Origin of the sequence: Streptomyces sp. NPDC006208 (assembly GCF_040613775.1) — a bacterium.
Classification (GTDB): domain Bacteria; phylum Actinomycetota; class Actinomycetes; order Streptomycetales; family Streptomycetaceae; genus Streptomyces.
Genome location: NZ_JBEXSW010000029.1, coordinates 1 through 56,872, shown reverse-complemented (window position 1 = coordinate 56,872; position 56,872 = coordinate 1). Strand labels below are relative to the sequence as shown.

At 68.4% G+C, this 56,872-nt stretch carries 51 protein-coding genes and 7 pseudogenes (1 of these 58 cut by a window edge); 44 read left to right on the top strand and 14 right to left on the bottom strand.

Annotated features, from left to right (window positions below; translation table 11 throughout):
* Together ABZ208_RS23645 and ABZ208_RS23640 are read left to right on the top strand one after the other, a co-directional pair.
* Positions 1-608 carry the 3' portion of an alpha/beta hydrolase gene (locus tag ABZ208_RS23645; protein ID WP_356911440.1) on the top strand. 190 nt of this gene lie to the left of the window's left edge, so only the last 608 of its 798 coding nucleotides appear in the window; its start codon lies off the left edge, out of view; the stop codon is at positions 606-608.
* A gap of 61 nt (positions 609-669) precedes the next feature.
* Positions 670-1,287, top strand: coding sequence for a DUF1707 domain-containing protein (locus ABZ208_RS23640; protein ID WP_356911439.1), 618 nt, complete (start codon positions 670-672; stop codon positions 1,285-1,287).
* Here ABZ208_RS23640 and ABZ208_RS23635 read toward each other — a convergent pair.
* Both ABZ208_RS23635 and ABZ208_RS23630 read right to left on the bottom strand, forming a co-directional pair.
* Complete coding sequence (locus ABZ208_RS23635) at positions 1,284-1,418, bottom strand: helix-turn-helix domain-containing protein (protein ID WP_356911482.1); 135 nt, start codon at positions 1,416-1,418, stop codon at positions 1,284-1,286. The genes ABZ208_RS23640 and ABZ208_RS23635 overlap by 4 nt on opposite strands.
* A 251-nt stretch (positions 1,419-1,669) precedes the next feature.
* Positions 1,670-2,395, bottom strand: coding sequence for a MerR family transcriptional regulator (locus ABZ208_RS23630; RefSeq protein ID WP_356911438.1), 726 nt, complete (start codon positions 2,393-2,395; stop codon positions 1,670-1,672).
* 376 nt (positions 2,396-2,771) lie between these two features.
* Between ABZ208_RS23630 and ABZ208_RS23625 the strand changes: the two genes are divergently transcribed.
* Positions 2,772-2,915, top strand: coding sequence for a hypothetical protein (locus ABZ208_RS23625; protein WP_356911437.1), 144 nt, complete (start codon positions 2,772-2,774; stop codon positions 2,913-2,915).
* 293 nt (positions 2,916-3,208) lie between these two features.
* Positions 3,209-3,715, top strand: a complete 507-nt coding sequence (locus tag ABZ208_RS23620; protein ID WP_356911436.1) for a hypothetical protein — start codon at positions 3,209-3,211, stop codon at positions 3,713-3,715.
* 8 nt (positions 3,716-3,723) lie between these two features.
* Here the strand turns inward: ABZ208_RS23620 and ABZ208_RS23615 are convergent.
* From ABZ208_RS23615 to ABZ208_RS23595, 5 genes and pseudogenes are all read right to left on the bottom strand, one after another.
* Positions 3,724-4,068 (bottom strand): annotated as a pseudogene (locus ABZ208_RS23615) (transposase); the annotation flags it as partial.
* A 96-nt stretch (positions 4,069-4,164) separates the two neighbouring features.
* Positions 4,165-4,527, bottom strand: a complete 363-nt coding sequence (locus tag ABZ208_RS23610; RefSeq protein ID WP_356911435.1) for an antibiotic biosynthesis monooxygenase — start codon at positions 4,525-4,527, stop codon at positions 4,165-4,167.
* A 207-nt stretch (positions 4,528-4,734) separates the two neighbouring features.
* Positions 4,735-5,790, bottom strand: coding sequence for a hypothetical protein (locus ABZ208_RS23605; RefSeq protein ID WP_356911434.1), 1,056 nt, complete (start codon positions 5,788-5,790; stop codon positions 4,735-4,737).
* Between the two features lie 4 nt (positions 5,791-5,794).
* Positions 5,795-8,113 carry a hypothetical protein gene (locus ABZ208_RS23600; RefSeq protein WP_356911433.1) on the bottom strand — a complete coding sequence of 773 codons (2,319 nt, stop codon included), beginning with the start codon at positions 8,111-8,113 and terminating at the stop codon, positions 5,795-5,797.
* Between the two features lie 66 nt (positions 8,114-8,179).
* Positions 8,180-8,605 carry a hypothetical protein gene (locus ABZ208_RS23595; RefSeq protein WP_356911432.1) on the bottom strand — a complete coding sequence of 142 codons (426 nt, stop codon included), beginning with the start codon at positions 8,603-8,605 and terminating at the stop codon, positions 8,180-8,182.
* A gap of 555 nt (positions 8,606-9,160) precedes the next feature.
* Between ABZ208_RS23595 and ABZ208_RS23590 the strand changes: the two genes are divergently transcribed.
* Positions 9,161-9,412 (top strand): hypothetical protein, encoded by a 252-nt coding sequence (locus ABZ208_RS23590; RefSeq protein WP_356911487.1) that lies wholly within the window; start codon positions 9,161-9,163, stop codon positions 9,410-9,412.
* Here the strand turns inward: ABZ208_RS23590 and ABZ208_RS23585 are convergent.
* Positions 9,370-9,504 (bottom strand): annotated as a pseudogene (locus ABZ208_RS23585) (IS630 family transposase); the annotation flags it as partial. The gene ABZ208_RS23590 and the pseudogene ABZ208_RS23585 sit on opposite strands and share 43 nt — an antisense overlap.
* Before the next feature lie 301 nt (positions 9,505-9,805).
* On the opposite strand from ABZ208_RS23585, the gene ABZ208_RS23580 reads away from it, so the two are divergent.
* Positions 9,806-10,873: a hypothetical protein gene (locus ABZ208_RS23580; protein WP_356911431.1), complete on the top strand. Its 1,068-nt coding sequence runs from the start codon at positions 9,806-9,808 to the stop codon at positions 10,871-10,873.
* Positions 10,874-11,475: 602 nt separating this feature from the next.
* Here ABZ208_RS23580 and ABZ208_RS23575 read toward each other — a convergent pair.
* Positions 11,476-11,784, bottom strand: a complete 309-nt coding sequence (locus ABZ208_RS23575; RefSeq protein ID WP_356911430.1) for a hypothetical protein — start codon at positions 11,782-11,784, stop codon at positions 11,476-11,478.
* 1,024 nt (positions 11,785-12,808) lie between these two features.
* On the opposite strand from ABZ208_RS23575, the gene ABZ208_RS23570 reads away from it, so the two are divergent.
* The 10 genes and pseudogenes from ABZ208_RS23570 to ABZ208_RS23525 all read left to right on the top strand — a co-directional run bounded on the left by ABZ208_RS23570 (position 12,809) and on the right by ABZ208_RS23525 (position 24,121).
* Positions 12,809-14,221 (top strand): FAD-binding oxidoreductase, encoded by a 1,413-nt coding sequence (locus ABZ208_RS23570; protein ID WP_356911429.1) that lies wholly within the window; start codon positions 12,809-12,811, stop codon positions 14,219-14,221.
* Positions 14,222-14,504: 283 nt separating this feature from the next.
* The gene (locus ABZ208_RS23565; RefSeq protein WP_356911428.1) at positions 14,505-16,151 is read left to right on the top strand and encodes an alpha/beta fold hydrolase; all 1,647 of its coding nucleotides are present in this window, start codon (positions 14,505-14,507) and stop codon (positions 16,149-16,151) included.
* An 18-nt stretch (positions 16,152-16,169) separates the two neighbouring features.
* Complete coding sequence (locus ABZ208_RS23560) at positions 16,170-17,759, top strand: alpha/beta hydrolase (RefSeq protein ID WP_356911427.1); 1,590 nt, start codon at positions 16,170-16,172, stop codon at positions 17,757-17,759.
* Between the two features lie 1,178 nt (positions 17,760-18,937).
* Complete coding sequence (locus ABZ208_RS23555; RefSeq protein ID WP_356911426.1) at positions 18,938-19,363, top strand: hypothetical protein; 426 nt, start codon at positions 18,938-18,940, stop codon at positions 19,361-19,363.
* Positions 19,364-19,459: 96 nt separating this feature from the next.
* Positions 19,460-19,814 (top strand): annotated as a pseudogene (locus ABZ208_RS23550) (potassium-transporting ATPase subunit B); the annotation flags it as partial.
* A 283-nt stretch (positions 19,815-20,097) separates the two neighbouring features.
* Complete coding sequence (locus ABZ208_RS23545) at positions 20,098-20,904, top strand: SDR family NAD(P)-dependent oxidoreductase (protein ID WP_356911425.1); 807 nt, start codon at positions 20,098-20,100, stop codon at positions 20,902-20,904.
* Between the two features lie 171 nt (positions 20,905-21,075).
* Complete coding sequence (locus ABZ208_RS23540; protein ID WP_356911486.1) at positions 21,076-21,669, top strand: hypothetical protein; 594 nt, start codon at positions 21,076-21,078, stop codon at positions 21,667-21,669.
* The gene (locus ABZ208_RS23535; protein WP_356911424.1) at positions 21,573-21,854 is read left to right on the top strand and encodes a GNAT family N-acetyltransferase; all 282 of its coding nucleotides are present in this window, start codon (positions 21,573-21,575) and stop codon (positions 21,852-21,854) included. Before ABZ208_RS23540 ends, ABZ208_RS23535 begins: the two co-directional genes overlap by 97 nt.
* Before the next feature lie 76 nt (positions 21,855-21,930).
* Positions 21,931-23,862, top strand: a complete 1,932-nt coding sequence (locus ABZ208_RS23530) for an amino acid transporter (protein WP_356911423.1) — start codon at positions 21,931-21,933, stop codon at positions 23,860-23,862.
* A gap of 85 nt (positions 23,863-23,947) precedes the next feature.
* Positions 23,948-24,121 carry a hypothetical protein gene (locus tag ABZ208_RS23525; protein ID WP_356911422.1) on the top strand — a complete coding sequence of 58 codons (174 nt, stop codon included), beginning with the start codon at positions 23,948-23,950 and terminating at the stop codon, positions 24,119-24,121.
* Between the two features lie 13 nt (positions 24,122-24,134).
* Here the strand turns inward: ABZ208_RS23525 and lysA are convergent, their stop codons facing one another.
* Positions 24,135-25,469, bottom strand: coding sequence for a diaminopimelate decarboxylase (gene lysA, locus ABZ208_RS23520; protein WP_356911421.1), 1,335 nt, complete (start codon positions 25,467-25,469; stop codon positions 24,135-24,137).
* Between the two features lie 14 nt (positions 25,470-25,483).
* Positions 25,484-25,828 carry an SAV_915 family protein gene (locus ABZ208_RS23515; protein ID WP_356911420.1) on the bottom strand — a complete coding sequence of 115 codons (345 nt, stop codon included), beginning with the start codon at positions 25,826-25,828 and terminating at the stop codon, positions 25,484-25,486.
* A 423-nt stretch (positions 25,829-26,251) separates the two neighbouring features.
* On the opposite strand from ABZ208_RS23515, the gene ABZ208_RS23510 reads away from it, so the two are divergent.
* The 5 genes from ABZ208_RS23510 (at position 26,252) to ABZ208_RS23490 (ending at position 30,907) form a co-directional block, all read left to right on the top strand.
* Positions 26,252-26,788 carry a universal stress protein gene (locus tag ABZ208_RS23510; RefSeq protein ID WP_356911419.1) on the top strand — a complete coding sequence of 179 codons (537 nt, stop codon included), beginning with the start codon at positions 26,252-26,254 and terminating at the stop codon, positions 26,786-26,788.
* An 87-nt stretch (positions 26,789-26,875) separates the two neighbouring features.
* A complete protein-coding gene (locus ABZ208_RS23505; protein ID WP_356911418.1) occupies positions 26,876-27,295 on the top strand; it encodes a hypothetical protein in 420 nt (139 codons plus the stop codon).
* A 536-nt stretch (positions 27,296-27,831) separates the two neighbouring features.
* Positions 27,832-28,281 (top strand): hypothetical protein, encoded by a 450-nt coding sequence (locus ABZ208_RS23500; RefSeq protein WP_356911417.1) that lies wholly within the window; start codon positions 27,832-27,834, stop codon positions 28,279-28,281.
* Complete coding sequence (locus ABZ208_RS23495; RefSeq protein ID WP_356911416.1) at positions 28,278-30,359, top strand: hypothetical protein; 2,082 nt, start codon at positions 28,278-28,280, stop codon at positions 30,357-30,359. Before ABZ208_RS23500 ends, ABZ208_RS23495 begins: the two co-directional genes overlap by 4 nt.
* 11 nt (positions 30,360-30,370) lie before the next feature.
* Positions 30,371-30,907 (top strand): hypothetical protein, encoded by a 537-nt coding sequence (locus tag ABZ208_RS23490; RefSeq protein WP_356911415.1) that lies wholly within the window; start codon positions 30,371-30,373, stop codon positions 30,905-30,907.
* A gap of 826 nt (positions 30,908-31,733) precedes the next feature.
* On the opposite strand, the gene ABZ208_RS23485 is transcribed toward ABZ208_RS23490, so the two are convergent.
* The gene (locus ABZ208_RS23485; protein ID WP_356911414.1) at positions 31,734-32,006 is read right to left on the bottom strand and encodes a hypothetical protein; all 273 of its coding nucleotides are present in this window, start codon (positions 32,004-32,006) and stop codon (positions 31,734-31,736) included.
* A 59-nt stretch (positions 32,007-32,065) separates the two neighbouring features.
* Here ABZ208_RS23485 and ABZ208_RS23480 point away from each other — a divergent pair.
* The 3 genes and pseudogenes from ABZ208_RS23480 to ABZ208_RS23470 form a co-directional block, all read left to right on the top strand.
* Positions 32,066-32,371, top strand: a pseudogene (locus ABZ208_RS23480) (transposase family protein); the annotation flags it as partial.
* A gap of 637 nt (positions 32,372-33,008) precedes the next feature.
* The gene (locus tag ABZ208_RS23475; RefSeq protein WP_356911413.1) at positions 33,009-33,248 is read left to right on the top strand and encodes a hypothetical protein; all 240 of its coding nucleotides are present in this window, start codon (positions 33,009-33,011) and stop codon (positions 33,246-33,248) included.
* Between the two features lie 17 nt (positions 33,249-33,265).
* A pseudogene (locus ABZ208_RS23470) lies at positions 33,266-33,595 on the top strand (YnfA family protein); the annotation flags it as partial.
* Between the two features lie 923 nt (positions 33,596-34,518).
* On the opposite strand, the gene ABZ208_RS23465 reads toward ABZ208_RS23470, so the two are convergent.
* A complete protein-coding gene (locus tag ABZ208_RS23465; RefSeq protein WP_356911412.1) occupies positions 34,519-35,505 on the bottom strand; it encodes a winged helix-turn-helix domain-containing protein in 987 nt (328 codons plus the stop codon).
* Positions 35,506-35,860: 355 nt separating this feature from the next.
* Between ABZ208_RS23465 and ABZ208_RS23460 the strand changes: the two genes are divergently transcribed.
* From ABZ208_RS23460 to ABZ208_RS23430, 7 genes and pseudogenes are all read left to right on the top strand, one after another.
* Positions 35,861-36,343: a peptidoglycan-binding domain-containing protein gene (locus ABZ208_RS23460; RefSeq protein WP_356911481.1), complete on the top strand. Its 483-nt coding sequence runs from the start codon at positions 35,861-35,863 to the stop codon at positions 36,341-36,343.
* A gap of 43 nt (positions 36,344-36,386) precedes the next feature.
* Positions 36,387-36,818, top strand: a complete 432-nt coding sequence (locus tag ABZ208_RS23455; protein WP_356911411.1) for a hypothetical protein — start codon at positions 36,387-36,389, stop codon at positions 36,816-36,818.
* A 151-nt stretch (positions 36,819-36,969) separates the two neighbouring features.
* Positions 36,970-37,857: a hypothetical protein gene (locus tag ABZ208_RS23450; RefSeq protein WP_356911410.1), complete on the top strand. Its 888-nt coding sequence runs from the start codon at positions 36,970-36,972 to the stop codon at positions 37,855-37,857.
* Between the two features lie 15 nt (positions 37,858-37,872).
* Positions 37,873-38,016 (top strand): annotated as a pseudogene (locus ABZ208_RS23445) (transposase); the annotation flags it as partial.
* Between the two features lie 362 nt (positions 38,017-38,378).
* Positions 38,379-39,890 carry a serine/threonine-protein kinase gene (locus ABZ208_RS23440; protein WP_356911409.1) on the top strand — a complete coding sequence of 504 codons (1,512 nt, stop codon included), beginning with the start codon at positions 38,379-38,381 and terminating at the stop codon, positions 39,888-39,890.
* Between the two features lie 237 nt (positions 39,891-40,127).
* On the top strand, positions 40,128-41,414 hold the full coding sequence (locus ABZ208_RS23435) for an IS701 family transposase (RefSeq protein WP_356911408.1): 1,287 nt from the start codon (positions 40,128-40,130) through the stop codon (positions 41,412-41,414).
* Positions 41,407-41,685: a hypothetical protein gene (locus ABZ208_RS23430; RefSeq protein ID WP_356911407.1), complete on the top strand. Its 279-nt coding sequence runs from the start codon at positions 41,407-41,409 to the stop codon at positions 41,683-41,685. Before ABZ208_RS23435 ends, ABZ208_RS23430 begins: the two co-directional genes overlap by 8 nt.
* 36 nt (positions 41,686-41,721) lie before the next feature.
* Here ABZ208_RS23430 and ABZ208_RS23425 read toward each other — a convergent pair whose 3' ends face one another.
* Positions 41,722-43,503, bottom strand: coding sequence for a helix-turn-helix domain-containing protein (locus tag ABZ208_RS23425; protein ID WP_356911406.1), 1,782 nt, complete (start codon positions 43,501-43,503; stop codon positions 41,722-41,724).
* A 216-nt stretch (positions 43,504-43,719) separates the two neighbouring features.
* On the opposite strand from ABZ208_RS23425, the gene ABZ208_RS23420 reads away from it, so the two are divergent.
* The 13 genes and pseudogenes from ABZ208_RS23420 to ABZ208_RS23360 form a co-directional block, all read left to right on the top strand.
* Positions 43,720-44,208 (top strand): general stress protein, encoded by a 489-nt coding sequence (locus ABZ208_RS23420; RefSeq protein WP_356911405.1) that lies wholly within the window; start codon positions 43,720-43,722, stop codon positions 44,206-44,208.
* A gap of 52 nt (positions 44,209-44,260) precedes the next feature.
* Complete coding sequence (gene dnaK, locus ABZ208_RS23415; protein WP_356911404.1) at positions 44,261-46,159, top strand: molecular chaperone DnaK; 1,899 nt, start codon at positions 44,261-44,263, stop codon at positions 46,157-46,159.
* An 8-nt stretch (positions 46,160-46,167) separates the two neighbouring features.
* Positions 46,168-46,785, top strand: coding sequence for a nucleotide exchange factor GrpE (grpE, locus tag ABZ208_RS23410; protein WP_356911403.1), 618 nt, complete (start codon positions 46,168-46,170; stop codon positions 46,783-46,785).
* A 6-nt stretch (positions 46,786-46,791) separates the two neighbouring features.
* A complete protein-coding gene (locus ABZ208_RS23405) occupies positions 46,792-47,745 on the top strand; it encodes a J domain-containing protein (RefSeq protein WP_356911402.1) in 954 nt (317 codons plus the stop codon).
* Complete coding sequence (locus ABZ208_RS23400; RefSeq protein ID WP_356911401.1) at positions 47,742-48,149, top strand: chaperone modulator CbpM; 408 nt, start codon at positions 47,742-47,744, stop codon at positions 48,147-48,149. The genes ABZ208_RS23405 and ABZ208_RS23400 overlap by 4 nt, the downstream gene beginning before the upstream one ends.
* On the top strand, positions 48,140-50,779 hold the full coding sequence (gene clpB, locus ABZ208_RS23395; RefSeq protein ID WP_356911400.1) for an ATP-dependent chaperone ClpB: 2,640 nt from the start codon (positions 48,140-48,142) through the stop codon (positions 50,777-50,779). Before ABZ208_RS23400 ends, clpB begins: the two co-directional genes overlap by 10 nt.
* The gene (trxA, locus tag ABZ208_RS23390; RefSeq protein ID WP_356911399.1) at positions 50,776-51,234 is read left to right on the top strand and encodes a thioredoxin; all 459 of its coding nucleotides are present in this window, start codon (positions 50,776-50,778) and stop codon (positions 51,232-51,234) included. Before clpB ends, trxA begins: the two co-directional genes overlap by 4 nt.
* A gap of 6 nt (positions 51,235-51,240) precedes the next feature.
* A complete protein-coding gene (locus ABZ208_RS23385; RefSeq protein WP_356911398.1) occupies positions 51,241-51,501 on the top strand; it encodes a UBP-type zinc finger domain-containing protein in 261 nt (86 codons plus the stop codon).
* A complete protein-coding gene (locus tag ABZ208_RS23380; RefSeq protein WP_356911397.1) occupies positions 51,501-53,282 on the top strand; it encodes an FAD-dependent oxidoreductase in 1,782 nt (593 codons plus the stop codon). The genes ABZ208_RS23385 and ABZ208_RS23380 overlap by 1 nt, the downstream gene beginning before the upstream one ends.
* Positions 53,283-53,329: 47 nt before the next feature.
* Entirely contained in the window at positions 53,330-53,827 is a 498-nt protein-coding gene (locus ABZ208_RS23375) for an Hsp20/alpha crystallin family protein (RefSeq protein ID WP_356911396.1), read from the top strand.
* Positions 53,828-54,305: 478 nt separating this feature from the next.
* Positions 54,306-56,237, top strand: coding sequence for an MFS transporter (locus ABZ208_RS23370; protein WP_356911395.1), 1,932 nt, complete (start codon positions 54,306-54,308; stop codon positions 56,235-56,237).
* Entirely contained in the window at positions 56,224-56,655 is a 432-nt protein-coding gene (locus ABZ208_RS23365) for a DUF2267 domain-containing protein (RefSeq protein WP_356911394.1), read from the top strand. The genes ABZ208_RS23370 and ABZ208_RS23365 overlap by 14 nt, the downstream gene beginning before the upstream one ends.
* 35 nt (positions 56,656-56,690) lie before the next feature.
* Positions 56,691-56,872, top strand: a pseudogene (locus ABZ208_RS23360) (hypothetical protein); the annotation flags it as partial.

Here is a 56,872-nt window from a genome sequence, read left to right as displayed (position 1 = left end):
GGGGTGAGTCCACCCAGGTTCCTGGCCCCAACGGCATCGAGCAGCTCGCCGACGACGCCGAACGCGTCATCGACGAGCTCGACCACGGCGAATACGTCGTGGTGGGCCACTCAATGGGCGGAAAGGTGGCCCAAGTGCTCGCCTCTCGCCGCCCCGCCGGACTGAAGGGCGTAGTGCTCGTCGCACCCGCCCCGCCGGCTCCGATCGGTGTGACACACGAGTTCCAGGAGGCGCTGGCGCACGCCTACGACAACGACGAGACCATCGACCAAAGCATCGATCTCGTACTGACCAACGGCGAACTGTCCGCCGAGGCACGCCGGCAGGTGCACGAGGACAGCTCCCGGGCAGGCGAGGCGGCCCGCATGGCGTGGCCGCGACAGGCGCTCGAGGACTTCACGGACAGCGTCGGCGCGATCAACGTCCCCGTCCTGGTGCTGGCCGGCACCGACGACAAGGTGGACCCGCTGCAGATCCTGCGCGAACACCTGCTTCCTCTGATCACCACTGCCACCCTCACCGAGCTCGGCGGCACCGGCCACCTGTCACCACTGGAGGTCCCCGACCAGATCGCCTCCCACATCAGCGCGTTCGTCACCCGCCACTAGGCAGGGTTTGAAATGTGCAGTCCCAGGCCGCTCAGTCCACGGGCTGCTTATCCTTGTGGCTATGACTGCCCAGCTTCCGGAGCCCTCTCCGCGCCCTGTTCCATCAGGAGCGCTCCGCGCCTCTCACGACGAACGGGAAGCAGTGGTCGAGCAGCTGCGCGACGCGGCAGCCGAGGGGCGAATCGATCTCGATGAGCTGGATTCACGCCTGGAGCAGGCTCTGAAGTCCAAGACCCACGCCGAGTTGGCCGTCGTGACCGCGGACCTGCCGAGGGTGAACTTCCCTGAGAGCCAGGCGCCGCTGCTGCTCAAGGGCGGCATGTCCGGCGCATCTCGAGGCCCCGGGCGCTGGGAGGTTCCCGGGCACGTGATCGCTCACGGAGGCGTGGGGGGTGTGAAGGTGGACTTCACCCGGGTCGAGTGCCGCCTCACGGAGGTCGCAGTGGAGGCGTACGGGGAGACATCCGGTGTCACGATCGTCATCCCCGACGGCTGGGCCGCAGACACCAGCGGCATGGATCCCGGCGTGGGCGGCCTGACGGACACGACCACTCCCGACCGGCTCCCGGGAACTCCGCTGATCCGGCTCACCGGGTCCGGTGGCATGGGAGGCGTGATCATCCGCCACCCCAATCACCGGGAACGGCGCAAGCTGCACAGCAACCCGATGCGGGGCTAGGACGCGGGCCGCGGTGTTGAGTTGAAGCGGTACAGCCGGCACCGCACCGTCTTCTGACTGCAGCCCAACTCAGCGGCAATCCCCTGCACCCACATCCCCTGCCGGCTCAACTCGATCAACCCGGCCCGCATCACCAGATCCCGCGGCGCCTTCCGTGCCCGCGCCAGCTTGCAGACCACCGCCTGCTCGTTCTCGGCACGGCTCAGCCGTGCCCGTAACGCCATGTGCAGCCCGCCCCTGAGTACGCGAACCACCCCGCCACCAGCATCTATACCCACCGAAAGCGGAATCCGGCACTAGCTCAGACACCAGCCGCAAAGTAGCCGGCCTGCTGGCGGGGCGGGGCGATTTGGCAGCTGGCCCAGCGGGACGACCGGGTGAACTACACGAGTGGGTCGGCACACTTCCTGGCACCAGCCCCCGTACGTTCATGTTGAGTTCGCCTCGCCGGGCCGGCCGCCGCGCCGAAGTGTCGGGCCGACTTGGCTTCCTGGGCCAGGCGGCGGAGGGCCAGCAGGCCGGGCTCGAGGAGGATCGAGACCATAACGGCCCGTTCGGCCTGGGCCAGCAGGTCGCGCTCGCCACGCATCTGTTGCACGTCCACGTCGGCGATGCTGTCGGCGAGTCGGGCGTAGGGCAGCAGGCCGCGCCAGTCGATGTCCGCGCCCAGGTCGGCGAGTGCGGCCAGGACCTCTGCCAGGGTGTGCGCTGCCGGGTTGCCCGGGGACACCTTCCACCCCATCTCGGCGATCAACTGGCGTGCGTCGGCCAGGCCCGCCGGCTCCGGCTCCGGCTCCGTCGAGTGCCGTTCCGTGCCGGCGTCCTCTTCCTTCGTGGTCGGACGTACGCCCAGCACTATCCCGAAGACCTGGTGCAGGTCCTCTTGTTCGGCGGTGATCGCGTCCAGGATCTCCTTCGTCGCGCCGGCCGACAGGCCGCGCGTCGCGATCAGCGTGCGGATGAACCGGAGCCGGTGCACATGGTCTTCGCCGTAGTCGGCCTGGTTGGACGCGGTGGCCCGCCCCGGGGGCAGCATCCCTTCACGCAGGTAGTACTTGATCAGCGGCACTTGTACGCCGGTGCGTCGACTGAGCTCGGATACCTTCATCTACTCACTTCCCTCGGCAACGGATAATGGATAACGCTATTATCCATTCTGCTGCGGTGCCCATCCGCTCCACCTCCCGAAAGGGCCCTTCGCCGTGCCCACATTAGGCCGGACAATCCCGAACCCCGCGCCGCCTCGGGCCCGGGTACTCATCAACGGCATCCCGCTTCGACCTGCGGTCCCTCAAAGTCGTCTCCCGCTTTCTGACGCTGTCCATGTCCTCCTGGCGCCAGGTGAAGACCGCATCGGGCGCCTACGGCTCCTCGCTGATCGCGCAACCCCTGCGGCGGGTCTTCTACACGCTCTCCGCCTGGAAGGACCGCGACGCCCGCTCCGCGTACGCCTGCCCCGACCCGCACGGCGATGCCATGCGTGCTTGCGACCCAAGATGCGGCGATCGACCTTCGCCTTCTGGGAATCCGACGCCGAGCACCTGCCGATCACCTGGGACGAAGCCAAACGCCGCCTCGCCGAAAAGCCGCAGGCCGACGCCGCCGACCCCGGCGGCCGACCCGTCTGACGCCCGACGCCGCGCGAACCACGCCCCCGAAGTCTCCGAGTGGCCGGCACGGCCGCGCCCGAACGCCGCTCCCAGGCTGGACGTCACCGGGAATCCGCTCTCAGCCGGGGGATCACCGCCGTCGGCGCCCAACGTCAGCCCGGGTCACCGTTCCCCTCGCGCGGCAGGGCGTCGAGGAGCGCGGCTCGGCCGACCCTGACGGCTTCTTCGTGTCCGCCCGCCGGACGTACGGCGCGGGGCCGTTCCTCACCGCGGCCTCAACACGACCGACCCACCGAAAGGATTCTCCTCTCATGTTCGGCACACTCATGCTCATCGCCGTTCCCACCGTGTTGTTCCGGCTGCTCGGCGCGTTCGGCGTCGGACGGTTCGCGACCTGGCGGGTGTCCGTCCTGCACGGCCTCGCGGTCATGCTGGTGTTCACGGCGAGCGCGCACTTCGTCCCGTCCGCCCTCGGCCCTGTGCCCGGCCACCACGACCTGGTCGCGATGGTCCCGCCGTTCGTGCCGTTCCCCCGCCTCGCGGTCTACGCGACGGGCGTCCTGGAACTCCTCGGCGCCGCCGGGCTCATCCGGGAGGCCACCCGGCCGACGGCCGGGCTCGGCCTCGCCGCGCTGTTCGTCCTGATGCTCCCGGCCAACATCCACGCGGCCGTCGAGCAGATCCCGTTCAACGGGGAGCCGGCGACGCCCCTTTGGTTCAGGATTCCCGAGCAGGTGATCTTCATCGGCGTCGCGCTGTGGGCCTATGCCCCGGCGCCTGCCGCGGCTGCCCGCCGGGCCGACGGGGTGCCTGTATAGGGGGCGTAGCGGGTGGCCGGCCCTCGCCATTCCTTGATCTTGTTGATGCGGCGTTCGACCGTGTTGCGGTCGCGGTAGAGCTCAGTGTCGTGGGAGACGGGCCGTCCACCCCGGCGGCCCGTCTTCTTGCGATCTGCCGGTCATCTCCGGGATCACTGCCCGGATGTTGCGTCTGCACAGGTAGGCGCGGTTGGCTCGGGAGGACCTTGTCCGCGGCCACGGCGTCAGGGCGGGTCCGGGGCCGGCCGACCGGACCGTGGACCTTGACGCGCTCCAGGACGGCGGTGCAGCGCGGGCTGTCAGCCGTCCGGCCGGGGGGTAAGCACGAAGCACAGCGGGCGGCAGCGGCGGTCCACCTCGGGGATCGGACCGCACCCGCCCAGCGGCAGATGCGGATCAGTCACCGCCCGCTCGTCCTCCGGCAGATCGCCCCGAGTCATCCCGCCGGTCTACCGCCCCGGTCCAGCCGGGGCAGCAGAACTGCCGAACTCCTGATCCGAACGTGGCACACTCGCCGGCTTCAGAGATGCGAGCGTGAAGTGCCGTACCTGAAGTGGTGCAACGAGGTACTCGTCCTCGCCCGGCAGAACCACGGGCTGGTCACGCCAGTGCTCGCCGGCGTAGCCGACCAAATCCTGCTCGCTGCGCCAGCGACTGACGTACAACACCGAATCAGGCGGCGCGAGCAGTACCTCGTGGTCCACCAGCCCTGGGTAGCGGCTGGGAAACTCGCGCACCGCAGAGACGATCATGTCGCGGAATGCCTCGAAACGGTCAGGACGTATGCGCGCCTCACTCACTCTGATGATCACGGTCACCAGGGTGTCACGCACGCAGACGCGGCGCCACCGTCCTGCCGCGTGCCCTGAAGGCCCACTCCGCGACCAGGAGTTGAGCCTGCGCGACATCGCCAAGCGCCTCGTCATCACCACCGGCGCGAAGAAGGGACAGCACCCCTCACCCGCCCCCGTCATACGAATGCTGCGCGAGCACGACGAGCAGCTTCGCCCGTCGCGCTCTCACCTGCCGGGCGTGCCGCAGTCGAAGGCCTGTGCTGCAGACCGCACGAAGGACTCGAAGAAGGCATCCAGCGGTGGAGTGCCCGAGTGGCGCTGACGAGTCTCCGTGTACTGCAGCCCCGGTTGCATTGCCAGGTAGGCAGCGCCGTCGGAACAGGGCAGAACGATCCGTCGAGGTTCGACGACATCGGTTTCCCGGCCCCCGGGCGCCGTGCCCTTGTGCGTTCCCGGCGCCTTCTTGACGGCGGCGAGGAGCAGCGGGTCCCGGGCGACCGTGTACGTCATGAAGCCGTCCTCACCGGCGGGGCGATGTGAGTCCTCGCCCAGGGACACCGTGCAGGACCACAGACCGGCAGGCGCCGCCTGGCCTGCTTCAAGTACGTCGGTGTCCGCCGGCACCTGGCTGCGAACGGAGAAGCCGTCGAGGCCGCACAGCCGCCCCTCGGAAGCCGGACGGGCTGATTTCGAGCGCGGCGGCAGGGGCGTTCCGGGCCCCTTCGGGACATCGCCGCATGCCGCCTTTGCTGCGATGGCGCGTGCGGCATCGGTGATCAGGTCGCTGAACGCCGTAGTGTCGGAGACCGGCTCGCTGGAGTGGGCTTCGAGGATCACAGGTTTGGTGGTCCAGCATTTCTCGGGCAGCAGGACCCAGGCGTCGTAGTCGTAGACCGCGCCGGTCACCGGTCCGGAGAAGAACGATGCCCGCGCCGGGTCCGGCCACCTGCCGTCCACGAAGGGGAAGTCCCCGCGTTCCTCCGCGACCCGGATGGACAGGCTGCCTTTTCCGGCGCCAAGGACGACTGACGACTTCTCGACGTTGCACTCCGTGTCCGGAAGGTGGCCGGCGACGCCATCGCCCTCGGCGCTGACACGACCTGAACCCGGCAGGACGGCGTCCGCCCCTGCAGCGGAGACCAACCCTCCACAGAGTCGGTCGGCCGTCAGTACGTTGGTGTTGCGGTACGCATGCAGCAGACCCGCGACCACGACAACCAGTACCGCGATGACGGCCCATACCTTCCACGACGGCCGTGCACGGCCTGCTGTTGTGGTCATGTGCTCACTTCCTGGTTCGCAGGGCCGAGTACGCTTCCTCGCGGCCGGTGATGTAGCTCTGCTTCGCCTCGCCCTTGGCGTTCTCGGCGGCGTCGGTGCCCTTGGCGCCCCGGGTGTCGGCCCAGGAATCGATGAGGTCGTTCGTGCCGGCGATGCCGCCCGCTGTCTCCTTGCTGACTTCGGCGCGCGCGAGATTCTCCTTCTCGGTGATGACGTCCTTGGACCACTCGTACGTGGCGGCGTCCACAGCGCGTTGGGCGATGTCGCCGACCTGGGGGATCGTGTTGGCCAGCGCCCCGAAGCCGTGGTAGGCGTAGCGTGCCTGGTCGTTGATCTTCCCGACCTCAGTGTCGCGGTTGTCGAGCACCATGTCCGTGCCGATGGCGTTCATGCCGCCGAAGGCCTCACCAACGTGGCGTGAGCGGACATCCCAGCTGGTCACGTTCTCCTGCAGGCTGCTGTGCGGCACCTGCCGGCCGGTCTCCAGGTACTCGGCCGCGTAGCGGCGCTGTCCCTCGTACAGGGAGTCGTAGACCCGCACGGGGTCCCCCTCCGAATTCGTGCCGATCACGCCGTCGGACACACCACGCATCACCCGCAGCAGGCTCTCCTTGCTGTTCGTGATGGAGGCGCTGTCGCCCGATCCGGCGATGTGGTCCTGGCCGACCGGGCTGTTCGGTGCGTAGCCGCCCAGAATGGCGTGCGTGTCCGCCGTGTAGTCGTTCAGCGCGCGGCCGAGGGGCACCTTGAGGTTCTCGTGAACGGTGTCGCCTGCGGCTCCCTTGTCCAGCAGCGCGATCGTCGACTGCATGACACGAGCCTGGCTCTCGCTGTGGGGTTCAGGCTTACCCAGGGGCGCGCCCGGTTCCTGCCCCGTCGCCCCGGCTTCCAGCGCGGCCCCGAGCCCCTTGCGGGCATCCGCGTCCGCTGTGTCATCGCCCGTGCGCTCGATGTTGCCTGTCCACTCGGTCGTGTTGACCGTGTCCCAGTCGCGTTCCTTGAGCAGGTATTCCAGCCGGTCGTTCTTGCCGTCGGCACCCGGGTCGAGATAGACGGTGGCGCCGTTCGGATCGCGGCTCATGACGTTCAGGGCGCCGTCGACCGGGTCGTTGGCGAACCAGCCGTCCTCTTTGCCGTCGAACTTTCCGTGCAGGTCCCAGATGTCCGGGTCCTTCTTCTCGGCCGCGATCATGTCGTCCGTGATGTCGGCCATGAACTGCGGCGAGTACCCGCTGCTCTGCTGCATCAGGGTGACCAGGCTCTGGTAGCCGCGAGCCTCCTGCCCGTGGCCGGTGCCGACGGCGATCTTGTCGCCCACGACGTCCATGTCGAACTTTTCGACACCGGCTTTCTTCAGGCCGTCGCGCCATTGGGAGTAGAACTTTCCGTCGTCCTGCTTCAGCCAGTTGTCCAAGGCCTTCTGGTAGGCGGCGGTTCCGTACTTCAGGGCCTTGCCGTCGCCGTCCTTGAAAACCGGAGGCCGTGTCGCCCCCGCCATGGTGTCGGCGAGTCCGCTGGTGATGCTGCTGAACAGCTTCTGCTGGTCACCGCCGGCCGAGTGTGCCTTGTCGTTGAGATTGTTCCCGAGCTGGATGGTGCCGGCAGGGCCCAGCCCATTGAGGAACGTCTGGCTGAAGGCCTTGTTGTCGGAGTTGTCGCGGAACGATCGTTGGAGTTCGGCCAGGTCCGCGGCGGAGACTTTCTCACCGCTGTTGATCCGGGTGGCGATGTCCTTCGCGTGCTCCGCCTCGTACTCCTCGACGTCGCCCTTCGCGCCGGCGTTGAAGCCGTTGTACGTGCCGTCCTGCAGGTTGCCGTCGATGACGACCGCCTCCAAGGCGATCCGGACGCCGTCGTCGGCGTCGGAGACCACCTTCACCGCTGCCGTGATGGCCTGGTTCCACTCGCCTGCCGCAGTGCGGGCGGATTCCTGATAGCTGGGGTCATGGACGTAGGCGGTGCGTTCGCTGTCGCTGAGCCTCGCAGTGTCGAAGGAGACGTAGCCCTGCTCGGAGACCATCATCCCGTCCTTGACGGCGTCGTCACGGACGCTCTTCAGCTTTCCCCGCAGTTCGACGAACTGGGTGTGCGCGTCGCGCAGCAGCGCGGCGATCGCCTTGGCTTGCTTCTGCGCGGCTTTGTACTCGTTGAGCGTCACGGTGAACCGGCCGTTCGCGGCGTTCGCGCTCACGCCCAGCCAGGTCTGGCCCATCGATATCCCGTGGACGTCCCGTTTGTACTGCTCTTCGAGCTTCTTGAACTCGACTGCCATGTCGTCCCACTTGTCGGCGGCGGTGGTGAGCTTGGACAGTTCCGTGGTCATCACTTCGTGGTACGTCGGCACGTTTCCCCCAGGAGTCGGTTCGCGGGTGGTCGGAACCCGTCGGGCTCAGAATCTGTCGAGCGAGGACGACTGGCGGGCCTGGGCGGCGATACCGACGTCGTTGTTCTGGAACAGGACGGAGGTGTTGCGCAGTGCGTACTTCTCCGAGCCCAGCCTGTCCATCAGCGCCTTGACTTGTTTCTCCCACGTCCCGTGGGCCTTCTTCAGCCCCGCAGAGGTGTCCCAGCCCTCCCCGTCCTTGCCGCTGAACTCCTTGGCCGCGGCGCCCGTGCTCTCTTCGGCCTTGTCAGCGGCCTTCTTGGTGTCGGGCTCGAGATGCTTCTCGATGGCGTTGGCCGCCGCCTTCTTCTGCGCGGGAGTCGAGGCCAGGTCTGGGGAGCCATCCCCGCCTCCACGCTCAGGGGCAAGCTGGTTCAGCTGCATCTGCTCACCCGAGTCGGCTCGGATCTGATCCCATTCGTCCCACACCATGTTCTCCGCCCCCGTCGGTGAAGTGTTCTGCGCCAGCCACTGTCCTGCCTGCGTCCGGCGGACTGCTGCACACCCTGATCAGTGATCAAAAAGGTGGCCAGGCCAGCCTCGACCGTCCTGCCGCCCCCGTCCATACGTGCTGACACCCATTCCGTTCCGACTGCAATGTCGGCTTCCGCCCGTTCCTGCAGGTGTGTCGCCCCTGGGCAGTAAGATCCTGCTCATCGCAAATGCTTCTCGTTCCTCCACTCGCGCCCCCAGGGGCAGAAGTGGCCGGCAGGGGCGGCACGACGAAGTGCGTCGGCAGCAGCGCGAAGCCGATACCCGCCCCGACGCCTGTGTTCAGCAGTGGCTCGCCCGGCAAGTAGGTGAGGGCGGCCGGCAGCAAACCCCTCGTCGACGCCCACGCCGAGCAACTCACCAAGGGTGATGCCGGTCTCGAATCAAGTCTCTGCCCGGAGTTCCGTGAATGATCATGTGCTGCATGGGCGGCTCGTAAGTTCCGCTGCGGTCCCGCTGATACACCGGTACGCGGCAAGGGCGGCTCAACTCAGCGTGGTCGAGAGCACGATCTGGATGCGGCAGGTCAAGCAGTCGGGTCCGGCGGGACTCGTCCATGAGCGGCCCCCGTGGAGGCATGTGCTGGATCGGGTCAGCCATCGCTGGCTGGAGACAGCCCGGTCAGGGCTGAAAGGGCACGAGAAGCCCTCGCGTCCGGTGCGGAATCTGGTCCTGATCGAGATCGAGGAGAGTCTGGCCAACGAGTTCCCGCCGGCGGACGCCAGCAGCATCATCGCCCGCCGATAGCGCACCGAACTGGTACTGCCCCGGCGCACGATCTGCTGCAGCTTCTACCCCTCCTGATCGGTCAGTCTGCGCACCCGCACAGGCTCAGCCACTACACCTCCAGCCGTCGGAACGGACGTCACCGTCCATCCAACCGCTCCAACCACCAACCCGCGAACCTATGCGGTCACAGCACCAGGGTCTGTCCGGCGGATCTGTAGGTTCTCAATTTTCGGTGCGCAGTCTCACGGCTGATTGCCTATCGCCTGCACCTATGAAGTAGTCGTCAGACTGTAGGTCCGTGCGTTCACCCTCGGTGACTGAGGTCGGTGAGCATTTGACTTGGCCAGGTGGAAGCTGGCGTCGCTTGAGGCCGCGGGGGAACTGTCGGTGGCGGGTGGCAGGATCGTCGACATGGTTTTCGTACGCACAACTCCGCCGCGGCCGGTCGACGTCACCGAGGTCTTTCCTGAGCTGGCTCCGTTGGCGCGAGCCGCAATTCGGCTGCACCCGCGTGCCGGGTCGCCTTCGGTGCGGGACAGCTCGGTCGGGGGGCCGTTGCTGTGGCCCGTGGAAGAGTCGTGGCCGCACTGCGAGAGCGCACAACACCAGGACACCGGCTTCCGCGAGTACCCGGCGGCAGTTCGACTCGAAAGACGCAGGCTGGCCCGGCTGCACCGTGATCCCGATGGCCCGGAGTACACGCCTGAGGAGTCGGCGATCAAGGAGCGCAACGACGCGGTGCTCGGGGAGCGACTCGACGCCGGTCCTCCGCCTGCGGAGTGCCCGGTACCCATGCTGCCCGTGGCTCAGCTGTATGTGCGTGATGTACCCCTGTTGCGGCCGCCCGGACAGGCTGACGTGCTCCAGGTGTTGTGGTGCCCTTACGACCACAAACCGGATGCCAAGCCTTCGACCGCACTGTTCTGGCGGTGCGCTGCGGAGGTCGGCGATGTCCTCGCCGTGCCGCCGGAACCGTATGAGGCCGACTGGGGAGGCTGCTATGTGCCGGAGCCGTGTCTGCTGGCACCGGAACAGATCACCGAGTACCCCAACTCCTTCGATCTGAGCGCGGAATTGGGGCAACTGGTCGGGGACTGGAGCAGATGGCAGGCAGCTGACGTCGGCGTGGACAGCTCGTACGCGGATTATCCGCAGGAGTTCTACGACGGTGAGCTGGCTGACGCTCCCGGCTGGAAGGTCGGCGGCTGGCCCCCATGGGGCCGCACCGACCCGAATCCCCGCTTCTGCGCAATCTGCGACGCCCGGATGGTCCCACTACTGACCATCGCCTCCTTCGAATGGGACGGCGGTTCGGGCAGCTGGGTACCGTACGAGGACCAAGCCGCCGCGTCCGCCGGTCGCGTCGCCTGGCAGAGCCCCGAGGAGCCGACCGCGGTCCAAGTCGGTAGCACCGACAACATGCAGCTCTATGTCTGCCCGGCATCTCCGGAGCATCCGCACACCGACCTGATCCAGTGAGCTGTCGCCGAGCCGGCTTTCGCGAGGCCGTACACCCCGCAGCAGCCCTCGGCGGCTCTCGGGTTCGGCCGGCCGCGCGGCGGTGACGGCGGAAATGAGGTGCTCCCCGTACCACCGGGGAGATCGAAGTTTCCGTTGACGGGCGGTCGGGGATCCCCGCCGACATCTCACGCCCCGACCGCCTTCTAGGAACCTTTCACGGCCCGGCAGACCGCCATCCTCGCCGGCGTGTTACTCGTGCTGTACGGGGGGCTGGTGGGCCACGCGGCCCTTCCTTGCGCCGCTCGCGTACGCGGCCCTGGTGATCCCGATCGCCGGTGCGATGGCCGCCCTCGCGCTCGGCCGGCGCGCGGGCATCGGCCTGGACCGTTTCCTGCTTGCCGCCATCGCCATGCCCGCGCCCCCAGGCGCCGCGTGCACGCCCCTGAAGGAGTTCCGCCCCTACCTTCCGTCGTCCCCGACCGGTGGACCAAGGCCGACCGGCCACCTCCGGTCGCGATGCGCCCGCCGTATGACGGCATCACCCCAGGCGGCGTGCTCGACCTGCGCGACGGGGCAAGGCCGCGGTGGCGACCTGCTCCACGGTCAACTTCGAGCTGCGCTCAGCGGCGGAACAGCAGGGCCTGACCGCGGCGTTCGCGCGCTGGCTCAACTCGTTGACCGGGCCCACCCAGGTGCTGGTGCGCTGCCACCGCATCGACCTCGCCCCACTCGCGGACGCCCTCCAGAAGGATGCCGCCGCGCTGCCGCACCCGGCGCTGGAACACGCCGCACGCGCGCACGCCGACTTCCTCGCCGAACTCGCCGGCGGCGGCAACCTGCTCGGCCAGCAGATCGTGCTCGTCGCCCGCGAGGACGCCCGGTCCGCCTGGGCAAGAACCCGACACACCCAAGACCAGGGTCAACGGCACCGGAGCCGATGCGCACCTGCTGCTGACGCACCTTCACCAGCGTCGGCCCGGCTTCCGTACCGGGCCGCAGGTGTAGGCCCTGCGGGAGGTCTTCATGCGGAAGAGCTCTGTCCCACCTCGGGCCTGCGCCAACCCACGACCAAGATCCGGACCGTACACAGGCAAGAGTCTGCCGACTCCCCGAAAGACAGCACCACCAGCAGAGGAAGAACCCGCCGGGCGCTCCGTGCAAGTTGCTGGACTCAAACGCTCGGCACCACCAAACTTTTGGGCACTGCTGCCTGATCAGATAACGCATCAGATCGCCCGACCAGCGACGCAGCTCACCTGACAACCCATCAGAACCCATACGAACGGAGCCCCCCGCAGAGCCCCGTGGTCGCGACACCCGAGCTCACTCCTGAAATCCGGCCGGCGCAGGACGACAAATCTGCCGTGCGACATCTCTCCAGGGGATGTGTCAGCACCGTTCTCTGGCCCCCATGCCCAACAGTGCATGCCCCAGCCCCCATCCGAGCAGTACTCGGGCACTGACAGTCCCGGAAGATCCACGTGGCCCTCCCCGAGGAGCCGCCCGACGTGACCAAGTCCGTCGCCGCCGCCCTCCTACGCCTCCTTCGCGTCCTGAGCGGCGATCCGGGCCGGTCATGCCCCGAGGCCGGAAACGGCTAGTGCCGCATCAGGCAACGTTTGCCCCGCTGTGGTGTAACGCGCCGTCCGGCGGTCCCGTGCTGGGCAAGGCACCCCCGCTCTGAGCAGCAGCGATACCGGGTCGGCGGGGCGCGACGCAGGTCCCGGCCCTCGATCGCGTTGCGCGGGCGGAGGGTCGATGGAAGGCTGAAGTTGTCGGCCCTCAGTCAGTTGTTGCGGTTGCGGGCCCCGAGGAGGCGTCGTGGCGGCTGCTGACGGGCTCTGACGACGCGCCGCCGAAGGGGCTGGCGGGGTGCGCCCACGTGATCCAAAGTGCGGCCGACAGGCGGAAGGCTGGGGCGGTGCCGGGCGCGGGGCCTGCAGAGGAGTTCTCATGGACGGCGCGACTCTCGATGCGCTGCGCGAGACGCTGCGCGGACCGGTGATCGGTCCGCAGGACGACGCGTACGACGAAACCCGCGCGATCTACAACGCGATGATCGACAGACACCCCGCGGCGTTCGCGCGGTGTGCGGATGCGACGGACGTCATCCGGACAGTTCGGTTCGCCCGCGAGCGCGGCCTGGATCTCGCAGTCCGCGGCGGGGGACACAGCGGCCCCGGCCTCTGCGTGGTGGACGACGCGCTGACTCTCGACCTGTCCCTGATGCGCTGGGTGCGGGTGGACCCGGTGACCCGCACCGCCTGGGTCGGCGCCGGCAGTCAGCTCGGCGACCTGGACCATGCCGCACACGGATTCGGCCTAGGGACGCCCTCGGGCATCAATTCCACGACCGGTGTCGGCGGGCTGACTCTCGGTGGCGGCCACGGCTACCTGACCCGTAAGTACGGCCTGACGGCGGACAACCTGCTGGGCGCGGACGTAGTGCTCGCCGATGGCACCTTCGTCACGGTGAGCGAGGACGAACGGCCGGACCTGTTCTGGGCGTTGCGCGGTGGTGGTGGGAACTTTGGGGTCATCACCTCCTTCACCTACCGGCTGCACCCGGTGGACACGATCGGGTTCGGCGTGACCGTGTGGCCGGTCGAGCGCACCCGTGAGGTGCTGGAGTGGTACCGCGACTTCCTCCCGGGTGCGGCCGAGGACGTCTACGGTTTCTTCGCCCTGCTCGTCGTGCCGTCGGGACCACCGTTCCCGGAGGAGATCCACGGGCAGAAGGTGTGCGGCGTGGTGTGGTGCCTCACGGGCGACCTTGGTCGAACGGATGAGATCTTCGCTGCTGTGGATCAGCCGGGCCCGCCGACGTTTCATTTCGCGACACCGATGCCGTATCCCGCGCTGCAGAGCATGTTCGACGAGCTGTATCGGAAAGGGTTGCAGTGGTACTGGCGGGGCGCCTTCTTCGACCGGATCGACGACGACTCGATCGACGTCCATCTCACGTACGGGCAGAACCTGCCGACCCCTCTGTCGACGATGCACCTGTACCCGGTCGACGGGGCCGCGCACCGGGTGGGCCCGGACGAAACGGCCTGGGGCTACCGCGACGCCGTCTGGTCCGGTGTCATCGCCGGCGTCGATCCCGACCCGGCCAACGCCGAGCTCGTCAAGGAGTGGAGCGGCGACTACTGCAGGGCGCTGCACCCATACTCAATGGGCGGCTCGTACGTGAACTTCATGGGCGCTGACGAGGGCCGGGACCGTGTGCTGGCCACGTACCGCCGCAGCTACGAGCGGCTCGCGGAGATCAAGCGGGCCTACGACCCGGACAACTTCTTCCACGCGAACCAGAACATCAAGCCCACCGGATCGCCCGAGCCGGCCAAGACCGCCGGGTCCGCCTGACGGGGCCCGTAAGTGGTCGACAGGGCAAACGTTGCTTGATGCGGCACTCGTCGGCAGGGCTGCATCCGGTGTGGGGTTGCTGGGCCTGCTTCTCCAGCAGGCCCAGCACCAGTTCTACGGTGGGCACGGTCTTGCCCGCCCAGGCGCCTGGAGGTGATGAGCTCCGGCTGTCCGTGTGCGCGCGTTCACCTCACCCGGTATCGTCCTAATTGCATGTGTTCCGCCCAAACCGTTGCGGCGTTGTCAGCCAAGCAGTCATGGATTGGCAGAGGAACGGGATCACATGGCAGAGCACAGCATCACTCCAAGCGGCCCGTCATCCACCCCGGAGACGGGCAGACTACGGACGAGAGCGGAACGCCGGTGCGCCCGGCGGCGCTCCGGCGACGCGCTCACCAACACGGCGGCTGCCGCGGCCGCCCTGGTCTTCCTGGCAGCGGTCGGCCCGACACCGAGCAGTGCCGTATCACCACACAGCCACACCGCCGGGCCCAGCCCGACCGCCCCGTCGCGGTTCGTGCCCGGTCCCTGCCCGAAGACCCCTGAGCCGATCGGGGCCCTGCGCACCGCACGCTGCGGTTTCCTGGAAGTGCCTGAGAACCGTGCCCGCCCGGGCAGTCGGACGATCCGGCTGGCCGTGGCGGTCATTCCCGCCACGTCGGCGAAGCCTGCCAAGGACCCGGTGGTGTTCATGGCGGGCGGCCCGGGCGGCGAGACGTTCGACGACATCCCTTTCCTGGTCGACTCCGGCCTGAACCGGGATCGCGAACTGATCATCATGGCCCAGCGCGGCAACCTCTATGACCAGCCGAACCTCGCCTGCCCGGAGATGGACCGGTTCAACGCGCAGTACATGGGGTTCGGCTACGACTCGCCGCAGGCGAAACGGCTCCTGCTGGACTCGGTGAAGAAGTGCCGCAGCCGCCTGGCAGCCGACGGGATCGACCTGAGCGCCTACAACACAGCTGAGAACGCTGCGGACTTCGCCGACCTTCGCACGGCACTGGGCATCGCCCAGTGGAACGTCTACGGGCACTCCTACGGCACCAACGTGGCCCTCACCTACCTGCGCAAGCACCCCCAGGGGATTCGCGCGGTGGCACTCGACTCGTCCACAGCTCCCCAGCTCGTAGCCCTGCCGTGGGGCTGGAGAAGCGCCCGGGAGGGGATCGACAACGTCCTTGAGGCGTGCGCGGCTGAGCCTCGCTGCAAGAGCCGCTACCCGGACCTCCGTCAAACCCTCACCGAGCAGGTGCGCAGGCTGGAAGCACAGCCGTTGACGCTGAACGCCCGGCCGCCACGCGGAGGAGACCCGGTGAAGGTCGTTCTCGACGGGGGCGCACTGCTGAACCTGCTGGTCGGCAATGCTGTCCCGTTCCCTGACGTCCCCGCGGCGATCGAGGAGCTCGCCCACGGACGTCCAGAGCGCTTCGCGCGGGCCCGCGCGGCCGACTCGGCTGGCGCCGTCGGCATGACCGCGCACGGTCTGACGGAGTCGGTGGCGTGCAGCGAGTGGGTGCCGGGGTATTCGGAATCCGACGTGCTGAACGCGGGGCGCAAGGCTTTCCCCGGGTGGCCGGACACGGTCCTGGCCCAGGCACCGCAGCTTCCCTTCCAGCATGAGGTGTGCCGCATCTGGGACGTTCCCGACCGCGCCGCCTCCCACCGGGTGGCCACCGCCAGCGCGGTGCCGGCACTTCTCATCGCCGGGACATTCGATGCGAAGGTCGGGGCGAGCTGGTCCCGGGAGGCGGCCCGTACGCTGTCCCGCTCGACCTCCGTACAGATCCCTGGCATCGGCCACTGGGTGGTCCCGCAATCGCCCTGCGCGCAACGCCTGCTGGCCTCCTTCCTTGCCCGTCCGACCGCGCCCGACACCGGCTGCGTTGCCGGTCTCACGCCGAAACCGTTCACGATCATTCCGAAGTGACCCAGACCGGGAGGGCAGATGGCTTCACACCACGCGCCCCGCCGCCGTACCGTGCGACGGTTCCACGCCACGCCGGCTGCGGTGACGACCGCAATCCTGGTAACCGGCCTGCTCGCGGCGCCCGCACACGCGGAAAACGGCGCCGGAGTGCCGATCGGCACAGTCGCCCGGACGCTCGGGGACGCCAGCTTCGAGCCGGGTCCCTGCCCGAAGACGCCGGAACCGATCGAGGCGCTCGAAGGGGCCCGCTGCGGAACGCTCACCGTGCCCGAGGACCGCGCCGAACCGAGCAGTCGCACGATCAAACTCGGCGTGGCGATCGTGCCCGCCGCGGCCGGCACACCGAAAGCCGACCCCATCGTGTGGCTCGCGGGCGGACCCGGGGACGACGCGGTGGGGGAGGCGAAGATGGCGATCGACGGCGGCCTGAACCGCGACCGTGACGTGATCCTCATGTCCCAGCGCGGTACGTACTCGGCCGACCCGAACCTCCTGTGCCCCAGCATCGACGAGTTCAACGCACGCGCGGTCGGCCTCGTCTACGACGCGCCGTCCACCGAGCGCCTGCACGTCGAGGCCACAAAGGCCTGCCACGACCAGCTGGCGGCCCGCGGGATCGACCTCGGTGCCTACAACGACATCGAGAGCGCCGCCGACTACGAGGACCTGCGCGCCGCGCTGGGCCTCGAGCAGTGGAACCTGTACGCCATCTCGTACGGCACCCACCTGGCGCTGGTCTACATGCGCCTGCACCCCGAGGGGCTCCGCTCGGTGGGCCTCGACGGCATCCTGCCGCCGTCCAAGGGCGGGTCGGCCATGACCTGGAGCAGCGCCCGGCAGGGCTTCGACGGCTTGTTCAAGGCCTGCGCGGACCAGCCGGCGTGCAACAAGCGCTACCCGAATCTGTCGGCCACCTTCGACAAGCTCGTCCGCGACCTCGAGGCCAAGCCGGTCACCACCACCGTCACGCTCCCCGGCAGTGACAAGCCGGTGAAGGTCGTCCTTGACGGCGGGGCCCTGGTGAACTGGATGACCTCCGCGACCCACGTGGCGGAGCAGGTACCCATCGCCCTCGACGAGCTGGCCAACGGCAAGCCACAGCGGATCGCCCGGCAGTGGGCGGGCGGCAAGCTCAGCCCGCAGGCCATGGGCAGGGTCGCGCACGGTCTCGTCTACGGCGTCTTCTGCAGCGAGTGGACCCCGTACGAGAGCCAGGAACAGGCGCTCCAGGGCGGACAACAAGCGTTCCCGACCTTCCCCCGCTCAGTACAGGCCCAGGCTCCGCAGCTCACCTTCCTCCGACCGGACTGCGACGTCTGGAACGTCCCCGCGGCACCACGCTCGATCCGGGACGTCACGCGCGGCGACATCCCCACCCTCGCCCTGTCGGGCAGCTTCGACTCCCAGACCGGCGCGGACAACGGGCCGTACGTCGCCCGTACGCTGAGCCGGGCCAAGGTCGTCACGGTCCCCTACGAGCCGCACGTGGTGTTCGCCACGTCGAAGTGCGCCCAGGAGATCACCGTCTCCTTCTTCGACACCCCGGACGCGCCGAAGACCGAATGCCTGAACAGCCTCAAGCCGCCCCGGTTCGAGATCGGGCCGTGAAGTCCGTTCACCCGCGCATGACGACTCCTGCAGCGCGGCCCGACCGTGCAGAGCTGGAGTGCGCACCTCCCGGCACCGCACCCGGCAGCGTGGCTCTCCTACTTGAGAGTGACCGCGGGAAAGACTCCTCAGACCGGGATTGCCCACTTCCAACCGACAGCAGGATTGCTCGCCCAGCCCGGATTCTGCGTTTGCGCAGGACCCAGTGCGCATCAAGTCGCGGATCCTGGACCGCCGCAGCTCCTTGGCGAGGTGGAGGTAGTTCCACCCGGGTGGGCGCGGCTGATGTGCTGGACCCGGAAGGCGCTCAACGAAGCCCACAGAGACAAGGAAGCAGCCCGCACAAAGCTCGCCACACTCCCCCACGCGGAACGGATGAAGGCGCCACCACTCGACGCCCAACGCATTCAACAGATCACCGAGGGCCTCGGAGACGTCGCACAACGCATCCACGCAGCCAGCGCCGAGAAGAAGAGCCCGCTCTACGAAGCCCTCGGCATCACCATCACTACGAACACGAAACGAGGACCGCGACCGTAAGGTCGAGGCCCTCGCATCCGTATCGCTAGAGCGAGTGTCCGAGGGCCGATTCGACCAGTAACGATACGGCCGTGATCGCCCAAGGGCGTCTCGGGCTGCAAGATCCTCCGAGTGGTCCCACCGTCTCCTCGTGAGAACTGGCTCCTGCCCCTCACGACACGGCCAGTCTTCAGGAACCCACCAATCGAATTGCGCCGCCCTACCCACACACCCGCCCGCTGCAAAACCGTTCCGGGCACGCTCGATACGAATTGGCTCGTTGGGTATCGTGTCGCCGCTCAGTCGATGAGCCACATAACCGGGGGGACTGACCGCGAAGGCGGCAAGGCCCTGCGAGCGTGCTGCCTGGTCATGCGGGGAGGCCCCTCCATCTCTGGAGGGGCCTTCGCTTCAGTGGCGGGTCCCAGAGGAACAGCAGAAGCAGCCCGCTCGCTGCCGCTTTCACGGATATACGAGTCGCCTCGTCAGCCGCGGTGGACATCAAACGTCGGATGCGACAGCGGGACGTTCGCGGGAGCGGGTGTCGGCCGAGTCTCGGACGACGAGCAGCAAGTCCAGCCCGCGTCCCCCCGGCTGCCACACTGGCAACAGTAGTCACAAGTAGGGCGAACGGGCCGCATGGGACCGCTCTGCGCGCCATGATCGGGCCATGGTGGGACTGGGGGACCCGGCACCGGCGCGGGTGGCAATTCATCGGCAGTGTCGGCCTGGTGGTGTTCGTGGCGAGCGTGACCTACGCGATATGGCAGCTCGTGAACGGTGGACTGAAAGCGGACGAGACGGCGGGCCTGCTGGGACTTCCCGTCGGCGTCACTGGCTTCGTGGCCGCCATCGCTGCGCTGCGCAGACCAATCGAGGGTAATGACGCCGAACTCGCCCGCGGCTGGGCAAAGACCCTGGCTCGGCAGGTCGAAACGAGCGAGGGCCTCCGCAGGATCGAGCGCGTGGCTGGCTTCACGATCATCGAACGCACCCGCCCTCTCACAGCGACGGCGCGCGTCCAGGCGTTCCTGCGGCGGGCTGGTGCCGGCACCGAGAACATGAGGCCCGAGATGGGCCCCTGAGATGCACGAGCAGAAGCTGCGGTCGCGGTGATGTCCCGCTGGGAAGGGGACAACGACCAGTACAACCTGGAGCTCGCAGACGGGCGCCGGGCGATAAAGCAGCTGCTCATCACCCGGGGCGCGCGGACGACCTTCTCGGTCACGAACGACGTGGCGAAGTACTTCGCCATCATCCCCGCGATGTTCGCCTCGGCCTATCCAGGGCTGGAGGCGCTCAACATCATGGGCCTGCACAGTCCGACTTCGGCGATCACCTCTGCGATCATCTTCAACGCCTTGATCATCGTCGCACTCATCCCGCTCGCTCTACGGCGTGCGCTACGTCCCGGCCTCCGCGCACGACCTGCTGCGCCGCAACCTCGCGGTCTACGGACTGGGCGGTCTGATCCTGCCGTTCGTCGGCATCAAGCTCATCGACCTGCTGGTATCCGCCATCCCTGGCCTCGGATGAATCTCGTCAAGAGGTCATCAGGCAGTCGTATGCGTTCTTGAGACCGCGGTGCCGGACGAGTTGGATGGATGACGTGAACATCGGTCAGCGCCACGACGACCGGCCACCGCATCCGGTGCCGCCGGCCACGCGCCCTGTTCACCATCCGGGGCGCTAGCTCCCGTTGACCGCGACCGGCCGCTGCGGCCGGTCGACCCACGCGTACCCCCTGGCGCGCTGACGCCCGTACGCGGATCCCACCTGTTTCGCATGGCACTGCCATGCCTGTTCCCAGGAACCCTTCATGCCTTCATCTCTGTCCGGCCGGACCGTCCTGGTCACCGGCGCCACCACCGGAATCGGCTACGAGACCGCCCGCCGGCTCACCGAGCGCGGGGCCGTCGTCCTGATGCACGGCCGTACCGCCGAAGAGGCCCGGGCCGCCGCCGACCGGCTGATCGCGACCGCCGATGCCGAAGAGCGCCGGCTGTGCACCCTTGCAGCCGACTTCTCGCGCCTCGACGAGGTCGAGCTGCTGGCACGCCGCGTCACCCTGGAGCACCCTCACCTGGACGTCCTCGTGAACAACGCCGCGGTCGCCGCCCCCGAAAGGCACACCGTCACAGCCGACGGCAACGAACTCGCCTTCCAGGTCAACTTCCTTGCTCACTACCTCCTCACCAACCTGCTCCATGAGGCGTTGACCAGCGAGCCCGGAGGGCGGGTCGTCAACGTCTCGTCGTCGCTCCACCGCACCGCCTCCATCCAATGGAACGACCCCCACCGGATCCGACGCTACTCCCGCCTGGCGGCCTACGCCCAGTCGCAGCTGGCCCTCACGGTTTTCGCCTCCGACCCGCGGGTGACCGCCGTGTCCATCCACCCTGGCATCTGCGACACGGCCCTGCTGCCCCTCTACGGACTCGAGGGCTCCGCCGCCGCCGAGGGCGCCGCGCACATCGTCCGGCTCTGCGATCCGGCCACCGAGATCGTCAACGGCGCCTATTACGACCGCGACCAGCGGGTCGCGCCGGCCGCCACGGCTTCCGAAGAGCGCACGGTCAAGCGCCTGAACAAGCTCGCCGACCTGCTCGTCGGCAACCACGCCTGAAAGGAAGACACGACATGTCGAAGCGCGCCCGCAAGAAGAGGGCCCGCCGCAAGAAGAAAGCCAACCACGGCCGCAAGGCCGGCCAGCGCTGACTCCTGCTCACCGCTGGTTTCCCAGGGGCGGCCCGGCCCGGGCCGGGCCGCCCCATAATCTCCCGCCCTCGAGGCCCTCGTGATCGAGCTCCCGCCTTCCCGTCTGCCGATCCTCGCCCCGTGGTTCCCTGCCGGGGCACCGGGCGTCGCCGCATTTGCCGAGCACCTGCTCGCCACAGGCAACGGCCGCTGGTGGGCCGACAGAGCGGTCGGCCCTCGAGTCATGGCCGTCTCGTGCGCGGAGCACGTTCTGCTGCGCGGTGACCCACAGGCCCTGCCCACAACCTCGCTCGCTCCCTTCGCCTCCAGCTACATCGAAGCCTCGGCCCGCTTCGTCCCGTCCTTGAGCGCCGCGTTCACTCGCCTCGATCCCTGGGAGCGCATGCTGTACGTCCGCCAGACAGCACCTGTCCGGACGCGGCACGCGCGCGGAGTGACCGTGCGGCGTCTTGCGGCCGAGGACGCACCGGCCCTGGCCGCGCTCCGCAGCGAGGCATCCTGGATCCACGCCACCTGGGGCGGACCGCTTGCGCTGGCGGACTCCAGGGCCGCCTTCCGGGGGGCCGCCTCCTCGCTGTGGCCTGTACCTACATCCGCGGGAGCCGCTACGAAGACATCGCCGTCCTCACCGACCCCGAACACCAGCGGCAGCACCTTGCCCTTGCGTGTGTGAACGCCTTGTGCGACGACATCGAAGCCCGTGGCTGCGTGCCCAGCTGGACCTGCTCACGCCACAACCGCCCCAGCCGCCTCCTGGCATGGACAGCCGGCTTCCGTCTGCAGCGCGAGTACGTCCACTACACCACCGGGATGTTCAGCGTTAAGAACGCATCAGAATTCGCACGAACACGGGCATAGATGATCAGGATGCGTACGCTGGCTCAGCTGTCGTATCGATGGCCGGATCCACGCCGCACCACAGGAGCTCCCCACCATGGCCACCCCCACCCCCACCTCCGGCCTGCGCGCGTGGCTGTTGGAAGGCCTGACCGACCGTACGAAGCAGCAGCCGCAGGCCGGCACCGAGCACCAGGGGCGACCCTGGTGGCGCGTCATGTGCCTGACCGGTCTGGACTATTTCTCCACCCTCGGATACCAGCCGGGTATCGCGGCGCTGGCCGCCGGTGTGCTGTCGCCGCTGGCGACGATCGTGCTCGTCCTGCTCACGCTGTTCGGCGCGCTGCCGGTCTACCGACGGGTGGCCGAGGAGAGCCCGCACGGCGAGGGATCCATCGCCATGCTGGAACGGCTGCTGTCCTTCTGGAAGGGCAAGCTGTTCGTCCTGACCCTGCTGGGCTTCGCCGCGACCGACTTCCTGATCACCATCACGCTCTCCGCCGCGGACGCGACCGCGCACATGGTGGAGAACCCACATCTCACCAGCACTTTGCACGGTCATGAGGTCCTGATCACGCTGATTCTGATCGCGCTGCTGGGTGCGGTGTTCCTCAAGGGGTTCGGCGAGGCCATCGGCGTGGCCGTGGTGCTCGTCGCGTCCTATCTGGCACTGAACGTCGTCGTCGTCACCGTGGGACTGTGGCAGGTGATCTCCCATCCCCATGTCGTCACCGACTGGACCGAGGCACTGACTGCCCAGCACGGCAATCCGCTGATGATGGTGGCGATCGCCCTCGTCGTCTTTCCCAAGCTGGCGCTGGGTCTGTCCGGGTTCGAGACGGGTGTGGCGGTCATGCCGCACGTCGAGGGTGCGCCGGGTGACACGGATGGCAAGCCTGCCGGGCGGATCCGCGGCACCAAGAAGCTGCTGACCACGGCCGCCGTGATCATGAGCGTCTTCCTCATCACCAGCAGCTTCATCACCACGTTGCTGATCCCGGCGGATGCGTTCGAGCCGGGCGGCGAGGCCAACGGACGCGCCCTGGCCTATCTCGCCCACGAGTACCTCGGCAACGCCTTCGGCACGGTCTACGACGTCTCGACCATCCTCATCCTCTGGTTCGCGGGCGCCTCGGCCATGGCCGGCCTGCTCAACCTGATGCCGCGCTACCTTCCCCGCTACGGCATGGCACCGCACTGGGCACGCGCGGTACGCCCCATGGTCATCGTGTTCACGCTCGTCGCGTTCCTGGTGACGTGGATCTTCGATGCCGACGTCGACGCGCAGGGCGGCGCGTACGCCACCGGCGTTCTCGTCCTGATCACCTCCGCCGCCGTCGCCGTCACCATCGCCGCCCGCCGGGCACGCGAACGCGGCTGGACCATCGCCTTCGGTGTGATCTCCGCAGTCTTCGTCTACACCACCGCCGCCAACGTCATCGAGCGTCCCGACGGTGTGAAGATCGGCGCCTGCTTCATCGCGGGCATCATGGGGCTCTCGCTGCTCTCCCGCCTGGCCCGGGTCTTCGAGCTGCGCGTCACCGACGTGGAACTCGACGACATGGCGCAGCGGTTCGTCCGTGACACCGCCCACCGCACGATCCGGTTCATCGCCAACGAACCCGACAGCCGCGACGTCACCGAGTACCGCGAGAAGGTCGAGCAGATCCGTGACGACAATGACATCCCACCAGGTGAGGACTTCCTCTTCGTCGAGGTCACGGTCCTTGACCCCTCGGAATTCGAGTCCGGATTGCGGGTACGAGGCGAGGTACTGCACGGCCGCTACCGGGTGCTGACCCTCGAGAGTTCGACCGTCCCGAACGCCCTCGCCGCGCTGCTGCTCCATGTGCGCGACGAGAGCGGCCAGCGGCCGCACATCTACTTCGAATGGACCGAAGGCAGCCCGACGGCCAACTTCCTGCGGTTCTTCCTCTTCGGCCAGGGCGAGGTCGCCCCCGTCACCCGCGAGGTACTGCGCGAGGCCGAGCCGGATCGCACCCGCCGCCCGCACGTCCACGTCGGCTGAACGCACCCGCCGCGCGGCGTCAGGATGCCGCCAGGGTTCCCGGCGGATGTGCGTCCGGGCGGACAAACGGCGGGATGCTCTTCCCATGACCTCCTCCTGGCGCCCTGACCGTGGTGTACGCCGCGCCGTGGTCGCACTCGTGACGTCCGCGGCGGCATTCCTCGCGGCCGGCCTGCTCATCGATGCCTGGTGGCTGATCGGGATCGGCGTTTGGGCACTCATTGCGGCCATCGTGATCGAGCTCGTCTACCGACCCTGAGCGGCGTTCCGATTCACAGGCCCACGTCGCGGGCGCGGAAGTCGTCCAGCGTTTCCCGTCGTACGAGCAACCGCGCGTGTCCGTCGTGCACCGCCACCACCGGGGGACGTCCCACCAGGTTGTAGCCCGATGCCATGGACAGCTGGTATGCCCCGGCGACCGGGACGGCGAGCAGGTCCCCGGGGCGGATGTCGCCGGGCAGTTCGGCGTCGGCCGCGAGAATGTCCCCCGCCTCGCAGTGCCGGCCGACGACCGTGGCCGTGCGGGTGGCGGCGACCGAGTGACGCCCGATCAGCCGGGGCGCGTAGCGGACGCCGTACAACGCGGGTCTGGGGTTGTCGCTCATGCCTCCGTCCACCGCGACGAACGTCTGGTCGCCGGTGTGCTTCACGGCCAGTACGCGGTAGAGCGCCACACCGGCGGGCCCGGCCACGGCGCGGCCGGGCTCGACGATGAATCGCGGAACGGCCAGCCCGGCGGCCGCGCAGCTTTCGTCCAGCTCGGCGCGGAGTCTGCGGGCGAGTGCGGTGAGGCTTAGGGCGGGCTCTCCGGGCCGGTAGGCGATACCGTGCCCGCCCCCTATGTCCAGTTCGGTCAGTACGACACCGTGCGTGTCCCGGATGCGGGCCATCAGGCCCACCATGCGCCGCAGAGCCACGAAGTACGGCTTGACGGTGGTGATCTGTGACCCCAGGTGGCAGTGCAGGCCGGTCAGTTCGAGCTGGGGCTGTCCGAGCACGCGGGCTATGGCGTGATGGGCCTGTCCGTCGGTGAGGGACAGGCCGAACTTCTGGTCGTCCGTTCCCGTACGGATCTTCGCGTGTCCGCCGGCGGCGACTCCCGGCACCACACGGATCATGACTTTCTGGTGCCCTTCCGGTCCCACTGCAGCAGCCAGCCGGGCGATCTCGGACGGGCTGTCGATGACGATCCGTCCGACACCGAGCCGCAGCGCGGCCTCGAGGTCGTGCGGTGACTTGGCGTTGCCGTGCAGCACGATCCGCTCGCCCGGGAACCCGGCCGTCACGGCGAGTTCGAGCTCGCCGGCCGAGCACACGTCCAGGCCAAGTCCTTCCTCCTCGATCCAGCGCACCGTCGCGCGGGAGAGGAACGCCTTGGCGGCATAGAGGACTTCGGCATCCGGGAATGCGTGCCGGTACATTCGGCAGCGCTCGCGCACCTCGCCCTGGTCCAGCACGTACGTGGGTGTGCCGAACCGCTCGGCGATCTCGGACAGGTCGACCCCACCGACGGACAGGCCGCCGTGGGAGAGCCGAGTCGTCGAACCCGGCCATATGGACAGATCGTCCCCGGCTTGAGGCTTGGTGACGAGGGCAGTGGTGGTCATGTGTCGCATCCTCCTCACGCGGCGCGAATCGTGGTTCCGGTCGCCCCGAGTGGCGCGGCGGACCTGTCTTCGACGGCCGGCCGAATCGATGGAGCGGTAAGCGTCAGGCGCGCGACGCCGAGCGGTTCGGCCATCGCACGGAGCGCGGGCTCGCTGAGCACTATCCAGGGCTGGCCGGTGCCGAGGGTCGCGGCGAGCAGGGCGGGGCTGGTGAAGCCGACAGCGGTGCGGGAACCCAGCGGCGTGCGGAACAGGCGCAGCGCCGCCCCGCCAGGTCCCGGCCGGACCGGAACGCACAAAGGTCCGGCCGGGACCCGTTCTTCGGGCTCAGGATCGTCGTCGTAGAGGAACAAGCACATGGAACCTCCCGGAGGAACCGCGAGTGGTGGGGTCCCGGGTGCGGGGAGGCAGACCGCCGCCAGGTCCACTGGCGGCGGTGCGGGCATACTCGGTGCTGACAGCAAGGACACGACGACACAGCCTTTCCGGTCCACCTGGACCACTTGCACGACAGGTGGACGAGCACGCTGCGGCGTGCCCCGTGCTCAGGACGTGGCACAGAAGCTATGCCCTGCCCGTGCACCTGCCGACGGTCCATGACGCCACCCTGACATCGATCTATGGAGTACTAACGGGTCGCTGACGGCCGGTCCGTCGGGGGCATCAGGATCACGTCACGATTGGTGGCTCCGGTGTCAGAAGGACGTCAGCAAGACCGCTCCATCCGCAGACGCGGCGCTTCCATGAGACAGCCAAGGAGAGCAGACAGGGAGGAAGCACCGATGCGCGAACCAGCGAACGAACCCCGCTGCCGAGTCGTGGTCGGCGTGAGTGGTGGCTCGTGCAGTCTCACGGCACTGCACCGGGCCGCCGACGAGGCACGGATGCGGGGTGCGGAGCTCTGGGTCGTACTGGCCTGGCAGCCCGTCGGCAGCGGACTGGGTCGCCGTTCTTCGGCGGTGCCCGCCCTGTACGCGGACTGTCGTTCCGTGGCTGTGGAACGGCTGCGCGGCATCCTCGACACGGCCTTCGGAGCCATGAAGCCCGGCGTCACCCTGGCGGGCCTGACCGTGTGCGGGACGGCGGGCGCCGCACTGGTGGATGTCGCCCGTCACTCGCAGGACCTGCTCGTCGTGGGCACGGGGAAAGGGGGGCGGCTGCGGCGCTCGCTCAGACCATCCGTTGCCCGCTACTGCTTGGCGCACGCGCCGTGCCCCGTACTGACCGTGCCGCCCTCTCCACTCGAAGCAGATCTCGCTGCCGCACATCGGCGGAACGTCTGGCGGATCCCGCTGGACACACGAGAACTGGCCGAGTGAATGACAAAGCAGTACGCGCACGACTCCCGCTGGATTGGCGATGCCCGCGCTGCAATTGGCACAGCCACCCTCTTTCCTCTGCTGCTCATGGCCGTCGACACGGCCGCAGACTCCACGACAGACCGCCGAACGCTGCTCTGGGTAGCGCTCGGCGTCACACTGGTCGCGGTGCTGTGGCCGACTCGCATCACGGCCGCACCGGGCCTTCTCACATCCCGCGGGCTGGTCCAGCGGCACCGCGTCCACACCGACCGGCTCGTCTCGGTCTCTTGGCACGACGGGGTCGCGCAACGCCTCATCCTGCGGGACACCGACGGCAACCGCCTCGAGCTCGACCCCCGCGTCCTCCTCTCCAACCCCCCTTTGTGGCGACTGCTGGAAACGGATGATCGCACGAGCATCGCCCGCGGCACACTGATCAGCGGCCGCATACCCCTGCAGCAACTGTCCCTCCGCATCGACGAAGAGGTGGCCCGCACGGTCTTCACCATCCCCGACCTGCACTGAGTTCCGGTGCGTAGCGGTCTGGGGCACCTTGGCAACGCTGCTCCGTGGCTTGGCCGGCTACGCGGTTACTTACGGGACTTCCGCTTCGGTCTGGCAAGGCGATAGCCCCTGTTCGAGCTTGCGTTGGCGGAGACGCGGGGCAACTGACCCGCGATGATGTGCCGTGCGTTACGGGCCGAGGAAGCGTTCTCGGCGGCTTCGGCGAGATTCCTCTGAATGCGGTGATGGGGGATTTACGCAAGCCTCACCAAGGCGCGAAGGCGTTGCCGAATGCTGGCTGACCAGCGACATCGGCGCACTCCAACGAAAGCGGCAATCCGGCCGCAATCGTGGAGACCCAGCGTCGCCCTGCGACGACCGGGCCATCCTCACATTGCCCAAGGCATTCCACCCCGCCTCGAACTAGCCATAGTTGACGGGCCATCAAAAAATCGAGGGTTAAAGTCCCGTCAACGTCGATTGCTGAGGTGGAGTTTTGAGCGGAAGATCGAATCCGCCTATCCAACTATGAGCGCATGTACGGGGGAAGGGGTCTGATGACCTGGGACGAGTGGGAGCAGCTCAAGACAGAAGCCGCCGAGAAGCAGTTAACGGCGATGCAGCTGAACCGTATACCTGACGAGGGCGGCACACCGCCTCCCGGGGGTGATCTGAAGGCCAGCCAGCAGGATCTCGCAGCCGTCGGTGACGCCGCATTCCGACTGTTCGACAATCTGGGCAAATACGGCCGTGACGCCTGGTCCATCAGTCAGACGGCCGCGAAGGACCTGGGCACCCAGGGCTTCGCGCTGGGCGGTGCGCTCGACCATGTGCAGGAGCGCTGGGAAAAGCAGCTCAAGACCCTGCTGGACGCCTGCGCACACATTTCCAATCACATGGATTTCACAAAGGGCGCACACGCCGGTGACGAGTACCACATCTACGGCGTCGTGAGCGGCATTGCGACGCTGGACGACGGCTTCACCGAGAGGACGCAGCGCCGATGAACCTCGACGCGCTGCGTCAGGGCAACTTCGCTCTGCTCGACCAGACGATCACCGCCTGGAAAGGAGTGGTCGACAAGCTCAAGACGATGGAGACCGACGCCCGCGACGACATGAAGGCCAAGGCTGACAAAGCGAAGTGGGCGGGGGTGAACGCCACTGTCTCACGCGAGTTCATCACCAAGACGGCCGATGAGTTCGCCGACGCCCACACCCAGGCGACGACCATCCATGACATCCTGAAGGACACCCGCGACGAGCTGGTCAGCTACAAGGAGCAGCTGGAGCAGGCATTGAAGCGGGGCCGCAAGAAGAACCTCACCGTTACGTCCACCGGCGGCGGGGGCTTCACAGTGACGATGATCATTCATCCGGACCGGGCAGCCAAAGGCCGTGAAGTGCCGGACCACTCGCCGCAGGATGCCGAGCACCTGCGGGACGACATCCAGCGCATCCTGAACCGTGCGACGGAAAGCGACACGACCGCCGCCCAGGTCCTCAAGGCCGTCGCGGACCAGGCCGAGGTCGGCTTCTCCGGCGCCAAGTACGGTGACCGTGACTCCGCGGTGGACGCGGTACGGAAGGCCGAGGGAGCGGCCAAGCTCATCAAGGACAAGGGCGACGAGATGTCGCCTGCCGAGTTCCAGAAGCTGAACGGGCTGCTCGCCTCCTACAGGAACGATCCCCTGTTCCAGGAGAAGTTCGCTACGCAGTTGGGCCCGAAGGGCACTCTGGAGTTCTGGGCGGATCTCTCCAGCCCCGACAGCACCAAGGACTTGACCCGCACCCAGCTCAATCAGCTCGGCGAGTTCCAGAAGAACCTCGGCCATGTCCTGGGCGGTGCCACTCAGTCGGACAGCCCCGCCATGCGGCAGTGGGAGAACGACATGGTGAGGCTCGCCGGCGAGCGCTACAACACGCGCCACGGAGACGTGTACGGCTCCCAGATCATGAGCAACCTCATGCGCACGGGCGACTACGACGATCAGTTCCTCAACAAGTACGGCAACGAACTGGTCGCCAAGGAGAAGGGGATGAGGCTGCCTGACCGCTACTGGAACATGCAGCCGAAGCCGAAGATGAACTTCATCGGTGACGAGGCGTTCGGCCGTGACCCGATGACGGGCTTCCTTACGGCACTCGCCAACAGCCCGGACGCCTCGACGGACTTCTTCAACGCGAAGGAGCCGCAGGACAACGCGCAGTGGGTGCTGAAGGACCGCCCGTACTTCGACGACTCGCCACTGGACGACGGCCCTAACGAGGCGAAGGACGCAGCCGGAAAGGCCATGTTCGCCGCTGTGTCGGGCGTCACCGACCCGACCGGGCCGGGCGCAAAGTTTGAGGAGCACACCCCGGAGCAGCGTGAAGCCATGAAGCGCTCCTTGGCCATCCTGGCCGGCACGGGTAACGACTTCCCGCCGGAGATGCGCGACAGCATGGCGTACGCCATGGGCAACCACGGCGACTGGGTCCACCAGGCCATGAGCAGCCCGCTCGTCAAGCAAGAGCTGGACGCGGGGCAGCTGATGGAGGTCAGCAAGCAGATATCCCGGAACAGGGATGACTACCAGACCCTCACCCAGGTCATGCACCAGCCGATCGTCGCCGACATCGTCACCGAGAAGGCTCACCCCGAGGACAGTCTCGACCGCGCCGGGCGCACGATCGGCTTCCTGGAGGAGGCCCGCTACCAGGCGACCAATACCGACAAGGGCGAAGCCCTCGCCGACGCCTCGTGGGACAAGGCGTGGAGATACCACATCGTGGGCGGCCTCGTCACCCCGTGGAGTCCGGCCATGGACTCCGTGCAGCGCGGCGTGGACCTTGTCACGGCGAAGATGCTCGAGGACGAGCAGAACAGGATCAACGCCCAGGCCACCACCGATCACACTCTGACGTACGAAAGGCGCAGAACCGAACTCCAGTCGCTCGCGGACCTTTGGCACCAGGAGAACAAGGACTGGGCGGAGGACCCGACGCACGAGGGCTACTCCCAGGGCCACGGCACCTACAAGCAGATCGAGGAAGCCGCGAATGACGGCAACAAGAAGGCCGAGGGAGTCGCAGGTATCCAATGATGAGGAAAGCATTGTCCAGGGCCACCACATCCGTCCTCACCGCGGGCCTCGCTCTGTCCCTGGCCGCGTGCGGCGGCGGACGGGAGTACACGGTTCCGAAGGAGGCTTGCGGGATCCCGGTCAACGAGAAGACACTCGCCCCCCTCCTGTTCGACGGCAGCGAACTCGAGGTCACGCGTGGTTCCGTGATCGAGACCGGTACGAGTACCCAGGGGGCATGCGAGATCCGGGTGGACGGCAAGATGGTGGTCCACCTGCGGGTCGACAAGGTCGACAAACTCTACGACCCGATGGACAAGTCGGAGGAGTTCCGATTCACCAACCGGGAGAGGATGACGGACTTGCCGTTCGCCGGACTCGGGGCGCTGGGTGACAGTAGGTCCATGGTCAGTACGGGCTGCTCCGGCCCCAAAGCGGACTACCTCATCGCGTACGTCACCGTCGACGGCCAGGCCGGCGGTGACGTCGCCGAACGCCGCAAGAACATCGAAGCCTTCACCCTCGACTTCGTGCCGAAGGTGAAGAAGGCTCTTGACTGCACGGCCTGACACCCACGCCCACGGCTTGCTCCTCCGGGAGACGGCCGTGGGCGTAGGCCGTCGCGGGGAAGCGCCCCCGGCCGACGAGCCAGCCCGCACACGGACCGGGCGTCGTCGAATCCCGTTCCGGTAGCCCCGCACATCAGCGCCTGGTCAACAGCGGGTGCCCGGAGCTGGACTTGGACCAGGAGCAGTGGAGGGACCAGCGTCGCTTCGAGCAGTGGCAGGCGTCCCTGCCCGAAGGCGAGGGCAACCCTGTGCCGGGGACTGCGGACCCGGTGGTGGATACGCCGAGAGCAGCTGGGCCGTCCGGCCGGCGGGGTCAGGTATCGCGGGGCTGCTCGACGACGGCCCCACAGATACGCAGCGTCTGCTGGCAGCCGTGCAGGAGTGTGTCGGCACGGCGCTCGCCTCCGCGGCGGGACCCGGCCTCGGGGTCGTGGCGCTCGGCTATGCCACCGGCACTGTGCAAACCTTCGGAGACTCCGCGGACTCGGCATCGCTGCACGACGGGCCAGTGAATGCTCTGGCCGCACTCAGCGTCCCCGTTGACGGCGAAACAGGAGTCCCTCTCGTCTACAGCGGTGGCGCGGACGGCACCGTTAGCGCAGCCTGATACCGTTCATGTCACAACGGGCCGACCTCGGCAACGAGTTCAGCAATCACATCAGGTGTCAGCCCCGTGATCTGCTGGCTCCAGACAATCGCTACACGTGCCCGGTTCCCCACCACACAGACCATGATCAACGATCAAGAGTCCGAAGTACCAACGCCAACCATGCACGAGCTCGTAAGTGCTGTCCCATAAGCATGGTCCCAGACAGCCACAGCCGTATCAGGTGGTCGTGTTCCTCCACAGATGCCGCTCGTCGAGGGTCCCAAACCGTACGTCTCCGCGATTGAGATCGACGAGAATGGGCCAGCAGTCCAACAACATGTGTCTGTCGTTCCGCGACGCGAGGTACTGCACGGAGTTATAGGGCGCGATCAGCAGCCCGTTGCTCTCGCAGACTCGCTCTGCGTCGATGGCAAGGGGTGGCTCGTCATCACGCTGGCTGCGCGCGAGAAACGCCACAGCGAGTTGCAGGGCTTCGTCCTGCTGCATCATGCGCCTCCAGTCCGTTGGCTCGGCGAAGCGCAGCCTAACCATCCTGGGATGATCTCTACATGGCTGCTGCGGTCACGGCGTCGGAGCCGACTTGGATAGCCCCGTTCTCCGGGCTGAACCCGGGGCAATTCAGCAAGCTGATCAACGCGCTGCAATGCGAGGGTGCGGACCCGGTTGGCAAAGGCCGGCCTTGGAGCCTTCCTCTGGAGGACCGGGTTCCGCTGGTCGCCTCGTACTGGCGGACGAACCTGACGTTGCGGCAGCTGGAACCGTTGTTCGGAATCTCGAAGTCTGCGGCCGACCGCACCATCAACCACCTCGGGCCGTCGCTCGCGCTCCAGCCCCGCAGATGGGTGGCCCGCAACAGGCCGCGGTGGTAGCGGCGGGGTCTGCGCAGGTTGCCGCTGACGCGGCCGGAGTCGCGGGGCTGTGGGGCCAGGCCGGCGGCGCGGGTCGTTCCCAGGAGTGCGGCAAGTGCCTTGTGCGAGCCTGCGGATCGCGGCGGGAGCCATATGTCGCGGATCGCGGCGGCGGCGCGCGGCGCGGGGTAGATCAGCAGGGCCTCGGCGTCGCTGCCGGGGGCGAACAGTTGGGGTGCGGTTCCGCAGAACAGCGAGGGAGCCAGGACGATGCCGCGGCCGCCCAGGTGGAACTCCTCGTGGCCGGACCCGCGCCAGGGGGAATAGTCCGGCACTTCCAGCACCGGCGGTCTCCAGCGCAGGCGGGGGGAGGCGAGGCTGCCCGGTCGCCGGCCTCCAGCAGCGCGCGGCCGCCAAGCTCGCCGAGGTTGACGCGAAGATCGCAGACCTGACCACCATCCGCACCGCCCTGGTCGCAGCCGTCGATGCGAGGTGCGACGACCTGACCGTGTGCGTCTCCAGTGCCTGCTGCCCCATCCCCTTCACCGACCTCGCCGAGGAGAACCGCCATGCCGGCACCTGCTGCTGACCCCCGTCCCCAACTCGCCCCGAAGGCGCTCGGGGCCTGGCCGCGCTGGCCTGCGTGGCGTGCTGTGCACTGCCGGTCCTGATCACGGCGGGCGTCGTCGGTGCCGGCGCCGGAGCGGTGGTGGGCTGGCTGCCCGCCCTCGCCGTCGTCCTGGCCGTACTCCCTGGCGGCACCTGGTGGCTCGGCAAGCGCCGCCGCTCCTGCTCGTGCGCCCCGAAGGCCGCAGGTGAGAGCGGATGCGGCTGCCAGGCGTCCCAGGGCCCGCTGAAGATCACTGGCCGGGCCGGTCGGTAGGGTCAACCGATACGACCGTCGCTCGTTCCGTTGCCCTGTTCGCTGTCGCCGCCCTGTTCGAGATCGGCAGGGCCTGGCTGGTGTGGCAGGGCATCCGCGAGCACAAAGGCTGGATCTGGATCGGCGCCGGAGTGATCGCCCTGGGGCTATACGGTGTCGTCGCAACCTTCCAGAGCGATGACAACTTCGGCCGGATCCTCGCCGCGTAAGGCGGCAGCTTCGTCGCCGGGTCGATCGCCTGGGGCATGGTCGCCGACGGCTACCGCCCCGACCGCTTCGACGTCATCGGCGCGCTAATCTGCCTCGCCGGAATGGCCGTGATCATGTACGCGCCCCGCAGCCACTGACCGCCTCACTCCACCTGCCCTCCGTGGCCGGGCTCTGCATCCGCTGGCTGAGGGCCGGAACTGCGCGGGCAGCACGCGGACCACAGAGGCCCGCTCCGTCAGCTGCTGGCGCAGAGTCGGGTTCTCGACTGTGGCCTGGTGCAGGGCGCCGACGAGGGCTTCGACGTCGGCCTTCAGCTGGGCGATCTCTTCCGTATCGGCAGCCCGCAGTTCCTTGAGCTTGCGGCTGCTGACGCAGCCGTCGTTCGCTGTCCGGGGTGCCGCCGCGGCCGCGGACCCTGTCGTAGAAGTCGTTCTTCAGGTCGGTGTGCCGCTGGGTGAGGGCGTTGCGCGGGACGCCAGCCTCGGTGGCCAGGGCGACGATCGTCAGCGCACCGTTGGACCGCTCGGGTGTGCCGCCCAGGATGCGGTCTGACCCGCTTGCTACCCATATTCGTACCGAGAGCGAAGAGCACAAGCAGCCGCCGACGCCGCAGTACCGCCTTTGGCACGGCCTCGCGGGTGGCAACCGAGGTGAAGTCGCCGGTGAAGCCGGTGGCGAACGGCCTCCTTGAGGATGTCGATCAGGTCGATGGTGCCCCAAGCTCGATCTCCGCCTTCAGCGCGACGAGGTTCTCCGGCTCCTCCTGCTTGCCCTGTAGGGAGACCTTGATCCACGGCTCGCCCAATGGTTGCCACGGAAATCAGTTCGCCCTGGATGTCGAGAGCGTGCCAGCAGCAAGAGCTTCGCCTGGACCGACTACCGCGGCCCGCGGACGGTCGCCCTCCAGCAACTCGGCACCGTCCGTACTCGCAGCACCGCATCCTGAACAATCTTCCTCATTTGATTCATGACCGTGGTTCGGGGTGGTGCCGACAGAGCAGGCCGAACGAGGTTGTTGAGCTGTGCCGTTCGTCCCGCAAGAACGCCCCTTGAGGAGAAATCAAGCGGGAAGCTCACCATTGAGCACGGCAAGACCGAGCCCCGTGACACGGTGTCGGACCATGCCCCCTTCCCGCCAGGTGACCAACAGGCCTGCCTCCCGCAGGACAGCCGTGTGCCGACTGATCACCGGTAACGACACCCCTGCGCGTGCGGCCAGCTGGGTGGTGGTTCCTGTACCCGCGGCTGCTTCCAGCACCGCTGCTCGCGTGCGGCCGAGCAGTGTGATCACTCGCTCACGAGGTGCGTGCGCCGTGCGGTTGCTGTTCGGCGTGAGCCAGCCCAGCCGTGGAGGCAGCGGATAGACAAGCACGGGAGGCCTGCTCGGATCCATCAAGGTGATCGGTTGGATCCGCAGGAAGAACGAAGGAACGAGTACCAGCCCTCGTCCTTCCAGGTGGACGTCCTGGTCGGCGTACACGGCAATCTCGAGCACGGGGGGCCGCCACACCATGCTCGGGTGCAGATCGGCGAGCAGCCGATCCGTACCGCCTGACAGGAGCGTCCGGGCACGTCGATCCCGGTCGGCCATGACCTGACTGTGTATGAGGTCCTGGTAGGGCTCCAACGCCACGCGGCGATAGGCGGTCAGCGCTTCTCCCAGTTGCTTCAGCGCCCCGAAGTTCCCTGCGGCGAGCGCCTTCGCCCATCGAGTCAGAGGGGCCTCGGCAGCCAGACACGCCATGTCTGCCTGGAGCCTGGACCGGGGGGTCGACAGAAGCGCGTCGAGCTGAGTGTCGAAATCCGCATCGCCACGCCCAGGGGTGAGGAAGTCCGGGGAGTATCCCCAGGGACGGGCCAGATCCGCCAGAAGCCGGGCACTGGGCGCATCAGCAGCCCGCGTCCTGCGTCTCCATTCGCCGAACGCCAGAGTGCCGGCGCGGTCCTGCAGCATGTGCAGGCTGAGAAGCACATCCCACAGAGGGTCGGGCCGATCCGCCACGACGATCCGACGTATGTCCTCGCCGGTGAAGTGAATGCGCAACATGGTCCCCCCTGCGCTCGTCTGCTTTCCCACGTCGAGTGCACGCGCCACGTTGGCGGACAGACAACAGGGAACGGCGTCCGGGACATGTCCCGGACAGGCCTTGTCCGCCGCTGAGCCGGACATGCGGTCGGCCGAGTGCGCTCGGACGGCACGACCTGGGGGTGATCCGGGCGCTCTTCAGTGGTGATCACTCACTCTGAAGGGGGCTTGTGACCTGGAGGTTTGCAGGAGAAGGCAAACCGTGGAGGCGGCTGAGCGAGTCGGTCACAGTGGTGGTGGACGGGGGCTGGAGCCCGTGTCCGCCGAGGATCCCCAAGGGAGTCACTTGTGCCAAGTACTCGAGCGCACCCGGCTCATGCTGCGCCAACGGCCGGCTCGACAACACTCAACCGATCCAGCACGGCCTCCCCCTTCGCTCGTCGCCGGTGGAGCGCCACGCTGTTCCTCTTCGTCTGCGTTGCGAGCGTCGGCACGACGCAGCCCGCCCGCGCGGCGGTCCATACAGCACCCGACGTGCAGAACGAGCGTGACCTATACGACGGTTCACGGATCAACCACGTCCCTTCCAGCGGCGGGAAGGGCTGTCAGCTGTCTGCTGGCGCAAGGCAATTCTTCACGCGCTGTCACAGTGCTGCAGCAGTCGCTGAACGCGTGCTACGACGCACGCCTGACCGCGGACGGGGTCTTCGGAGCCGGCACTCAGGCGGCGTTGCGGCGCGCGCAGGCCCAAGAGGGGCAACGGACCGACGGAGTATACGGACCCCAAAGCCGGGACGCGCTCCAGTGGCGCGTCACTGGATTCGCTTGCGACCGGGTCAACGGCCCGGGCGGGCAGTAGCCAGAACTCACTCGACGGAAGAGGAAGCATGCTGAAGCGTTTGATGACTGCAACGACAGCGGCCGTCATAGTCGCCACGGCGACGGTGACCCTGTCCGCACCCACTGCGGCGGCAGCGCCGGTGTGGTGCGGCAGCTGGTTGCAGAACCCTGCCGAGGCTTCCAGCCAGAGGAACGTCGCCGGAACCAAGCAGTTCGTCGGCGACCCCGGGGAGTACATCGTGGTACGCGAGGGCACACATCGCGGACGGTGGTACGCGTGGGCCAAGCTGGTCAACGACAGCGAGACGGACCTCGTGGCATTGATCTGGGTCAACGAGGCGAACCGCACCATCTATCAGTGCGGCAACCGGAACGGCAGTGGCGGCTGGTCGTACGACTACACCGCCGGCGTGGATGACACGCACGCCTGGAAGGTGCAGGCCAAGTACCAGCACTCCAACGTCGTGTACGGCCCCGCCGTCATCTGGCGCTAGCCATCAGTCGGCCGGTGCGCTGGCCCTTGGGGCGTCTCTCCCCCTTTCACGGGCGCGGGAGACGCCCTCAGGCAGGACATGATGAACCCCCAATGTTGAGGAGATCATGCGTACTTCATGGTCGTCGGGCTACCTGCTTGCCGCTCCCGCCATGGCCGTTGTCACGCTTGCAGGATGTTCGGCGGGACAGGTGAAAAAAACACCGGCCCTCGTGACGCAGGAGGCGGCGTCAGTAAAGGAACTCCGCCTTCCGTTCGACGCGCTGGAGTTGTCGAAGGAAGAGAACGTGCGTGTGCAGAAGGCCACCATGCACCTGTTGGGCCGATGCATGAACTCGATGGGGTTGGACCTCCGCACACCGCGGGTACACCCGTCGAAGTACCCCAAGAACGCCACCGTGCTCGGTTGGCTGGGGGCTCAGAAAGTCGAGAAGTACGGATACCGCGGTCCTGCGGACTTCGCCGCGGAGATGTCCGCGGCGGCTCGGCGAGAGAGCCGACCGATCGTTGTCTCCGCCCAGCAGATGCCGGTGTTCGAAGGAACAGTCTCTTCGTTCCGTGGAAAGCCCGTCCCTCAAGGAGGGTGTGACGGACAGATGCGCCGCCGGCTCAACGGCGGCGACACTCGGATCGCCGTGCCCGGCGGTGACCCCTCCGTCGTTGCGGAGAGGGCCCTTCAGGCTCTCGAGCAGCAGGCATCGGACAGGGCGCGTTCCGACGATCGGTTTCAGCTGGTCGTCAGTGCGTGGCATTCCTGCATGGCGAAACGCGGATACGAGTACGCGGATCCTGACGCGGCACAGGGCGACCCTCGGTGGGCAGAGGCAGCCGGCAAGCACGTGTCTGCACTGGAGAAGGCAACAGCCGTCGCAGACCGTGACTGCCGGGCCGACGTCAACTTTTCGGGGGTGCTCAAGGATCTGATCACCACGTACGAGACCCTCATCATCGATTCCAAGGACAGCCCCACTGCCGCACTCGCGTCCCTGTTGCGCACCCGGGCTCGGAACGCGGCGAAAGTCCTGACCACCGTGCCCTGAAGTTCCGGCACCTGGACTGTGCTGGTGATCGTGGACCAGCCGGCCTCCATCGGCGCCCTGCCGCTGGCGGTGGCCCGGGATATGGGCCGCCCCGTCGCCTATCTGCCCGGGCTGACGATGCGGCGGATCGTCGATCTCCATCCCGGTGAGGCCAAGACCGGACGTGAGCCGGGTGCGCAGCGGGCCGGTGGGGTTGACCGGGTCGGGTCGAGGTCGGAGGCCCCCCGAGAGTGGCGGTGCACTCAACACGCATGGCCGCGAGCGGTGCTGCGCACCGGTCGCGACCATGCTCGTGTCGATGCGCAGCGACAAGGAGCCGGCAGGTGGGCACATCCAGGTACAACCGGCCGGTCCACGGCCTGCCCGAGGTCGAACTTCTCCGGCAGGCCGTGCCGGCACAACAGCTTCGCCGTGGGCTGGGGCGGACGAAGATCCGGCCCCCAAATCGCGTACGCGTTGAACACCCGCGGTCAGTCCCGCCGTACAACTGAGAAAGGCGAGAGACCGGCGCGCAGCAAGGGATGACAGTGACCGAAGGGCAAGCCACCACGCAGGAGTTGATCGCCGCTCGCTATTGGCCGCAGGAGGTCGTATACCGTGAGGAAGGCCGCATCGGCTGGCACGGTCAGGACGTCCGGTTCGGACGGCCGGTTTCCTTGATGGAGGCGCGGCCAGTTCAGGCCACCGGTGCACGCCGCACCGCCGCTCGGATTCTGCGCGAGTCCGAAGCCATGGAGCTGACCTGCCCCGGCCGGGCGGCCACTGTCTTCGACGTCCTGGATGAGAACGGCGCCGTGTGGACGGTCATGGATCGGATTGAGGGCGCTCCCCTCAGCGACCTCCTGTCACGAGGCCCGGTCAACTACGTCCGCGCTGCCCGCATAGGCCTGGAGATCCTCGACGTTCTCGCGGCGGCCCATCGTGAAGGCATCACGCACGGCGATCTCAGCCCCGGGCAAGTATTTGTGCGCAAGGACGGCGGAACGCTGGTCGCCGGCTTCGGGCTGCTGGGGAACGTGTCGGCCCCACGCGTTACCGCCCCGTCGTACGCCTCTCCCGAGCAAGCCCGCGGCGAGGGCACGGAACCCGCGTCAGATCTATGGGCACTTGGGGCAATCTTGTACATGATGGTAGAGGGGCGTCCGCCTGTCCCTGACCGTGGACCGGTCGAGGCGACGCTGCGAGCGGTTGACCTGCGGCCCATCCGACCCCTGCGGAGCGCGGGGTCGCTCGGCCCTGCCATCCAGGGGCTGCTCCGCAGGGACCTGCAGGAGCGCCTGCCCGCGCCGGTGGTCCGCGCGGCGTTCACCCGCATCCTGCGCGAGGATCCCGAGGAACCAAAGCAGGCGGCGCCGCTCCCCTGCCTACGCGACGCGTACGCTGCCGTCCGGCGGACCGGGCGGGTATGGAGCAGACGAACTGTCGGTCGGCCCGCCCTCCTCAAGGTCCTGGCGCTGGCCATGGTCGGGGCCTCGCTCACCACCCTCGCCCTGACCGGAGGATCGGACGACGGCCCCTCCGCGTCGGACCCCACGCCGTCCCGCCCGGCCCCCAGCGGAACCGCCGACCCTGACTCTTTCTACAACTACGAGGCTCCGGAGGGGTTCTCCATCGACCTGCCCACCGGGTGGAAGCCGCTCGACCGCAGCGGTTCAGCCGATGCGTCCTACCGCGTCACGTTCGGCGCGTCCGGCGACCCTCGCACGCTGGCGATCACCTACAGCGATCAGCTCGGACCGGACCCCGTCGCAGTCTGGCGTGCATTGGAGCCGTCCCTGAAGCGAGTGTTCGTCGACTACGAGCGGCTGGGCGACATCCGCGCCGCCGACTACCGTGGCCTCGACGCGGCGGACATGGAGTGGTTCTCCGAGGACACCGGTGTCCGCGAGCGCACGCTCGGCCGCGGTTTCCTCATCGGCTCCGGCCGTGGCTTCTCCTTGCGCTGGACGACCCCGGCAGACAACTGGAACGACGCCACGAACCGGGGCGCGCTGGGCGTCTTCCTGCGCTCCTTCCGGAGCTCCGCCAACTGACCGTGCTCCGATGGCCCCGGAGCCGCAACTGCCGTCCCGTCGCATGAGCCATCCACCCGCAGGCAGTTGTCCCAGACCACTTAGTACTCCAGCAGGATTTCGCTGTCTGACCTGGTCTTTCGCCGGGTGGCGGGAGTGTAGCGGGACTTCGATCGTGCAGGGGCGGTCTCACGGAGACCGCCCCTCGATCGTGCGACAACGCCGCAGGAAGTGACAGCGGCGGGGCAGCCTCCGAGGGTGATCACTGAGTATGCCGCCGCGCAGTGGGACCTCGAACTGGACGATCTCTTCCTGACCATCGGGCATCGGTTCGGCCGGGTCGAGCTCCGCCGCCGCATGCGTGACTACGTACGCGGGCTGCTCGCTCCGGTGGCCCGCAAGAACAGCTGGCAGCTGGCCGAACAGGCTGGCCACCCCACGCCCGACGGCCTGCAGCACCTCCCCGCCGGATCGAAGTGGGAGCCCGATGACATCCGCGACGACCTGCAGGAATACGTCGCCGACAAGCTCGGCGAGGCCGGCGGCGTGCTGATCATCGACGACACCGGGTTCATCAAGAAGGGCACCACCTCAGCCGGGGTCCAGCGCCAGTACTCCGGAACTGCCGGCCGGACCGAGAACTGCCAGATCGGTGTCTTCGCCGCCTACGCCTCCGCCCGCGGCCGGGCTCTGGTCGACCGCGAGCTCTACCTCCCGGAGTCCTGGACTGAGGACCGGGAACGCTGCCGCACCGCAAGGGTCCCCGACGAGCGCCAGTTCGCCACCAAAGGCGAACTGGCCCGGCACATGGTGCTGCGGGCCCTCGCCTCGCCGCTGCCCATTACCTGGGTCACCGCGGATTCTGCCTACGGTCAGGACAACCGATTCCGCCGGCTGCTGGAGCAGTCGGGTGTCGGCTACGTACTGGCCGTCCCCAAGTCCCAGTTCAGCGTGGGCTGTTCACGGATCGAGGGCCTGTTCGCGCAGGCCCCGGACGAAGCGTGGGAGAAGATCTCCTGCGGCGACGGCGCGAAGGGGCCCCGCGTCTACCACTGGGCAGCGGTGCGGCTGCCGGCCGTCGCCGAGTTCGACTATCAGGGCGAGGTCCCCCACCGGATGCGGTGGGCACTGGCCAGGCGCAGCATCAGCAATCCCGACGAGATCGCCTATGGCGACCGATCTGGTGTGGCGCGCCGACAACGGCCGCCGTACCGCGTGGGACATCTACCCCGCGGCCCATCGCTTTCAGCCCGTCACCGGCGAGGACTCAAGCACCGTGCGCAGCTGGGCGTTCACCACGCTCCAGGCGGGGGTTGCCCGGTACGGATGGACCGATGGCCGGGGTGGCATGTCGGCCGCTGTGGGATACCCGCCAGCAGGCCGCCCGTGCCCTCACCTGCCGCAAGGAGCCTGCCCCCGCCCCGCCCCGGCCAGGGCCGCCCTGCCGGCCGAGCCGGTGCCGGCCGCGCCGCGCAATGCGGCCGGCAAGTACCAGGGGCCAACGACCGCCCAGATCTGGGAGATCGCCGCGCTCCTCGTGGGTGAAGGTGTCATTCTCTCCCTGGAAGTCCTGGCCATCGTCGCCGATGCCCGCGCCGCGTGGCAGGACGACAAGGCGGCAAATCCGCCGCACCACCCACTACACGGCTCCAGGCTGAACTGGACCGAATCGGAGTTCGCAGCCCTGCGCTACCTCGCACTCAACAGCACCGGCCACCGCACCCACGGTGAGCACAACGCCGCCATCGGCGCCTACATACGCTGGCGCGCCGAGCCGAAGACCAACTTCGCACCCGACTCACCAATCCGACAGTGAACGCAATCCCCGGCCAAAGCAGCGTGACGAGCCACATCAGCCGGGTCCGCCCAGCACGATCTTCCACACTCGGGTCGCCACCTGGAGGTTCAGCCTGTCCTCGACGTTCGCGAGGTCGTTGCCGCTGATGTCGCGGATGCGCTGAAGCCGATAGCGCAGCGTGCTGCGGTGGATCGCGAGGGATTCTGCGGTCTCGTCGTAGTTGCCGCCGCAGTCGAAGTAATGGGACAGGGTCTCCACCATGGCCGCGTGGTGCCGGGAGTCGTAGTCGATCAGCTGCCCGAGCCACTGGTGGACGAACGTCTCTAGCTCCCGGTAATCGTTGCCAGGTCCCAGGATGCGGTAGAGGCCAAGCTCGTCGAAGAACGTCGTGCCGTAGGGCTCGCGGGAGTGGCGGCGCACTTCCAGGGCGCGCCGCGCCTCCTGGTAGCGGTGGGGGATGTCGTCCAGGGAGTCGCAAGGGGCGCTCACCCCGATCGTCCCTGACCGTGTCCCGGTCTCCCGGGCGAGCGCCTCGTACAGCGCGCGGGCGTGCGGCCTGGCGTCGGCGACCAGGACCACGTGGTCGGAACGTGGGGTCAGCAGCGAGCGCATGCCCACGGCAGAGGCCACCCGGCCCACGGTCTGCGCGAAGGAATCGTCCGCCGTCCGGTTCGACCACTGCACCACGACGATGTAGTGGCTGCGGTGCAGATCGTGTCCGACTGCCTCGGACCGGGCGTAGGCGCTCGCCTCGTCCGTCCCTGCCAGCAGGTCGTCGACCAGCTCGCGGTGCAGCCTCAGCTCCACTTCGGCCAGATTACGCAGGTGCGCCAGCTCCAGGGCGAGCGACGTGGCGGCGTGTTCCAGCGCGAGCACGGTGTGCTCGTCGGCCTCGCCCCGGGCATCTACCAGGGCCAGCACGCCCAGGATCTCGCCGTGCGGGCGGACCAGGGTGATCAGCCGGTCCTTTATCCGCACCGTCCCGACCTCCCGGGCGACGGCGTGCAGCATTTCGTCCTGGCGCACGGGGTCCGGTTCCGGATAGGGGTCGGGGCGGCTGGGGCCGGTCCAGGACCTCAGCCGACCGAAGCGGTCCTCGACCAGCGCGGGGAGTCCAGTGAGCCCGTGCAGTGCGCGGGTGATGGCTTCCTCGCCGCCGCCCGAGGCAGCGACGTCGTCCATGAGCGCGTGAACGGCCCGCTGGAACCCCAGCTCAGCCACGACGGAGATCAGCTGCCGATGGAGGGCTGTCCGTTCCTCCCTCAGCCGGTACAGCTCCAGCGCGTCCTCGCGTTGGCGGCGGTGTGCGAAGGCGACTGACAGAGCAGCAGCTGTGTGCCGGACGAGCGTGGCGAGCAGGGATCGCTCTGCCTCGGTGGGCCGAGAGCGGGACGTCACCACGAGGTAGCCGTGGAGTCCCTCAAGTCCGCGCAGCCCCAGGGCCTGGCCACAGGGCCGGCCGGGTACGGTCACAGGGCCGTCTTGCCCGGCCAGCTCCCTCACCCTCCGGTCCACGGTCAAGGCATGGATCTGCCCGTCCCTCGGGCTGGGGACGAGGTCGCCGTCCACCCTGAGGTATCCGGCCTCGGCGCTGTATGGCCCTACGACGGCTATGTGGTCCATGGCCAGGCGCAGGATCTCGCCTTCGTCCCGGGTGTCGAACAGGGCGCGGGAGAGCTCCATCAGTTCGTGGAGGGCATGGTCGGTCGGGGTTGGAACGGGTGGGCGGGGCCCTCTCCGCGCGGCCGTGGGGGGCCGCCCGGCGCTGCCCCGCGGATGGCTGCTCTCCCGATCGGAGCGGCGGCGGTACAGGTTGTGCGCCCGGTTGCCGGGCATGGGATTACTCCCTTCCCTCGACCCCTCTGAGAGGTGACGGCGGCCCTTCCTGTACGCCCCTCCGACCAACCTACCCGAGATGAGTCTTCGTCTCGTGCTCGTGGGGCGACGGGCGCCGTTGTTTTTTGACCTGCCGGGTGCAGGCGTAGACCTGCTCGGTTCGCGAGTGTGGGGCGTGCCGGGGCCGTCGTGCGCACCGGCAGGAAGGACTGGGCGATGACCGAGCAGCCTCGCAGGCCCGTTGCCACGTACGAGACGTACCAGGAGGCCGAACGTGCCGTCGACCACCTTTCGGACCAGGGGTTTCCCGTGCAGAGGGTGGCCATCATCGGCCAGGACGTCCGCCTTGTCGAGCAGGTCATCGGGCGTATGGACTACGGCAGGGTCGCCCTGCACGGAGCGGCGAGCGGGGCCCTGCCCGGTGCGCTGATCGGCTGGCTCTTCGGCCTGGTCGACTGGGTGGACCCCCTCGTCTCTGCCCTGCTCGTCGCCCTCTACGGCCTGATTTTCGGAGCGATCGTAGGCGCGCTGTTCGGACTGCTGCTGTATGCCCTGCAGGGCGGCCGCCGGGACTACGCCTCTGTCCGCTCGATGGAGCCCAGCCGGTACGACGTCGTCGTGGACGAAGCGGTCGCCGACGAGGCCGTGCGGCTGCTCGGCGGGCTGGAGAACACCGGCGCCGCCAGACGTCCTGCCCATACCTGAACGATCGGATCCGCAGTGCCGGCGCATGCCGCCGCACCGGGAGGAGTTCCTCATGGCCAAGGCAGTGGGTATCGACCTGGGCACCACCAACTCGGTGATCGCCGTGTGGGAAGGCGGCGAGCCGTCCGTCGTGCCCAACAGCGAGGGCAACCGCACGACACCATCCGTGGTGGCCTTCACTGACACCGGCGAGCGCCTGGTGGGCCAGCTGGCCCGGCGCCAGGCGATCCTCAACCCCAAGGGCACCATCTACTCGGCCAAGCGGTTCATCGGCCGGCACTTCGACGAGATCTCCGACGAGGCCAGGGCGGTGGCGTACGACGTCGTCGAGGGCGACGGCGGGGCGGCCCGCTTCGAGGTGCGCGACAAGCTGTACGCGCCTGAGGAGATCAGCGCACAGGTGCTGCGCAAACTCGCCGACGACGCCTCCAAGCAGCTGGGGGAACGGGTCACGGAGGCGGTCATCACGGTGCCCGCCTACTTCAACGACGCTCAGCGCACCGCCACCAAGGACGCCGGACGGATCGCCGGACTGGAGGTGCTGCGGATCATCAACGAGCCGACGGCGGCCGCCCTCGCGTACGGCATGGACAAGAAGGAGCACGAGACCGTCCTCGTCTTCGACCTGGGCGGCGGCACCTTCGACGTGAGCATCCTCGACGTCGGCGACGGCGTGGTGGAGGTGCGCTCCACCGCCGGTGACAGCCACCTGGGCGGCGACGACTTCGACCGGCGTCTGGTGGACTACCTGGCGGACGACTTCCAGAAGGAGAACGGCATCGACCTGCGCAAGGACCCGCAGGCGCTGCAACGACTGTTCGAGGCGGCGGAGAAGGCCAAGACCGAGCTCAGTTCGGTGACGCAGACGCAGGTCAGCCTGCCGTTCATCACCGCTGACGCCTCGGGCCCCAAGCACCTCACCGACTCGATCATGCGGTCGACGTTCGAGCAGATCACCGGCGACCTGGTGGAGCGTTGCCTGGGACCGGTCCAGCAGGCCATGGCCGACGCCAAGGTCGGCGAGAGCGACATCGACGAGGTCATCCTCGTCGGCGGTTCCACCCGCATCCCCGCCGTCCAGGCTCTGGTCCGCCGGCTGACCGGCGGCAAGGAACCCAACATGAGCGTCAACCCCGACGAGGTCGTGGCTCTGGGCGCCGCGATCCAGGCCGGGGTGCTCAAGGGCGAGGTCAAGGACGTCCTGCTGCTCGACGTCACACCCTTGTCGCTGGGCGTGGAGACGCGCGGCGGAGTGATGACGAAGATCATCGAGCGAAACACCACCATCCCGGTGCGCCGCAGCGAGACCTTCTCCACCGCCGAGGACAACCAGCCGGCCGTCGATGTGGTGGTCCTCCAGGGCGAGCGCGAGCGGGCCGCCGACAACCGGGTGCTGGGCCGGTTCCAGCTCACCGACATCCGGCCGGCACCGCGGGGCGAACCACAGATCGAGGTCACCTTCGACATCGACGCCAACGGCATCCTCAACGTCAAGGCCCGCGACCGGGACACCGGCAAGGAACAGGGCATCACCATCAGCGAGAGCTCCAACCTGGACCGCAGTGAGGTCGAACGCATGGTCCAGGAGGCCGAGCGCAACCGGGGCCAGGACCAGGCACTCCGCGAGGCCGTCGATGCCCGCAACGAGCTCGACGCCATCGCGTACCAGGTCGAGAGGCGCCTCGCCGAGCTGGGCGACGCCGCACCCGCGCACGAGAAGGCACGCGCCGAGATGCTGGTGTCGGATGCCCGGGCGGCGGTCAAGGAGGAGGCAGGCGTGGAGCGGGTGCGGCCCCTGACCTCCGAACTCCAGCAGGTGCTGGCAGGGCTGGTGGCGCATCAGGGCGGCGCCGCCACGGGCGGTCCCGGCCAGGACACCGCCACCGGTGGTCCCACGAATGGTGGTGGCGGTGGCGACGATGTCATCGACGCCGAGTTCGACAAGGACTGAGGCACGCCATGCCGATCGACCCCAGGGAAGGCGACCCGGCCGTGCCGGACCGGGCTGACCCGGCTCCGGAGGGTGCCGTACGCCCTCCTCACGGGGATCTTCCGCGCTCGGGCCTGCCGACCGGGCCGGGGCCTGCCACGGACGAGGAACCCGGCCCCGACGCGGCCGGCGGCCCCGCACCGTCCGAGGACGAGTACACGGCTGAGCTCCAGGAACTGGAGGACCGCTGGCGGCGCGCGCTCGCCGACCTCGACAACCTTCGCAAGCGTCACGCCAGGGAACTGGAGCGGGAGCGTACGGTCGAGCGGTCCCGTACGGCCGCCGCCTTCCTGCCCGTCCTGGACAACCTCGAACTCGCACTGACCCATGCCGGAGCCGACCCCGGCGCGATCGTGGAAGGCATCCGGGCCGTACGCGACCAGGCGGTGAACGTCCTCGAACTGCTCGGCTACCCGCGGCATGCCGAGACCGGCGTCGCCTTCGACCCGGCCCGGCACGAGGTGGTCGGCGTGCTCCAGGACCCCGACACCGCACCGGGCACGGTCGTCGAGGTGCTGCGCCCGGGCTACGGGGACGGCGAACGGCAGCTCAGGCCCGCCGCGGTGACTGTCGCGAAGCGGGAGTGACCAGTCATGGCACGGGACTTCTACGAGGTGCTGGGCGTGTCGCGGACCGCGAGTCAGGACGAGATCCAGCAGGCATATCGCAAGCTCGCCCGCAAGTACCACCCCGACGTCAACAAGGACCCGGGGGCGGAGGAACGCTTCAAGGACCTCAACGAGGCGTACAGCGTCCTGTCGGACCCGAAGACCCGGGCCCGCTATGACCGCTTCGGCGAGGATTTCCGGAAGATCCCGGAGGACTTCGACGAACGGGTCGCGGCCGGAGCGGGCGGCGGCTTCCGTGGTCGGAGGACCGCAGGCGCGGGCGGCCCTCGCGTCCGGTACACCACCGGCTTCGGAGACGACTTCGGCGCGGAGGGCATCGACATCGAGGACCTGCTCGGCTCCATGTTCGGAGCCGGCGCCGCCCGAGGCGGCGTCCCCGGAGCGGACCAGGAGGCGGAACTGCCGCTCACCGTCGAGGAGGCGTACCGAGGCGGCCGTCGCACCGTCACACTCGCCGGTCCCACCGGGCAGCCGCGGCGGTACGAGGTCGACGTGCCGCCGGGCGTCACCGACGGGCAGCGCATCCGGCTGGCGGGTGAGGGTGGCCAGGGCAGTGGTGACGCCGCCGCGGGCGACCTGTACCTGCGGGTGCGTATCCAGCCCCACCCCAAGTTCCGGCTGGACGGCCGCGACGTCCACGTACAGGTCCCCGTCGCCCCCTGGGAGGCGGCCCTGGGCGCGACCGTGCCGGTGCCCACGCCCGGCGGCGGCACGGCGAAGGTCACGGTGCCTGCGGGCTCGTCCAGCGGCCGACGGCTGCGGCTGCGCGGCGAGGGCATGCCGAACCCGCGGGACGCGAACGGCGACCTGTACGTCGAACTTCGCGTCATGGTGCCTCCCGCCCTCGGCGACCGGGAGCGCGAACTGTTCGAGGAGCTCGCCGCCACTTCCTCGTTCGACCCCAGGAGGACGCGATGAACGACCAACCCGCGGGAGCGGGGAGCATCGGCCGGGCCGGCGTGGGCGCCCGTCCGGTACGAACGGACGCCGACATCACCGCCTCGACGGCTGTCCGGTACGCGCTCGTGCCCGCCCCCAGGCTCTCCCTGGACGCCGTGGCCCGTCGCTCGGGCCTCCACCCCGATCTGATCCGCCGGTTCGTCGCCCTTGGCCTGGTCGACGCCGAACGCGACGCCGCGGGGCACCTGGTGTTCGACCCCACGGCCCCTGCGGTCCTCGCCCGCATCCAGCGGCTGCGCTCCGGACTCTGCCTCAACTACGCATCCATCGGCCTGGTGCTCGACCTGCTCGACCGCATCAGCCTGCTCGAAGCCGCCCTGCGCGGCCGCGGCACGAGGAGTGAAACACCCCCATGGACATGAACCGTCTCACCCAGAAGTCCCAGGAAGCCCTCCAGGAGGCCCAGACCGCGGCCGTCCGCATGGGCCAGACCGAGGTCGACGGGGAACACCTGCTGCTCGCACTTCTCGATCAGGAGGACGGTCTGATCCCGCGGTTGCTGCAACAGGCCGGCACCGAGCCGAAGGAACTGCGCGCGGCCGTGCGCGAGGAACTCTCCCGCCGCCCGAAGGTCACCGGCCCCGGCGCGGCACCCGGCCAGGTCTTCGTCACTCAGCGCCTCGCCCGCCTGCTCGATGCCGCCGAACGGGAGGCCAAACGCCTCAAGGACGAGTACGTGTCCGTGGAGCACCTCCTGCTCGCCCTTGCCGAGGAGGGGTCGTCTACCGCCGCCGGGCGCCTGCTCAAGGAGGCCGGCATCACCAGGGACTCGTTCCTGAGCGCGCTCACCCAGGTCCGCGGCAACCAGCGCGTCACCTCCGCCAACCCCGAAGTGGCCTACGAGGCTCTGGAGAAGTACGGCCGCGACCTGGTCGCCGAGGCCAGGGACGGCAGGCTCGACCCGGTCATCGGCCGGGACGCCGAGATCCGCCGCGTCACCCAGATCCTCAGCCGCAAGTCGAAGAACAACCCGGTCCTCATCGGCGATCCCGGCGTCGGCAAGACCGCCATCGTCGAGGGTCTCGCCCAGCGCATCGTCCGTGGCGACGTGCCCGAAGGACTGCGCGACAGGACCGTGTTCGCACTCGACATGGGTTCCCTGGTCGCCGGCGCCAAGTACCGCGGTGAGTTCGAGGAACGCCTCAAGGCCGTGCTCAGCGAGGTCAAGGCCGCCCAGGGGCGCATCCTGCTCTTCGTCGACGAACTGCACACCGTCGTCGGCGCGGGCGCCGCCGAAGGGGCCATGGACGCGGGCAACATGCTCAAGCCGATGCTCGCCCGCGGCGAACTGCACATGATCGGCGCGACCACCCTCGACGAGTACCGCAAGCACATCGAGAAGGACGCCGCCCTCGAACGCCGCTTCCAGCAGGTGCTGGTCGACGAGCCGAGCGTGGAGGACACCATCTCCATCCTGCGCGGACTGCGCGAACGCCTGGAGGTCTTCCACGGCGTGAAGATCCAGGACACCGCGCTGGTCTCCGCGGCCACCCTCAGCCACCGCTACATCACCGACCGGTTCCTGCCCGACAAGGCCATCGACCTCGTCGACGAAGCCTGTGCCCGGCTGCGTACCGAGATCGACTCCATGCCCGCCGAACTCGACGAGATCACCCGCCGCGTCACCCGCCTGGAGATCGAGGAAGCCGCCCTGTCCAAGGAGACCGACCCCGCCAGCAAAGCCCGCCTGGAGGAACTGCGCAAGGAACTGGCCGACCTGCGCGGCGAGGCCGACGCCAAACACGCCCAGTGGGAGGCCGAAAGGCAGGCGATCCGCCGCGTGCAGGAACTGCGCCAGGAACTGGAGCAGGTCCGCCACGAGGCGGAGGAGGCCGAACGCGCCTACGACCTCAACCGCGCCGCCGAACTCCGCTACGGCCGCCTCCAGGACCTGGAGCGCCGACTCGCCGCAGAGGAGGACCAGCTGGCCGCCAAACAAGGGCAGAACCGGCTGCTGCGCGAGGTCGTCACCGAGGAGGAGATCGCCGACATCGTCGCCGCCTGGACCGGCATCCCCGTCACCCGCCTCCAGGAGGGCGAACGCGAAAAACTCCTGCGCCTCGACGAGATCCTGCGCGAGCGCGTCATCGGCCAGGACGAGGCCGTCAAGCTCGTCGCCGACGCCATCATCCGCGCCCGCTCCGGCATCCGCGACCCTCGCCGCCCCATCGGCTCGTTCATCTTCCTCGGCCCCACCGGCGTCGGGAAGACCGAGCTGGCCAAGACCCTCGCCCGGGCCCTGTTCGACTCCGAGGGGAACATGGTCCGCCTCGACATGAGCGAGTACCAGGAGCGGCACACCGTCAGCCGGCTCATGGGCGCACCGCCCGGATACGTCGGCTACGAGGAGGGCGGCCAGCTCACCGAGGCCGTACGCCGCAAGCCGTACTCCGTTGTGCTGTTCGACGAGATCGAGAAGGCGCACACCGATGTCTTCAACACCCTGCTGCAGATCCTCGATGACGGCCGCATCACCGATGCTCAGGGCCGCACCGTCGACTTCCGCAACACCGTGATCATCATGACGTCCAACATCGGCTCCGAGCACCTCCTTGACGGCGCCACCGCCGAGGGTGAGATCAAGCCGGATGCCCGCGCCCTGGTGATGGGCGAGCTGCGCGGGCACTTCCGCCCGGAGTTCCTCAACCGCGTCGACGACATCGTGCTGTTCAAACCGCTCGGTGAGCGGCAGATCGAGCGGATCGTGGAGCTGCAGTTCGACGAACTGCGGCAGCGGGTCGCCGAACGCCGCATCACCGTCGAACTCACGGACACAGCCCGGGAGTTGATCGCCCACCAGGGCTACGACCCGGTGTACGGGGCCCGGCCGCTGCGGCGTTACATCTCCCACGAGGTCGAGACACTGGTCGGGCGCGCCCTGCTGCGCGGCGACGTCCAGGACGGCTCGAAGGTCCGCGTCGACGCCGAGCACGGAGAGCTGGTGGTCACCTACGACCAGCCCGAGGACGTGAAGGGAGCGAGGGCGGCATGAGTACCGTGCAAGCCACCAACGCCACCTGCCCGCACTGCGGGCGCGCCAACCGGGTACCCGTGGCCGCCGAGGGCCGCCCCAGGTGCGGCAACTGCAAGCAGCCTCTGCCGTGGATGGCCGACGCGGGCGACGACGACTTCACCGAGGTCGTCGAGCAGGCCACCGTGCCCGTCGTCGTCGACCTGTGGGCCACCTGGTGCGGCCCCTGCCGCATGGTGAGCCCCGCGCTGGAGAAGGTCGCCGCCGATCTCGCGGGAAAGATCAAGCTGGTCAAGGTCGACATCGACAAGAACCCGCGCCTGGCGCGGCGGTTCGAGGTCCAGGCCGTGCCGACGCTGCTGGTCCTCGACAAAGGACAGACCATCGCCCGACAGTCGGGTGCCGCACCTGCCCCTGTCCTGCGGCGGTGGGTGGAGCAGTCGATCGCGGGCCGCGAACCGGCCGGGAAAGGATGATCGGCCATGACCGTACGAACCGACCCCCACCTCGCCCTCGTACGCCCCGTCACCCCGCGCGCCCAGGGATGCGAGGAATGCCTGGCCGCGCGTTCCCCCTGGGTCCACCTCAGGCTCTGCCTGACCTGCGGCCACGTCGGCTGCTGCGATTCCTCGCCGAACCGGCACGCCCGCCGTCACGCCGCCGCCGACGGCCATCCGATCGTGGCGTCGCTGGAGCCCGGCGAGGACTGGCGGTGGTGCTTCGTCCACGAGGCGCTCGTGTGATGCCCGGCGACGAGACGCGGCCGGGCGCAGCGCCTGTGCCGGACGAGGCGGAGGAGAGCGTCCCCTTCGAGACCCCCGACGTCTACGGCGCCTATCCCCGCCTGTCGGACGATCAGATGGCCCGCCTGGCGCAGCATGGCCGGCGGCACGCGGCTGACGCCGGTGACGTGCTGATCCGGGAGGGGGAGCGGTGCGAGACGTTCTACGTCGTCCTCAGTGGCTCGGTCGCCATCGTCGAGGGCTACGGCACACCCGGCGAACGCCTGCTGCGTGTGCACGGCCCTGGCCGCTTCATCGGCGAACTCGGCCTCCTGAACGGACAGGTGGCCTTCTACACCGCCGTGGTCAGGGACCCCGGCGAGATCCTCGCCCTGTCCATGGATCAGCTGCGTGACCTGGTGACCCGGGACTCCATCCTTGGTGATGTGGTGCTGCGCGCCTGCCTGGGCCGCCGTGCCCTGCTCGTCGGGCAGGGCGCCGGTTTCCGCATCATCGGCTCGCGCTACTCGCCCGACACCCGGCGGCTGCGCGAGTTCGCCGCCCGCAACCGGCTGCCGCACCGCTGGATCGATCTGGAGACGGACGAGGAGGCCGAGGCGCTGCTGCGCCGCTTCGCGGTTGGTCCGGAGCAGACGCCGCTGGTGATCTGGCGGGACACGACCCTGCTGCGCAATCCGAGCAACGCTGAACTGGCCCGGTTCATCGGTCTGCCGCCTCTGCCGTCGGGCAACGGCCGCGGCGATCTCCTCATCGTCGGCTCCGGTCCGGCCGGTCTCGCCGCCGCGGTGAACGCCGCCTCGGAGGGCCTCGGCACGACCGTGGTCGAGGCGATGGCCACCGGCGGCCAGGCCGGGACGTCGTCCCGCATCGACAACTGCTTCGGCTTCCCCTCCGGCATCTCCGGCGCCGAACTCACCGAGCGCGCTGTGCTCCAGGCGGGCAAGTTCGGCGCCCGGATCAGCGTCCCGGCGGAGGCGGCCCGGCTCGAACGGCGGGACGGCCACTACGCCGTTGGGTTCGCCGACGGCAGCGAGATCACCGCCCGTACCGTCGTCCTGGCCACCGGCGCCCGCTACCGCCGCCTCCATGTGCCCGGCATCGAGCCGTTGGAGGGCGCGAGCGTCCACTACTCGGCGACCGTCTACGAGGCCCAGCAGTGCCGTACCGACCCGGTGGCGGTGGTCGGCGGCGGCAACTCCGCGGGGCAGGCCGTGCTCTTCCTGACCGGGTACGCACCGCAGGTGTATCTGCTCGTCCGTGGGCCGAGCATCGAGGCGCACATGTCCCGCTACCTGATCGATCAGATCGAGCGCCACCCGCGGGTGCGCGTGCTGCTGCACACCGAGATGACCGAGGCACTCGGCGACAAGGCGCTGGAGGCGGTCACCGTGGTCGACCGGCGTACGGGCGAGCACCGCCGCCTCGCGGTGCGGGCCCTGTTCGTCTTCACCGGCGCAGACCCTCACACCGATTGGCTGTCCGGCGCGCTCGCCCTCGACGCGCGCGGCTTCGTGCTCACCGGCGCGGAGGCGCAGGCGTGCTCCGTTCCCGAACTGTGGCAGAGCCAGGGCCGCGACTGCCTGACCTTGGAGACCAGCCTGCCTGGCGTCTTCGCCGCCGGCGACGTCCGCAGCGGCTCGGTGAAGCGCGTGGCCTCCGCGGTTGGAGAAGGCGCGATGAGCATCCACTTCGTGCACCGCTACCTGGAGCACACGGCCGCGCCCGGCGGCACCGACAGCTCCCCGCACACCCGTCCGAAGGAGTCCGCTTGGCTCGCATGACACCCAGCGGGCGACGAGATCACAAGAAGGAGAAGGAGGCGATGGGAATGACCACGCCCGTCCGGCGCCACCGCAGTGGTGCCATGCAGGACAGGCCCCTTGGCTGGGCACGCAATCCGCTGACGGAGTTCGACCAACTGCTCAGCGAGATGAGCGGACTGATCGAATCCACGGTGGGAGGCGCGGCGCCGGCAGTCGCGTGGACACCCCTGGCGGATGTCACGGAGTCCGACGACGCCTTCCACGTCGAGATCGACCTCCCCGGCGTCAAGAGCAAGAACATCGACGTCGAAGCGAACGGCCAGGAGCTGGTGGTCACCGGAGAGATCAAGGAGAAGGAACGCAAAGGCGTCCTGCGCCGGAGCGCCCGCCGCACCGGAGCCTTCGAGTACCGGCTGCGGCTGCCCGGAGAGGTCGACACCGAAAAGATCAATGCGCAGATGTCGGACGGGGTGCTCACCGTCACCGTGCCCAAGGCCGAGGTCGCAAAGCCCCGGCACGTCGAGATCAGCGAGACGAGTGAAAGCACCGGGAGCAGCGGCTGAGACGCGAACGCCGCGGTTCCGGGCACCCATCCGACACCGCGGCCGGGCCGCCGAGGCTCAACACCCGGGGCGGCCATGAACGACGTCCCATGTCACGACCCCGACCCCTCACGGCGGCGGAGACGCGGCACGCGGCTCCCCACTGGCTTGCTTTCGGCGCCGCAGACGCCAGGCGCGCAGCAGCCGAAGGGGGAGCAGACCCAGCGGTGCTCGTCGGCCCATGTCCGCCTGGTCCTCGCGGTCGAATGCCCGTGCGTAACGCTCGGCGTCCTGGGCCGTCGGATATCGCTTGCTTCCCTCCGCTCCGCACCCACGCGCGCAGTCCCAGAGCATCGTGTCGCCCTCATGGAGAAAGCGAAAACGGTGTCCCAGAAGGTGGCAGCGCAGCACAGAAGACCACCCTATGCGGACCGGCCCATTCCGGCCTGTTCTGTCCTCTCCAGGCAACAGCTCATGGCCCTGAACGAGCAGGCATGGCATGACCACCACCGCCGAGCTCGGTGTTGTCACCACCAAGATCCCCGCCCGGCTTGACCGGCTGCCGTGGTCCCGATTCCATTGGCGGATCGTCATAGGTCTGGGAACCGTCTGGATTCTGGACGGACTCGAAGTGACGATCGTCGGGGCGGTTGCCGCCCGTATGACCGAGCCGGGCAGCGGCATCAACCTGACCAGCGCCGACATAGGCACTGCCGCCGCCATCTACGTGGCAGGCGCATGTGCGGGCGCTCTCCTGTTCGGGAGGCTCACCGACCGCTACGGGCGCAAGAAGCTGTTCATGCTCACGCTCGGCATCTATATCCTCGCCACCGTCGCGACCGCGTTCGCCCACGACGCCTGGTACCTCTGCCTCGCCCGTTTCATCACCGGTATGGGCATCGGCGGAGAGTATGCCGCGATCAACTCGGCCATCGACGAGCTGATTCCTGCCCGCAACCGAGGGCAGGTGGATCTGGCCATCAACGGCAGCTACTGGGTCGGTGCGGCGCTCGGCAGCCTGGTCGCCGTGCTGCTTCTCAACGAGAGTCTGCTGGCAGCCGACCTCGGCTGGCGGCTGGCCTTCGGCCTGGGCGGCATTCTGGGCCTGGGCATCATGCTGGTACGCCGCCACGTGCCGGAGAGTCCGCGCTGGCTGTTCATCCACGGGCATCAAGCCGAGGCTGAACGCATCGTCGACCGGATCGAGGCCGAGGTGCACCAAGAGACCGGCCGCGAGCTGCCGGAACCGGGCGAGGCGGTCACCGTACGGCAGCGCGACGTCATCCCGTTCACGGAGATCGCCGGCGTGGCTCTGCGGCGGTACCCCCGTCGCGCCGTTCTCGGTCTGGCGCTCTTCGTCGGACAGGCTTTCCTGTACAACGCGGTCGTCTTCGACCTGGGCACGATCCTGAACGGCTTCTTCGACATCGGCTCCGGCTCGATCCCCTACTTCCTTGCCCTCTTCGCGATCGCCAACTTCCTCGGACCGCTCCTTCTCGGCCGACTGTTCGACACCGTTGGCAGAAAGCCGATGATCGCGGGTACCTACTTCGGCTCGGCAGTCGTGGCAGCCGTCCTCGCAGTCCTGCTGATCAGCGGCTCCCTGACGACATGGTGGTTCTTCCTACTGGTCTCGCTGACGTTCTTCGTGGCGTCCGCGGGAGCGAGCTCGGCCTACCTGACGGTGAGCGAGGTCTTCCCCATGGAGACCCGAGCCCTGTCAATCTCGCTGTTCTTCGCGATCGGCACGGCCGTGGGCGGAATCACCGGCCCGCTGCTGTTCGGCCACTTGATTCACAGTGGCGATGCCGACCTGGGGGCCATCGGCTTCATCGTCGGAGCGGCAGCCATGGCCCTGGGCGGGCTGGCCGAGGTCTTGTTCGGTGTCCGGGCCGAACAACAGTCCCTGGAGAACATCACCCGGCCGCTCACCGCTGAGGAAACCGAGGCGGCCTGGCGCAATGAGCCCGCGCCACAGGAGGCACGAGACCGCCTCCGGCCCGCGCACGTCCGGCAGGCCGCGCACGAGCGGGAACTGCGGATCGCCGACCGCACCGCCCGCCGCCGGGAGCGGGAGCGCGCCGGAGCCCGCCGCTACCGCCCGGGCACCGGACCGGGCAGCACCCTGTACTCGCCGGGTATGGCCGGCACCGCGGGCACGGCAAGCCGTACGTCCGCCATGGCCGAACAACGCCTCGACGACGAGATCGAACAAATCACCCACGTGCTCCAAGAGGCCGGCCCGACCAGCCGCAACCGACTCGAACAGGCCGTGGGAGGCAGTTCCTGGGGTCCCGGGCGCTTCCGCCGCGCCCTGCGTGAGTCCGTGCGGGAGTCCCGGGCCAAGAGCCTTGCGAACGGCAGCTACGCGCCGACGGACGGACCCGGCCGGCCCGACGGCGCACCCGGCGCCCCCCGTGATCAGCGGTGACCGGGGAGGGCAGAAGGAAGGCAGCGATGAATACGACGGATTCCTCGCCCGTGTACGCGAGCGAGGCGAATACAACGACCAGGACGAAGCCGCGGACGTCACCAACGCCGTGCTGGAAGTGCTGGCCCAACGGATCAGCCCGGGGGAGGTCAAAGACCTCGCATCCCAGCTGCCCGGCCCGCTGGGACAAGTTCTGGACCAAGCCACGCCGCAGCAGGCGCAGAGCTTCGGGATCGAAGAGTTCTACCGCCGGGTCGCCGAGCGCACTCATGCCCGGCCGCGTACGGCGCAGTGGGACGCCAGCGCGGTCCTGACCACCGTTGCCGACGCTGTCACCGGCGGAGAGCTGAACCAGATCATCAGCCAACTCCCCTCCAGTGACGCGGTCCTGTTCGGCAAGGCCGACCTCGCGGACTGAGCCCATGAGGCGCCCAGAACGAAAGGCCCACGGAAATGGTTGAGACAGGTTTCTCCTCGTTCGACACCATGGTGGACAAGGCCAATCGGCTCCTCAAGGACGTCGAGGAGGCCTTCGAATGGCCTAAGAAGCCGTTGCCATACCGATCATGGGGTCTGTCGATCGAACGGGAGTCTCGATCGGGTGATCGCGGGCCTGCCCGGCATGAGAGCAGGGC

Coding starts and splice junctions, on each gene's coding strand:
- ABZ208_RS23570 (WP_356911429.1), top strand. CDS start 12,809: ATGGACGGCGCGACTCTCGATGCGCTGCGCGAGACGCTGCGCGGACCG.
- dnaK (WP_356911404.1), top strand. CDS start 44,261: ATGGCCAAGGCAGTGGGTATCGACCTGGGCACCACCAACTCGGTGATC.
- trxA (WP_356911399.1), top strand. CDS start 50,776: ATGAGTACCGTGCAAGCCACCAACGCCACCTGCCCGCACTGCGGGCGC.
- ABZ208_RS23515 (WP_356911420.1), bottom strand. CDS start 25,828: ATGTGCTTGTTCCTCTACGACGACGATCCTGAGCCCGAAGAACGGGTC.
- grpE (WP_356911403.1), top strand. CDS start 46,168: ATGCCGATCGACCCCAGGGAAGGCGACCCGGCCGTGCCGGACCGGGCT.
- ABZ208_RS23485 (WP_356911414.1), bottom strand. CDS start 32,006: ATGATGCAGCAGGACGAAGCCCTGCAACTCGCTGTGGCGTTTCTCGCG.
- ABZ208_RS23440 (WP_356911409.1), top strand. CDS start 38,379: ATGACAGTGACCGAAGGGCAAGCCACCACGCAGGAGTTGATCGCCGCT.
- ABZ208_RS23595 (WP_356911432.1), bottom strand. CDS start 8,605: ATGGTGTGGGACGAATGGGATCAGATCCGAGCCGACTCGGGTGAGCAG.
- ABZ208_RS23635 (WP_356911482.1), bottom strand. CDS start 1,418: ATGCGGGCCGGGTTGATCGAGTTGAGCCGGCAGGGGATGTGGGTGCAG.
- ABZ208_RS23565 (WP_356911428.1), top strand. CDS start 14,505: ATGGCAGAGCACAGCATCACTCCAAGCGGCCCGTCATCCACCCCGGAG.
- ABZ208_RS23405 (WP_356911402.1), top strand. CDS start 46,792: ATGGCACGGGACTTCTACGAGGTGCTGGGCGTGTCGCGGACCGCGAGT.
- ABZ208_RS23385 (WP_356911398.1), top strand. CDS start 51,241: ATGACCGTACGAACCGACCCCCACCTCGCCCTCGTACGCCCCGTCACC.
- ABZ208_RS23530 (WP_356911423.1), top strand. CDS start 21,931: ATGGCCACCCCCACCCCCACCTCCGGCCTGCGCGCGTGGCTGTTGGAA.
- ABZ208_RS23555 (WP_356911426.1), top strand. CDS start 18,938: ATGATCGGGCCATGGTGGGACTGGGGGACCCGGCACCGGCGCGGGTGG.
- ABZ208_RS23600 (WP_356911433.1), bottom strand. CDS start 8,113: ATGACCACGGAACTGTCCAAGCTCACCACCGCCGCCGACAAGTGGGAC.
- ABZ208_RS23560 (WP_356911427.1), top strand. CDS start 16,170: ATGGCTTCACACCACGCGCCCCGCCGCCGTACCGTGCGACGGTTCCAC.
- ABZ208_RS23425 (WP_356911406.1), bottom strand. CDS start 43,503: ATGCCCGGCAACCGGGCGCACAACCTGTACCGCCGCCGCTCCGATCGG.
- ABZ208_RS23605 (WP_356911434.1), bottom strand. CDS start 5,790: ATGACCACAACAGCAGGCCGTGCACGGCCGTCGTGGAAGGTATGGGCC.
- ABZ208_RS23640 (WP_356911439.1), top strand. CDS start 670: ATGACTGCCCAGCTTCCGGAGCCCTCTCCGCGCCCTGTTCCATCAGGA.
- ABZ208_RS23400 (WP_356911401.1), top strand. CDS start 47,742: ATGAACGACCAACCCGCGGGAGCGGGGAGCATCGGCCGGGCCGGCGTG.
- ABZ208_RS23450 (WP_356911410.1), top strand. CDS start 36,970: ATGGCCGTTGTCACGCTTGCAGGATGTTCGGCGGGACAGGTGAAAAAA.
- ABZ208_RS23455 (WP_356911411.1), top strand. CDS start 36,387: ATGACTGCAACGACAGCGGCCGTCATAGTCGCCACGGCGACGGTGACC.
- ABZ208_RS23465 (WP_356911412.1), bottom strand. CDS start 35,505: ATGTTGCGCATTCACTTCACCGGCGAGGACATACGTCGGATCGTCGTG.
- ABZ208_RS23525 (WP_356911422.1), top strand. CDS start 23,948: ATGACCTCCTCCTGGCGCCCTGACCGTGGTGTACGCCGCGCCGTGGTC.
- ABZ208_RS23580 (WP_356911431.1), top strand. CDS start 9,806: ATGGTTTTCGTACGCACAACTCCGCCGCGGCCGGTCGACGTCACCGAG.
- ABZ208_RS23500 (WP_356911417.1), top strand. CDS start 27,832: ATGACCTGGGACGAGTGGGAGCAGCTCAAGACAGAAGCCGCCGAGAAG.
- ABZ208_RS23620 (WP_356911436.1), top strand. CDS start 3,209: ATGTTCGGCACACTCATGCTCATCGCCGTTCCCACCGTGTTGTTCCGG.
- clpB (WP_356911400.1), top strand. CDS start 48,140: ATGGACATGAACCGTCTCACCCAGAAGTCCCAGGAAGCCCTCCAGGAG.
- ABZ208_RS23420 (WP_356911405.1), top strand. CDS start 43,720: ATGACCGAGCAGCCTCGCAGGCCCGTTGCCACGTACGAGACGTACCAG.
- ABZ208_RS23510 (WP_356911419.1), top strand. CDS start 26,252: ATGCGCGAACCAGCGAACGAACCCCGCTGCCGAGTCGTGGTCGGCGTG.
- ABZ208_RS23380 (WP_356911397.1), top strand. CDS start 51,501: ATGCCCGGCGACGAGACGCGGCCGGGCGCAGCGCCTGTGCCGGACGAG.
- ABZ208_RS23375 (WP_356911396.1), top strand. CDS start 53,330: ATGACCACGCCCGTCCGGCGCCACCGCAGTGGTGCCATGCAGGACAGG.
- lysA (WP_356911421.1), bottom strand. CDS start 25,469: ATGACCACCACTGCCCTCGTCACCAAGCCTCAAGCCGGGGACGATCTG.
- ABZ208_RS23630 (WP_356911438.1), bottom strand. CDS start 2,395: ATGAAGGTATCCGAGCTCAGTCGACGCACCGGCGTACAAGTGCCGCTG.
- ABZ208_RS23460 (WP_356911481.1), top strand. CDS start 35,861: ATGCTGCGCCAACGGCCGGCTCGACAACACTCAACCGATCCAGCACGG.
- ABZ208_RS23495 (WP_356911416.1), top strand. CDS start 28,278: ATGAACCTCGACGCGCTGCGTCAGGGCAACTTCGCTCTGCTCGACCAG.
- ABZ208_RS23505 (WP_356911418.1), top strand. CDS start 26,876: ATGGCCGTCGACACGGCCGCAGACTCCACGACAGACCGCCGAACGCTG.
- ABZ208_RS23545 (WP_356911425.1), top strand. CDS start 20,098: ATGCCTTCATCTCTGTCCGGCCGGACCGTCCTGGTCACCGGCGCCACC.
- ABZ208_RS23370 (WP_356911395.1), top strand. CDS start 54,306: ATGACCACCACCGCCGAGCTCGGTGTTGTCACCACCAAGATCCCCGCC.